This is a genomic window from Paracoccus lutimaris (genome assembly GCF_003337565.1).
GTDB classification, from domain to species: Bacteria; Pseudomonadota; Alphaproteobacteria; order Rhodobacterales; family Rhodobacteraceae; genus Paracoccus; species Paracoccus lutimaris.
Map to the genome: position 1 here is coordinate 1 of NZ_QPJL01000002.1, position 55,776 is coordinate 55,776.

The 55,776-nt window shown below is 65.2% G+C and carries 55 protein-coding genes and 1 tRNA gene (1 of these 56 only partly in view); 18 read left to right on the forward strand and 38 right to left on the reverse strand.

All coding sequences use genetic code 11. The features are described from left to right. From DFP89_RS02505 to DFP89_RS02540, 8 genes are all read right to left on the reverse strand, one after another. Positions 1–95 (reverse strand): GTP-binding protein (locus DFP89_RS02505; RefSeq protein WP_023878051.1); only part of this gene is annotated, 95 nt, incomplete at its 3' end. Positions 96–182: 87 nt separating this feature from the next. After that, entirely contained in the window at positions 183–2,306 is a 2,124-nt protein-coding gene (fusA, locus tag DFP89_RS02510; protein ID WP_114347819.1) for an elongation factor G, read from the reverse strand. Positions 2,307–2,324: 18 nt separating this feature from the next. Continuing rightward, positions 2,325–2,795: a 30S ribosomal protein S7 gene (gene rpsG, locus DFP89_RS02515; RefSeq protein ID WP_114347820.1), complete on the reverse strand. Its 471-nt coding sequence runs from the start codon at positions 2,793–2,795 to the stop codon at positions 2,325–2,327. Positions 2,796–2,807: 12 nt separating this feature from the next. Then, entirely contained in the window at positions 2,808–3,179 is a 372-nt protein-coding gene (gene rpsL / locus DFP89_RS02520; RefSeq protein WP_022705687.1) for a 30S ribosomal protein S12, read from the reverse strand. Between the two features lie 264 nt (positions 3,180–3,443). After that, entirely contained in the window at positions 3,444–4,292 is an 849-nt protein-coding gene (locus tag DFP89_RS02525; RefSeq protein ID WP_114347821.1) for a putative rhamnosyl transferase, read from the reverse strand. Continuing rightward, the gene (locus DFP89_RS02530; protein WP_114347822.1) at positions 4,292–5,236 is read right to left on the reverse strand and encodes a DMT family transporter; all 945 of its coding nucleotides are present in this window, start codon (positions 5,234–5,236) and stop codon (positions 4,292–4,294) included. Before DFP89_RS02530 ends, DFP89_RS02525 begins: the two co-directional genes overlap by 1 nt. 81 nt (positions 5,237–5,317) lie before the next feature. Then, positions 5,318–6,463 (reverse strand): BCCT family transporter, encoded by a 1,146-nt coding sequence (locus DFP89_RS02535; protein ID WP_114347823.1) that lies wholly within the window; start codon positions 6,461–6,463, stop codon positions 5,318–5,320. Between the two features lie 227 nt (positions 6,464–6,690). Beyond that, the gene (locus DFP89_RS02540) at positions 6,691–7,005 is read right to left on the reverse strand and encodes an ArsR/SmtB family transcription factor (RefSeq protein ID WP_245948575.1); all 315 of its coding nucleotides are present in this window, start codon (positions 7,003–7,005) and stop codon (positions 6,691–6,693) included. 49 nt (positions 7,006–7,054) lie between these two features. Between DFP89_RS02540 and DFP89_RS02545 the strand changes: the two genes are divergently transcribed. Next, positions 7,055–7,882, forward strand: coding sequence for an alpha/beta fold hydrolase (locus DFP89_RS02545; protein WP_114347825.1), 828 nt, complete (start codon positions 7,055–7,057; stop codon positions 7,880–7,882). A gap of 95 nt (positions 7,883–7,977) precedes the next feature. Here DFP89_RS02545 and rpoC read toward each other — a convergent pair whose 3' ends face one another. The 15 genes from rpoC to DFP89_RS02620 form a co-directional block, all read right to left on the reverse strand. Then, complete coding sequence (rpoC, locus tag DFP89_RS02550; RefSeq protein WP_114347826.1) at positions 7,978–12,186, reverse strand: DNA-directed RNA polymerase subunit beta'; 4,209 nt, start codon at positions 12,184–12,186, stop codon at positions 7,978–7,980. 93 nt (positions 12,187–12,279) lie between these two features. Next, entirely contained in the window at positions 12,280–16,428 is a 4,149-nt protein-coding gene (gene rpoB / locus DFP89_RS02555) for a DNA-directed RNA polymerase subunit beta (RefSeq protein WP_114347827.1), read from the reverse strand. Positions 16,429–16,680: 252 nt separating this feature from the next. Then, positions 16,681–17,055: a 50S ribosomal protein L7/L12 gene (gene rplL, locus DFP89_RS02560; RefSeq protein ID WP_114347828.1), complete on the reverse strand. Its 375-nt coding sequence runs from the start codon at positions 17,053–17,055 to the stop codon at positions 16,681–16,683. Positions 17,056–17,124: 69 nt separating this feature from the next. After that, positions 17,125–17,640 carry a 50S ribosomal protein L10 gene (gene rplJ / locus DFP89_RS02565; protein ID WP_114347829.1) on the reverse strand — a complete coding sequence of 172 codons (516 nt, stop codon included), beginning with the start codon at positions 17,638–17,640 and terminating at the stop codon, positions 17,125–17,127. 234 nt (positions 17,641–17,874) lie between these two features. Then, positions 17,875–18,576, reverse strand: coding sequence for a 50S ribosomal protein L1 (gene rplA, locus DFP89_RS02570; RefSeq protein WP_114347830.1), 702 nt, complete (start codon positions 18,574–18,576; stop codon positions 17,875–17,877). 3 nt (positions 18,577–18,579) lie between these two features. Next, on the reverse strand, positions 18,580–19,032 hold the full coding sequence (gene rplK / locus DFP89_RS02575) for a 50S ribosomal protein L11 (RefSeq protein ID WP_114347831.1): 453 nt from the start codon (positions 19,030–19,032) through the stop codon (positions 18,580–18,582). A gap of 88 nt (positions 19,033–19,120) precedes the next feature. Next, on the reverse strand, positions 19,121–19,660 hold the full coding sequence (gene nusG, locus DFP89_RS02580; protein ID WP_114347832.1) for a transcription termination/antitermination protein NusG: 540 nt from the start codon (positions 19,658–19,660) through the stop codon (positions 19,121–19,123). A 195-nt stretch (positions 19,661–19,855) separates the two neighbouring features. Continuing rightward, complete coding sequence (secE, locus tag DFP89_RS02585; protein WP_181870224.1) at positions 19,856–20,047, reverse strand: preprotein translocase subunit SecE; 192 nt, start codon at positions 20,045–20,047, stop codon at positions 19,856–19,858. 75 nt (positions 20,048–20,122) lie between these two features. Then, entirely contained in the window at positions 20,123–21,001 is an 879-nt protein-coding gene (locus DFP89_RS02590; protein WP_114347834.1) for a hypothetical protein, read from the reverse strand. A gap of 63 nt (positions 21,002–21,064) precedes the next feature. Then, a tRNA-Trp gene (locus tag DFP89_RS02595) sits at positions 21,065–21,140 on the reverse strand. A 63-nt stretch (positions 21,141–21,203) separates the two neighbouring features. Beyond that, on the reverse strand, positions 21,204–23,045 hold the full coding sequence (locus tag DFP89_RS02600) for an ABC transporter ATP-binding protein (RefSeq protein WP_114347835.1): 1,842 nt from the start codon (positions 23,043–23,045) through the stop codon (positions 21,204–21,206). 97 nt (positions 23,046–23,142) lie between these two features. Continuing rightward, complete coding sequence (locus DFP89_RS02605; RefSeq protein ID WP_114347836.1) at positions 23,143–23,556, reverse strand: GFA family protein; 414 nt, start codon at positions 23,554–23,556, stop codon at positions 23,143–23,145. Beyond that, a complete protein-coding gene (locus tag DFP89_RS02610; protein ID WP_114347837.1) occupies positions 23,553–23,948 on the reverse strand; it encodes a VOC family protein in 396 nt (131 codons plus the stop codon). Before DFP89_RS02610 ends, DFP89_RS02605 begins: the two co-directional genes overlap by 4 nt. A 76-nt stretch (positions 23,949–24,024) precedes the next feature. Further along, complete coding sequence (locus tag DFP89_RS02615; RefSeq protein ID WP_114347838.1) at positions 24,025–24,261, reverse strand: Lrp/AsnC ligand binding domain-containing protein; 237 nt, start codon at positions 24,259–24,261, stop codon at positions 24,025–24,027. Positions 24,262–24,298: 37 nt separating this feature from the next. After that, positions 24,299–25,675, reverse strand: a complete 1,377-nt coding sequence (locus DFP89_RS02620; protein ID WP_114347839.1) for an MATE family efflux transporter — start codon at positions 25,673–25,675, stop codon at positions 24,299–24,301. Between the two features lie 112 nt (positions 25,676–25,787). Between DFP89_RS02620 and DFP89_RS02625 the strand changes: the two genes are divergently transcribed. From DFP89_RS02625 to truA, 3 genes are all read left to right on the forward strand, one after another. Continuing rightward, entirely contained in the window at positions 25,788–27,191 is a 1,404-nt protein-coding gene (locus DFP89_RS02625; protein WP_114347840.1) for a cryptochrome/photolyase family protein, read from the forward strand. Positions 27,192–27,383: 192 nt separating this feature from the next. After that, complete coding sequence (locus DFP89_RS02630; protein WP_114347841.1) at positions 27,384–28,361, forward strand: 5-bromo-4-chloroindolyl phosphate hydrolysis family protein; 978 nt, start codon at positions 27,384–27,386, stop codon at positions 28,359–28,361. A 13-nt stretch (positions 28,362–28,374) separates the two neighbouring features. Next, the gene (gene truA, locus DFP89_RS02635) at positions 28,375–29,154 is read left to right on the forward strand and encodes a tRNA pseudouridine(38-40) synthase TruA (protein WP_114347842.1); all 780 of its coding nucleotides are present in this window, start codon (positions 28,375–28,377) and stop codon (positions 29,152–29,154) included. Positions 29,155–29,175: 21 nt separating this feature from the next. Here the strand turns inward: truA and DFP89_RS02640 are convergent, their stop codons facing one another. After that, entirely contained in the window at positions 29,176–29,985 is an 810-nt protein-coding gene (locus DFP89_RS02640) for a sugar transferase (RefSeq protein WP_114348072.1), read from the reverse strand. 156 nt (positions 29,986–30,141) lie between these two features. Between DFP89_RS02640 and DFP89_RS02645 the strand changes: the two genes are divergently transcribed. The 9 genes from DFP89_RS02645 to DFP89_RS02685 all read left to right on the forward strand — a co-directional run bounded on the left by DFP89_RS02645 (position 30,142) and on the right by DFP89_RS02685 (position 37,854). Further along, a complete protein-coding gene (locus tag DFP89_RS02645) occupies positions 30,142–30,597 on the forward strand; it encodes a universal stress protein (protein ID WP_114347843.1) in 456 nt (151 codons plus the stop codon). A 140-nt stretch (positions 30,598–30,737) separates the two neighbouring features. Beyond that, the gene (locus DFP89_RS02650; protein ID WP_114347844.1) at positions 30,738–31,292 is read left to right on the forward strand and encodes a NifU family protein; all 555 of its coding nucleotides are present in this window, start codon (positions 30,738–30,740) and stop codon (positions 31,290–31,292) included. Further along, the gene (tsaB, locus tag DFP89_RS02655) at positions 31,285–31,884 is read left to right on the forward strand and encodes a tRNA (adenosine(37)-N6)-threonylcarbamoyltransferase complex dimerization subunit type 1 TsaB (protein WP_114347845.1); all 600 of its coding nucleotides are present in this window, start codon (positions 31,285–31,287) and stop codon (positions 31,882–31,884) included. Before DFP89_RS02650 ends, tsaB begins: the two co-directional genes overlap by 8 nt. Then, positions 31,881–32,282, forward strand: a complete 402-nt coding sequence (rimI, locus tag DFP89_RS02660) for a ribosomal protein S18-alanine N-acetyltransferase (RefSeq protein ID WP_114347846.1) — start codon at positions 31,881–31,883, stop codon at positions 32,280–32,282. Before tsaB ends, rimI begins: the two co-directional genes overlap by 4 nt. Before the next feature lie 91 nt (positions 32,283–32,373). Then, on the forward strand, positions 32,374–33,360 hold the full coding sequence (locus DFP89_RS02665) for a BMP family lipoprotein (protein ID WP_114347847.1): 987 nt from the start codon (positions 32,374–32,376) through the stop codon (positions 33,358–33,360). Positions 33,361–33,386: 26 nt separating this feature from the next. Beyond that, the gene (locus DFP89_RS02670; RefSeq protein WP_245948576.1) at positions 33,387–34,937 is read left to right on the forward strand and encodes an ABC transporter ATP-binding protein; all 1,551 of its coding nucleotides are present in this window, start codon (positions 33,387–33,389) and stop codon (positions 34,935–34,937) included. A gap of 67 nt (positions 34,938–35,004) precedes the next feature. Continuing rightward, complete coding sequence (locus tag DFP89_RS02675) at positions 35,005–36,102, forward strand: ABC transporter permease (RefSeq protein ID WP_114348073.1); 1,098 nt, start codon at positions 35,005–35,007, stop codon at positions 36,100–36,102. Further along, positions 36,102–37,067 (forward strand): ABC transporter permease, encoded by a 966-nt coding sequence (locus DFP89_RS02680; protein WP_114347849.1) that lies wholly within the window; start codon positions 36,102–36,104, stop codon positions 37,065–37,067. Before DFP89_RS02675 ends, DFP89_RS02680 begins: the two co-directional genes overlap by 1 nt. Further along, complete coding sequence (locus DFP89_RS02685) at positions 37,051–37,854, forward strand: purine-nucleoside phosphorylase (protein ID WP_114347850.1); 804 nt, start codon at positions 37,051–37,053, stop codon at positions 37,852–37,854. The genes DFP89_RS02680 and DFP89_RS02685 overlap by 17 nt, the downstream gene beginning before the upstream one ends. Here the strand turns inward: DFP89_RS02685 and mnmH are convergent. Then, complete coding sequence (gene mnmH, locus DFP89_RS02690) at positions 37,851–38,891, reverse strand: tRNA 2-selenouridine(34) synthase MnmH (protein ID WP_114347851.1); 1,041 nt, start codon at positions 38,889–38,891, stop codon at positions 37,851–37,853. The genes DFP89_RS02685 and mnmH overlap by 4 nt on opposite strands. Then, a complete protein-coding gene (locus DFP89_RS02695; RefSeq protein WP_114347852.1) occupies positions 38,892–39,476 on the reverse strand; it encodes a L,D-transpeptidase in 585 nt (194 codons plus the stop codon). Between the two features lie 412 nt (positions 39,477–39,888). Here DFP89_RS02695 and DFP89_RS02700 point away from each other — a divergent pair, with 412 nt between their 5' ends. Both DFP89_RS02700 and DFP89_RS02705 read left to right on the forward strand, forming a co-directional pair. Beyond that, positions 39,889–42,324, forward strand: coding sequence for a heavy metal translocating P-type ATPase (locus DFP89_RS02700; protein ID WP_114347853.1), 2,436 nt, complete (start codon positions 39,889–39,891; stop codon positions 42,322–42,324). Continuing rightward, positions 42,321–42,956 carry an arylesterase gene (locus DFP89_RS02705; RefSeq protein WP_114347854.1) on the forward strand — a complete coding sequence of 212 codons (636 nt, stop codon included), beginning with the start codon at positions 42,321–42,323 and terminating at the stop codon, positions 42,954–42,956. The genes DFP89_RS02700 and DFP89_RS02705 overlap by 4 nt, the downstream gene beginning before the upstream one ends. Here DFP89_RS02705 and DFP89_RS02710 read toward each other — a convergent pair. The 4 genes from DFP89_RS02710 to meaB form a co-directional block, all read right to left on the reverse strand. Next, positions 42,953–43,432 (reverse strand): copper chaperone PCu(A)C, encoded by a 480-nt coding sequence (locus DFP89_RS02710; protein ID WP_114347855.1) that lies wholly within the window; start codon positions 43,430–43,432, stop codon positions 42,953–42,955. The genes DFP89_RS02705 and DFP89_RS02710 overlap by 4 nt on opposite strands. A 183-nt stretch (positions 43,433–43,615) precedes the next feature. Next, on the reverse strand, positions 43,616–43,891 hold the full coding sequence (gene rpmB / locus DFP89_RS02715) for a 50S ribosomal protein L28 (protein WP_114347856.1): 276 nt from the start codon (positions 43,889–43,891) through the stop codon (positions 43,616–43,618). A gap of 141 nt (positions 43,892–44,032) precedes the next feature. Then, the gene (locus tag DFP89_RS02720) at positions 44,033–44,629 is read right to left on the reverse strand and encodes a methylated-DNA--[protein]-cysteine S-methyltransferase (RefSeq protein WP_114347857.1); all 597 of its coding nucleotides are present in this window, start codon (positions 44,627–44,629) and stop codon (positions 44,033–44,035) included. Next, positions 44,626–45,600: a methylmalonyl Co-A mutase-associated GTPase MeaB gene (gene meaB, locus DFP89_RS02725; RefSeq protein WP_114347858.1), complete on the reverse strand. Its 975-nt coding sequence runs from the start codon at positions 45,598–45,600 to the stop codon at positions 44,626–44,628. Before meaB ends, DFP89_RS02720 begins: the two co-directional genes overlap by 4 nt. A gap of 162 nt (positions 45,601–45,762) precedes the next feature. Here meaB and DFP89_RS02730 point away from each other — a divergent pair, with 162 nt between their 5' ends. From DFP89_RS02730 to DFP89_RS02740, 3 genes are all read left to right on the forward strand, one after another. After that, positions 45,763–46,128: a thioredoxin domain-containing protein gene (locus DFP89_RS02730; protein WP_114347859.1), complete on the forward strand. Its 366-nt coding sequence runs from the start codon at positions 45,763–45,765 to the stop codon at positions 46,126–46,128. 65 nt (positions 46,129–46,193) lie between these two features. Continuing rightward, on the forward strand, positions 46,194–47,486 hold the full coding sequence (gene serS / locus DFP89_RS02735; protein WP_114347860.1) for a serine--tRNA ligase: 1,293 nt from the start codon (positions 46,194–46,196) through the stop codon (positions 47,484–47,486). 79 nt (positions 47,487–47,565) lie between these two features. After that, entirely contained in the window at positions 47,566–48,327 is a 762-nt protein-coding gene (locus DFP89_RS02740; protein ID WP_114347861.1) for a hypothetical protein, read from the forward strand. Here the strand turns inward: DFP89_RS02740 and der are convergent. The 8 genes from der to DFP89_RS02780 form a co-directional block, all read right to left on the reverse strand. Then, on the reverse strand, positions 48,324–49,796 hold the full coding sequence (gene der, locus DFP89_RS02745; protein WP_114347862.1) for a ribosome biogenesis GTPase Der: 1,473 nt from the start codon (positions 49,794–49,796) through the stop codon (positions 48,324–48,326). The genes DFP89_RS02740 and der overlap by 4 nt on opposite strands. Beyond that, on the reverse strand, positions 49,793–51,115 hold the full coding sequence (locus DFP89_RS02750) for a PQQ-binding-like beta-propeller repeat protein (RefSeq protein WP_114347863.1): 1,323 nt from the start codon (positions 51,113–51,115) through the stop codon (positions 49,793–49,795). Before DFP89_RS02750 ends, der begins: the two co-directional genes overlap by 4 nt. A 72-nt stretch (positions 51,116–51,187) precedes the next feature. Further along, on the reverse strand, positions 51,188–51,883 hold the full coding sequence (locus DFP89_RS02755; RefSeq protein ID WP_114347864.1) for a hypothetical protein: 696 nt from the start codon (positions 51,881–51,883) through the stop codon (positions 51,188–51,190). A 40-nt stretch (positions 51,884–51,923) separates the two neighbouring features. Next, complete coding sequence (gene rarD, locus DFP89_RS02760; RefSeq protein ID WP_114347865.1) at positions 51,924–52,829, reverse strand: EamA family transporter RarD; 906 nt, start codon at positions 52,827–52,829, stop codon at positions 51,924–51,926. A gap of 186 nt (positions 52,830–53,015) precedes the next feature. After that, complete coding sequence (locus tag DFP89_RS02765; protein WP_114347866.1) at positions 53,016–53,615, reverse strand: superoxide dismutase; 600 nt, start codon at positions 53,613–53,615, stop codon at positions 53,016–53,018. Between the two features lie 78 nt (positions 53,616–53,693). Continuing rightward, positions 53,694–54,173, reverse strand: coding sequence for a hypothetical protein (locus DFP89_RS02770; RefSeq protein WP_114347867.1), 480 nt, complete (start codon positions 54,171–54,173; stop codon positions 53,694–53,696). 77 nt (positions 54,174–54,250) lie between these two features. Next, entirely contained in the window at positions 54,251–54,769 is a 519-nt protein-coding gene (locus DFP89_RS02775; RefSeq protein WP_114347868.1) for a sarcosine oxidase subunit gamma, read from the reverse strand. Continuing rightward, positions 54,762–55,776, reverse strand: partial view of a sarcosine oxidase subunit alpha family protein gene (locus tag DFP89_RS02780; protein ID WP_114347869.1) — the final stretch only. 1,916 nt of this gene lie beyond the right edge of the window; the window shows 1,015 of its 2,931 coding nt (coding positions 1,917–2,931); its start codon lies beyond the right edge, outside the window; the stop codon is at positions 54,762–54,764. The genes DFP89_RS02775 and DFP89_RS02780 overlap by 8 nt, the downstream gene beginning before the upstream one ends.

The window sequence follows — 55,776 nt, forward strand, 5'->3', positions numbered from 1 at the left end:
ATCGCAGCCGTCAGCGTCGTCTTGCCGTGGTCAACGTGACCAATCGTCCCGATGTTGACGTGCGGTTTCGTACGTTCAAACTTTGCCTTTGCCATGATTGGCTCCTTTTATCTTCAAGACGGTGCGTGCAGGCACGCACCCTACGGGGGTGGTAGGGTGCGTGGTTTCCCACGCACCGCCGTTTATGCGTATTTCTTCTGGATCTCGTCCGAGATGTTCTGCGGCACGGCCTCGTAATGGTCGAACTGCATCGTGAACACCGCGCGGCCCGAGGACATCGAACGCAGGTTGTTGATGTAGCCGAACATGTTGGCCAGCGGCACCATCGCGTCGATGACGTTGGCGTTGCCGCGGCTGTCCTGACCACGGACCATGCCACGACGGCTGGTCAGGTCGCCGATGATCGAACCGGTATATTCTTCCGGCGTCACAACTTCGACTTTCATGATCGGTTCCAGCAGCTTGGCGCCGGCCTTTTTCAGACCTTCACGCATGCCGGCACGGGCGGCGATCTCGAAGGCCAGAACCGACGAGTCGACGTCGTGGAACGCACCGTCGATCAGCGCGACCTTGAAGTCGATCACCGGGAAGCCGGCCAGCGGGCCCGAATCCATCACCGACTTGATGCCTTTTTCGACGCCGGGGATGTATTCCTTCGGCACCGCACCGCCCACGATTTTCGATTCGAACGAATAACCTTCGCCCGGCTCGGTCGGGGTGATGACCAGCTTGATACGCGCGAACTGGCCGGTGCCACCGGTCTGTTTCTTGTGCGTATAGTCGATTTCGGCCTGGGTCGAGATGGTCTCGCGGTAAGCCACCTGCGGGGCGCCGATATTCGCCTCGACCTTGAACTCGCGCTTCATGCGGTCGACCAGAATGTCGAGGTGAAGTTCGCCCATGCCCTTCATGATGGTCTGGCCCGATTCGATATCGGTCTCGACGCGGAAGGACGGGTCTTCGGCCGACAGGCGCTGAAGGGCGAGGCCCATCTTTTCCTGGTCAGCTTTCGACTTCGGCTCGACGGCGATCTCGATCACCGGCTCGGGGAAGGTCATGGTTTCCAGAACCACCGGCTTGGCGGGATCGCACAGCGTGTCACCCGTGGTGGTGTCCTTCAGACCCGCCAGCGCGATGATGTCGCCGGCGAAAGCTTCCTCGATTTCCTCGCGGTTGATGGCGTGCATGATCATCATGCGGCCAACGCGCTCGCGCTTGCCCTTGGTCGAGTTCAGCATCTGGTCGCCCTTCTTCAGGCCGCCCGAATAGATGCGGGTGAAGGTCAGCGAACCGACGAAGGGGTCGTTCATGATCTTGAACGCCAGCGCCGAGAAGGGGTCCGCGTCATTCGCCGTCCGGGAAATGTTGCGGGTCTCGGTCTCGTCGCCCGGCTCGAAGCCCATATAGGCGGGCACGTCCAGCGGCGAGGGCAGGAAGTCGACAACGGCGTTCAGCAGCGGCTGCACGCCCTTGTTCTTGAACGACGAGCCAGCCATGACCGGGAAGAAGGTCAGCGACAGCGTGCCCTTGCGGATCAGCGCGCGCAGGGTCGCCTCGTCGGGCTCATTGCCCTCCAGATAGGCTTCCATGGCGTCGTCGTCCATTTCGACGGCGAGCTCGATCATCTTGCCGCGCCATTCGTCGGCCAGATCCTGAAGCTCTTCGCGGATCGGCTGACGGATCCAGCTTGCGCCGAGATCTTCGCCCTTCCAGACCCACTCTTCCATCTTGATCAGGTCGATGATGCCTTCCAGCTTGTCCTCGGCGCCGATCGGCAGGGCGATCGGGCAGGGGGTGCCGCCGGTGCGGTCCTTGATCATGCGCACGCAGTTGAAGTAGTCGGCGCCGATCTTGTCCATCTTGTTGACGAAGACGATGCGCGGAACCTTGTAGCGGTCAGCCTGACGCCACACGGTTTCGGTCTGCGGCTCGACGCCGGCATTGGCGTCCAGAAGGCAGATCGCACCATCCAGAACCGCCAGCGAACGCTCGACTTCGATGGTGAAGTCGACGTGGCCGGGGGTGTCGATGATGTTGAAGCGGTTACGCTGCGACTGGTCCTCGACGTATTCGGTGTCCTCATGGCGCTGCCAGAAGGTCGTGGTCGCCGCGGAGGTGATGGTGATGCCGCGCTCGGCCTCTTGCTCCATCCAGTCCATGGTGGCGGCGCCATCATGGACTTCGCCGATCTTGTGCGACTTGCCGGTGTAGAAAAGGATACGCTCGGTCGTCGTCGTCTTGCCGGCATCGATGTGGGCCATGATGCCGAAGTTACGGTAACGCTGAAGCGGATATTCGCGTGCCATAATGGGCCTTCCTTCCGGTTACCAGCGGTAGTGGCTGAACGCTTTGTTGGCGTCGGCCATCTTGTGGGTGTCTTCGCGCTTTTTCACGGCGGTGCCGCGGCCGTTGACGGCATCGGCCAGTTCGCCGGCAAGGCGCTCTTCCATCGTGTGTTCGTTGCGGTTTTTCGCAGCGGTGATCAGCCAGCGGATGGCCAGAGCCTCGCGGCGGGTCGGGCGAACCTCGACCGGAACCTGATAGGTGGCACCGCCGACGCGGCGCGAACGCACCTCGACCGAGGGTTTCACGTTGTCGAGGGCTTCATGGAAGACTTCGATCGGCTCGCGCTTGAGCTTGCCCTGAACGCGGTCGAGCGCGCTGTAGACGATGCGCTCGGCAACCGATTTCTTGCCATCAACCATCAGGTTGTTCATGAATTTGGTCAGCACGCGATCGCCAAATTTGGCGTCGGGCAGAACTTCGCGCTTTTCAGCGGCGTGACGACGAGACATGTGCTGATCTCCTTACTTCGGACGCTTCGCGCCGTATTTCGAACGGCGTTGACGACGGTCTTTGACGCCTTGGGTATCCAGCACACCGCGCAGGATGTGGTAACGGACACCCGGAAGGTCTTTCACACGGCCGCCACGGATCAGCACGACGCTGTGCTCCTGGAGGTTGTGCTTTTCGCCGGGAATGTAGGAGATGACCTCGAAGCCATTCGTCAGGCGCACCTTGGCGACCTTACGCATAGCGGAGTTCGGTTTTTTCGGCGTCGTGGTATAGACGCGCGTGCAGACACCACGCTTTTGCGGGCATCCTTGAAGGTGCTGCGACTTCGAGCGCTGCACTTTGGGCTGCCGCGGTTTGCGGATCAGCTGTTGGATCGTCGGCATTCGGTTCCCCGTCTTGCTTTCGTCAATACTCGCAGCGATGTGCTGCGCCACTTCTCGACGGCATCCCACGCGAATCGTGAAATGCCACGACCCCTCCTGTCCCCGAAGGGAAAGGACGGGTAAATTTCCAGAGGATCAAAGGCTTGGCAGCCCGGATCATGACCATGAAGGTTCTGGGCCCCGGCAGAGCTCTACCGGGTGTGCGGCGTATATGGGGAATTGCGGGGTGAGTCAACAACCGCCCCCTGCCCTTTCGGGCGCGGTTCAGCGTCCCCAGTTCGGCCGCCGCGCGCCGGGCAGGCTGAAATTCCGCGCCGCCCGATCCAGATCGGGCAGGTCGATGCGAAAGCGCGTGGCCAGGGTCTCGGTCCAGTCGGCGGGGGTGTTGGGCAATCCATAGCCCGCGCCGATCGCCCCCGAGTCATTGTCGTGGTTCAGAAAGCGCACGTACATCATCTTGCCCGGAAGCGTCACCCCCGGCATGTAAAGACCCATCTTCCAATGCGGGAAATTCATGATGCTGCGCCTGGCATCGGGTGGCAGATAGACGGTCAGCGCGGCGACGGCGTTGTAGATCATGCGCGGCTCGACCGAAATGCCGGTCTCGGTGGCCTTCAGCACCAGCCCGCGCGAATAATCGCAAGACAGCCGGCGCCTGATCGCCCACAGATCGCGCATCTGGGCGAAATCGCTGCGGGCACATTGGATATAGTCGATCGCCACCGCATCGTCATCGTCCTGACGGAAATGGCCGACGACATCGGCGCCCGGCTCGATATGGGGGGAAATAGCGGCCATGCAGGCCTCGAGGTGAAACTCCATCGGCGGAACCAGCGCCAGCTTGAACTGCGGCATGATCTCGGTCAGCTCGCGCAGGCGCGACAGATAGGGTTCGGGCAGATCGGGGCCGGTCATCAGGACCAGCGTGAAATCGGGATCGGTCTGCGCGACCAGCCCCGGCAGGGTCACGGTCTCGAACCAGAACCAGCGGCGCTCCAGCCGGTCGGGATCATAGAGGAAGGCCCGGCGCTCTTCGACGGTTTCATGCAGCACCTGAAAGCCGCGCCCACCCAGATAGGAGAACCGGCACAGCCCCAGCATTTGCACCCGCATCAGCCCTGCCCTCCAAGCTTGCCTTCACGCAGGATCGTATAGATCCCCGCGCCGACCACCAGCGCCGAACCGGTCCAGGTCCACATGTCCGGCCATTCGCCAAAAACCAGAAGGCCCAGCACGATCGCCCAGACCAGCGAGGTATAGCGAAACGGCGCCACAAACGAAACCTCGCCGACACGCATGGTGGCGACGGCGGTGATATAGCCCACGGTCAGAAATACCGCGGCCAGCATCAACAGCGCAAATTCACGGATGCTGGGCTGGCGCCAGTCCTCGCCCGCGCCCAGAACGACGCCTGACAGCATCACCGTCAGCGCCGCATAAAACGCGATGGTCGAGGAGCCGGTGCCGACCGAGAACTGCCGCGTCGCAATATCGCGCACCACGATCAGCCCCATTGCCGCCAGCGCCACCGCAGACCAGATGTCGAAGGCCCCGGTCCCCGGACGCAGGATCAGGATCACGCCAGCAAAGCCGACGCCGATGGCCGAAAGCCGACGCCAGCCCAGCCTTTCGCGAAAGACCAGCGCCGCAGCCAGCGTCACCGCCAAAGGCAGCGCCTGCATGATCGCCGACAGATCCGCCAGCGCCATCTTGCGCAGCGCCAGCAGGTAAAGCACGGTCGAGACGATATCGGCCACGGTCCGCAGGATCAGCGGACCGAGATCGGCGCGCGCCACGGCCAGCCGCACCCCGCCCTGCTGGACCTGCGCCACCACCATCATCATCACCAGCACCGCCGCCCCCCGGATCGCCACCGATTCATATAGCGGCAGGGTCTGGGTCACCGCCTTGATCAGCGCATCGTTGCAGGTGAATGTCGCCATGCTCAGCACCATCAGCACGGTGCCACGCAGATTGTCGGACATGCTCGGGTCGCGCACCGGCGCGATCGAGAGCGGCCGCACGCGGCGGTTCGGCGACAGAAACGGCGTGCGCATGGGCTCCCTCGGCAGCGGTCGCGCCTAGGGTTAGGCAAGCCAAAGGGAAAAGGCCAGTACCTATCCGGGCGCTTGCGGGGCCTAACCCAGCCGGTTGCCGATCTGCCCCATGCGCTGCGCCATCAGCACATAGGCCGCGGCATAGATGCCGACCACAACCAGCCCGACCCACTGGATCTGGAAGGGGGTGAAAACATAGGCGATCACCAGCAGGAACTGCAGCACGAAATGCAGCGGGTAATAGGTGGCCGAGCCCAGATCCTCGCGCGACCAGCCCAGATTGGCCGAGTAAAGCCGGATCAGGCTGTCGAGCGAGTTCACCACGAAAACGACGCCCACGAAGATCATGAACAGGTTCAGCCAGCCGGGAATGACGATCCTGTTCTGGTGATAGACGAAGAGGACACAGAACCACAGGCCCAGCGGGATCGCCGGCAGGATCACCATCGCCCCCGCCAGCTGCCATGTCCGCAGGCCACCCACATAGCGGGCGACGAACTGGCCGATCATCAGGCTCCAGGCGAACCACCAGAACAGGTAGAATTCGTGATAGGCGGCGATCGGCACGGCAAAGCGCGGCAGGTGCAGGAAATAGTCCATCAGCAGGCCGATATTGGCAAAGAACGCGCCGATGCCGATGCCCGCATAGGCAAAGGCCACCACGGCGAGCGCGGTAAAGGCCAGCATCCCGAAGCCATAGGTCGAGACGATGGCCAGCCATTTCATGATGGCGAAATTGCCGCTTGAGACCACCGAAAAGGCGATCACCGCCACCACCAGCGCCCAGATCCCCCAGCGCGGCAGGTCTGGCGCATAGGTCGGCAGGTTCACCATGAACAGGTAGCAGGTGAAGGAACAGGTGGCGATGACGGTCAGGTTATAGACCCATTTCACCGCCGGGATCTCGAAGATGCGCAGGCGCGGCTCAAGCGCGACGAAATAGAAGGTGGTGACGAAATACATCAGCCAGACCAGCGGCCCCCACATGCCGAACTCGATGGCGAGCGCATTGGTAAAGCCAAAGGCGGCGTCACTTTCATAGACCGGGAATTCGTTCAGGGGCAGCATCACCAGCCCCATGTCCAGCCCGGCGGTGAACAAAAGCGCGACCAGCGTCAGCACGCCCACCGGCTGCGCACCGGTGCAGCGCAGCATGGGCCAGCGGATCAGGACGAACAGCGCACAGGCCAGAACGCTGAGATAGGCCACGGTGATGATAAGCGTCATCGAAAACCTCGTACCGGTTGTCACAGGCAGTCGCAGGCAGATGTCGGATATTGAACGGGGTTGGTGCGCGAAAATCGGCGCGGGGCCAACCTGGCTATGCGGCAGGAAATTCAGCCCAGCCTGCCCGATCCGGGAATAAATGCAAGGCCCGCGACGGGACCAGCGACAAGGGACGGCGGAGCTTTGCGCGAAATCTGCTGCAAAGCATGGTTCCGGATACCGCCCGTCTATGATTTCATGGAAAGCTCGGCCCGCAGCCAGTCCAGATAGTCGCTGATCGCGGCCTCGTCGCGCTTGCAATAGGACCATTTTAGGTGCTTTCGCACGGTGATGAAGCCCGCTTGCCTAAGGATGTCCAGATGCCGGCTGGCCGTCGGTTGCGCAACCGCCAGCGCCTCGGCAATCAGTGTCATGCAAACCCCAAGCTCAGCCGGATCGGCGGACCACTGCTGACCGAAGTGCTTTTGCGGTGCGGCCAGCAATCGCAGGATCAGCAGACGCGGCTGGCTGGCCATGGCCTTGATTTGTGTTGATCTGTCCATGCGGGCCATCATATCGTCACTTAGCTAAATAACAATATGGATTGGGCCAATGCTGGAACTGCCGCACAGGACAATCATCGAGGGCAATGCCGTCCGCTGGGGCAGGATCGGGAATGGCCCGCCGCTTGTCGCCATTCACGGGACGCCCTTTTCATCGCAGGTCTGGCGCAGGATCGTGCCGCATCTGGCCCACCGCCGGACCGTCTATTACTTCGATCTGGTCGGCTATGGCCTGTCCGAAATGCGCGAGGGGCAGGATGTCTCGCTGGCGGCGCAGAACCGGGTTCTTGCCGCATTGTTCGCAGAATGGGGTCTTCGGCGCCCCGATGTTCTGGCACATGATTTTGGTGGCGCGACGGCGCTGCGGGCCTATTACCTCAACGACCTGAGCTATCGCACACTGACGATCTTTGATGCCGTTGCCCTTGCCCCTTGGGGATCGCCGCTGGTGCAGCATGTGCGCCAACACGAGGCAGCATTTTCGGGCATGCCGGATTACATGCATCGAGCCTTGCTGCGAGCCTATCTGCAGACAGCGGCGCATAACCCCTTATCCGAGCAGGCCTTGGAGATTTACAGCGCACCATGGCTTGGCCCGGTCGGCCAGCCCGCATTCTATCGGCAAATCGCGCAGATGGATCAGGCCTTCACGGACGAGATCGAGGGCCGATATGCCCGGATGGACTGTCCGGTGACCGTTCTGTGGGGGCAAAAGGACGAATGGATCCCCTATGAAAAAGGGCAGATCCTGGCGGATTTGATCTCGGATCGCGACTGCATCCCGATCCGGGATGCGGGGCATCTGGTGCAAGAAGATCGCCCCGAGGCGATTGTGGCGGCCGTGCTGAACTCTCTCGACCACGGCGACGAGCAATAGATCAGGCGGGGCGATCCGGCGGGCTTCGCATCATACCCATGAAAAAGGCCCGGCATTCCGCCGGGCCTTTCTGGTTCATGTCGGGGGCGCCGGGATCACTCCTCGGTGCTGGCCTCGACCACGACTTCCTCGGGCGCGATCAGCGCGGCGGCAGCGGCGGCCTCGGCACGGCGCGCCTCGATCACCTCATTGTCGCGCTCGGCGGCAATGCGGCGCACGCGGGCGGTGGCGCCACCGGTCCCGGCCGGGATCAGCCGGCCGACGATGACGTTTTCCTTGAGGCCCACCAGTTTGTCGCGCTTGCCCTGAACGGCGGCCTCGGTCAGCACGCGGGTCGTTTCCTGGAACGAGGCGGCCGAGATGAAGCTGCGGGTCTGCAGCGATGCCTTGGTGATGCCCAGAAGCACCGGCTCGCCCGAGGCCGGACGGCCCCCCTTGGCTTCGATCTTGGCGTTCTCTTCCTCGAACTCGTCGCGGTCGACATGCTCGCCCTTCAGCAGCGTGGTGTCGCCGCTGTCGAGGATCTCGATCTTCTGCAGCATCTGGCGAACGATCACCTCGATGTGCTTGTCGTTGATCTTCACGCCCTGCAGTCGATAGACGTCCTGCACCTCATCGATGAGATAGTCGGCCAGAGCCTCGATCCCCATGATGCGCAGGATGTCATGCGGCGCCGGGTTGCCGTCCATGATGTAGTCACCCTTCTGCACGAAGTCGCCTTCCTGCACCGGGATGTGCTTGCCTTTCGGCACCATGTATTCAACGGCCTCCAGCGTGTCGTCGGCAGGCTCGATGGTGATGCGGCGCTTGTTCTTGTAGTCCTTGCCAAAGCGCACATAGCCATCCAGTTCGGCGATGATCGCGTGATCCTTGGGACGACGGGCCTCGAACAGTTCCGCCACGCGGGGAAGACCCCCGGTGATGTCCTTGGTCTTGGCGCCTTCGCGCGGGATACGGGCCACAACGTCGCCGGCCTTGATCTCCTGCCCGTCCTCGACCGACAGAATGGCGTCGACCGACATCGGATAGGTGACAGGGTTGCCCTGTTCGTTGCGGACCGGCTCACCATCCTGATCGACGATGATGATTTCCGGCTTCAGCTCGTTGCCTTTCGGCGCCGAACGCCAGTCGGTCACGATCTTCTGCGTCATGCCCGTCGCGTCGTCGGTCTCGTCGCGGACCGAAAGGCCCGAGAGCAGGTCGACATAGCGCGCGATACCGGCCTTTTCGGCGATGATCGGCAGGGTATAGGGGTCCCATTCGAACATCTTCTGGCCACGCGCCACCGCATCGCCATCGCGGACGAACAGCTTCGAGCCGTAGAACAGCTTGTGGCTGGCCAGCGTCTCGCCCTGCGCGTTCTTGATGTGCAACTGCATGTTGCGGCTCATCACGATCAGTTCGCCCTGCGCGTTTTCCAGCGTGCTTTCGTTCTGGAACTCGACCACGCCTTCCTGCGCCGCAGCGATGAAGGACTGCTGACCACCCTGGGCGATGCCGCCGATGTGGAAGGTCCGCATGGTCAGCTGGGTGCCCGGCTCACCGATGGACTGGGCGGCGATGATGCCGACCGCCTCACCGATGTTGACCAGCGTGCCACGGGCCAGATCGCGGCCATAGCACAGCGCGCAAACGCCATCGTCCGACTCGCAGGTCAGGGCCGAGCGGATGCGCACGGTCTGAACGCCCGCCGCCTCGATCTCGTCTGCCTTGCGCTCGTCGATGATCTCGTTCTTGCGAACGATCACCACGTCCTCGCCCGGAACCAGCACGTCCTCAGCCGCGGTCCGGCCCAGAACACGCTCGCTCAGCGGGCTGACCACCTCACCGTCGTTGACCGCCGCCGAGGCGGTGATCGCACGTTCGGTGCCGCAGTCATGCTCGCGGATGATGCAGTCCTGCGCCACGTCCACCAGACGGCGGGTCAGGTAACCCGAGTTCGCCGTCTTGAGCGCGGTATCGGACAGACCCTTGCGGGCGCCGTGGGTCGAGTTGAAGTATTCAAGAACGGTCAGACCTTCCTTGAAGTTCGAGATGATCGGCGTCTCGATGATCTCGCCGTTCGGTTTGGCCATCAGGCCACGCATGCCGCCCAGCTGCTTCATCTGGCTGACCGAGCCCCGCGCACCGGAATGCGCCATCATGTAGACCGAGTTCGGCTCAAGCTCCGCGCCCTTCTCGTCCTTTTTGGTGGACGAGATGGTCTTCATCATGGCGTCGGTGACGCGGTCGTTACATTTCGACCAGGCATCGACAACCTTGTTGTACTTTTCGCCCTGGGTGATCAGGCCGTCCAGATACTGCTGTTCGAACTGCTTGACCTGATCCTGAGTTTCCTCGACCAGTTCCCATTTCGTCGGCGGCACGACCATGTCGTCCTTGCCGAAGGAAATCCCGGCGCGGAACGCCTCGCGGAAGCCAAGGCCCATGATCTTGTCCGAGAAGATCACCGCCTCTTTCTGACCGCAATAGCGATAGACCGTGTCGATGACGTTCTGGATGTCCTTTTTGCGCAGCAGGCGGTTGACCAGCTCGAAGGGCGCTTTCGCGTTCTTCGGCAGCAGGGCGCCCAGACGGATCCGGCCCGGAGTCGTCTCGAAACGCTTGATGATCTCGTTGCCGTTGTCGTCGATCTGCGGCAGGCGCGCGGTGATGCGGGCATGCAGATGCACCTCGCCGGCGGCAAGGGCGTGCTCGACCTCATCGGTATTGGCAAAGGCCATGCCTTCGCCCTTCATGCCCTCGCGTTCCATGGTCGTGTAGTAAAGACCCAGAACCATGTCCTGCGACGGAACGATGATCGGTGCGCCGTTGGCGGGTGACAGAACGTTGTTCGTCGACATCATCAGGACGCGCGCTTCCAGCTGGGCCTCAAGGCTCAGCGGCACGTGCACGGCCATCTGGTCGCCGTCGAAGTCGGCGTTGAAGGCCGAGCAAACCAGCGGGTGAAGCTGGATCGCCTTGCCCTCGATCAGGATCGGCTCGAAGGCCTGAATGCCCAGACGGTGCAGCGTCGGCGCGCGGTTCAGAAGAACCGGATGCTCGCGGATCACCTCGTCCAGGATATCCCAGACCTCGGGACGCTCTTTTTCGACCAGTTTCTTCGCCTGCTTGACGGTCGAGGACAGCCCCTTCGCCTCAAGCCGCGAATAGATGAACGGCTTGAACAGTTCGAGCGCCATCTTCTTGGGCAGGCCGCACTGATGCAGCTTCAGCTCGGGGCCGGTCACGATGACCGAACGGCCCGAGAAGTCGACCCGTTTCCCCAGAAGGTTCTGGCGGAAACGGCCCTGCTTGCCCTTCAGCATGTCCGACAGCGACTTCAGCGGGCGCTTGTTGTTCCCGGTGATGACGCGGCCGCGGCGGCCGTTGTCAAACAGCGCATCGACCGACTCTTGCAGCATCCGCTTTTCGTTGCGGACGATGATGTCGGGGGCACGCAGTTCGATCAGGCGCTTCAGACGGTTGTTGCGGTTGATGACCCGGCGATAGAGATCGTTCAGATCCGAAGTCGCAAAACGGCCGCCATCCAGCGGAACCAGCGGACGCAGTTCCGGCGGGATGACCGGGATCACGGTCAGCACCATCCATTCGGGGCGGTTGCCCGATTCCAGGAAGCTTTCGACGATCTTCAGGCGCTTGATGATCTTTTTCGGCTTCAGCTCGCCCGTCGCTTCCTTCAGTTCCTCGCGGAGCTGTTCGGCAGTGGCGGCCAGATCGATATTGGCCAGCATCTCGCGGATCGCCTCGGCGCCGATATTGGCGGTGAAGGCGTCGGCACCATACTGGTCCTGCGCATCCATGAACTCTTCTTCGGTCAGAAGCTGGCCATAGCTCAGGTCGGTCAGACCCGGCTCGATGACCACGTAGTTCTCGAAATACAGGATCCGCTCAAGATCGCGCAGCGTCATGTCCAGCATCAGGCCGATGCGCGAGGGCAGCGACTTCAGGAACCAGATATGCGCGACAGGCGCGGCCAGCTCGATATGGCCCATGCGCTCGCGCCGGACCTTTTGCAGCGTGACTTCCACGCCGCATTTTTCGCAGACGAGGCCGCGATACTTCATGCGCTTGTATTTGCCGCACAGGCATTCGTAATCCTTGATCGGACCAAAGATACGCGCACAGAACAGACCGTCACGCTCGGGCTTGAACGTGCGGTAGTTGATGGTTTCAGGCTTTTTCACCTCGCCATAGGACCAGGCCAGAATTTCTTCGGGCGAGGCCAGCGAGATCTTGATTTCGTCGAACTGCCGAGGCTGGGCCATCGGGTTCAGGGGGTTGTTGGCAAGTTCCTGGTTCATTTTCAATTCCTAATGAGGGGCGCGGTGAGGAGACGGTGCGTGGGGACCACGCACCCTACGGACATGCCGCGGGGTGCGTGACCGGACGCGCCGTTACTCGTCCTCCTCCGCATCCAGGAGTTCCATGTTGAGGCCCAGACCCCGGACCTCCTTGACCAGCACGTTGAACGATTCCGGGACGCCTGCCTCGAAATTGTCCTCGCCCTTGACGATCGACTCGTAGACCTTGGTCCGGCCGGCGACGTCGTCCGACTTCACGGTCAGCATCTCTTGCAGGGTATAGGCGGCGCCGTAAGCCTCCAGAGCCCAGACCTCCATCTCACCCAGACGCTGACCACCGAACTGCGCCTTACCACCCAGCGGCTGCTGCGTGACCAGCGAATACGGACCGGTTGAGCGGGCATGCATCTTGTCGTCGACAAGGTGATGCAGCTTCAGGACGTATTTCATGCCCACGGTGACCGGACGTGCGAACTGCTCGCCCGAGCGGCCGTCGAAGACCACCGACTGACCCGAGGTGTCGAAACCGGCGCGCTTCAGCGCATCGTTCACATCCACCTCTTTTGCGCCGTCAAAGACGGGCGTGGAGATCGGAACGCCGCTGCGCACTGCGTCGGCGTGTTCGATCAGTTGCGCGTCTTCCATGCCTTCGAAGGTCTCGGCGTAGAAGTCGTCGCCGTAACCGTTCTTCATCGCCTCGCGCACCGGGGACATGTCGCCATTGCGGCGATAGTCCTGCAACGCCTCGTCGATCTTGATGCCCAGACCGCGCGATGCCCAGCCCATATGGGTTTCAAGGATCTGACCAACGTTCATCCGCGACGGCACGCCCAGCGGGTTCAGAACCAGGTCAACCGGGGTGCCATCAGCCAGGAAGGGCATATCCTCGATCGGAACGACCTTGGAAACGACACCCTTGTTGCCGTGACGACCGGCCATCTTGTCGCCCGCCTGCAGCTTGCGCTTCACGGCAACAAAGACCTTGACCATCTTCATCACGCCCGGAGGCAGATCGTCGCCCTGACGGACCTTTTCGACCTTGTCGTCGAAACGGTTGTCCAGCGCGCGTTTTTGCGCGTCGAATTGCTGGTTCAGCGCCTCGACTTCCTTGGCGGTGTCCTCGTCAGTGACAGCAAGCTGCCACCACTGGCCGCGCGACAGCTGGCCAAGCAAATCGTCATCGACATGGCCGCCAGCCTTGATGCCTTTCGGCCCTTTGACGACTTCCTTGCCCATGATCAGCGACTTCAGGCGCGCATAGATGTTGCGCTCAAGGATCGCCAGCTCGTCGTCCCGGTCGCGGGCCAGACGCTCGACCTCCTCGCGCTCGATCTGCAGCGCACGTTCGTCCTTGTCGACGCCGTGACGGTTGAACACCCGCACCTCGACGATGGTGCCATAGGCACCCGGCGGCAGACGCAGCGAGGTATCGCGCACGTCGGACGCCTTTTCACCGAAGATGGCGCGCAGCAGCTTTTCTTCCGGCGTCATCGGGCTTTCGCCCTTGGGGGTGATCTTGCCGACCAGAATGTCGCCCGGTCCGACCTCGGCGCCGATATAGACGATGCCAGCCTCGTCGAGGTTGCGCAGCGCCTCTTCACCGACATTGGGGATGTCGCGGGTGATTTCTTCCGGCCCCAGCTTGGTATCGCGCGCCGCCACTTCGTATTCGTCGATATGGATCGAGGTGAACACGTCGTCGCGGTGGATCCGCTCGGAAATCAGGATCGAGTCTTCGTAGTTGTAGCCGTTCCACGGCATGAACGCGACGACCACGTTCCGGCCAATGGCCAGCTCGCCCTGATCGGTCGAGGGACCGTCAGCAACCACCTGCCCCTTGACGACCCGTTCGCCCACCTTGACCAGCGGACGCTGGTTGATGGTCGACGACTGGTTCGAACGCTTGAACTTGCGCAGACGATAGATGTCCACGCCGGCATCGCCCGCACCCAGATCCTCGGTCGCCCGGATAACGATACGCTGCGCGTCGACCTGGTCGATGATGCCGCCCCGACGGGCCATGATCGCGGCACCGGAATCGCGGGCCACGGTCGCCTCCATGCCGGTGCCCACAAACGGGGCCTCGGCACGCAGCAGCGGAACCGCCTGACGTTGCATGTTCGAGCCCATCAGAGCGCGGTTGGCGTCGTCGTTTTCAAGGAAGGGGATCAGCGCCGCAGCAACCGAAACCAACTGCTTGGGCGACACGTCGATCAGATCCACCGCATCAACCGGATTCAGCATGAAGTCGCCCGCTTGGCGGGTCGAGATCAGCTCGTCCACGAACTTGCCGTCCGTGTCCAGCGTCGCGTTCGCCTGGGCGATGGTATGGCGCATCTCTTCGGTCGCCGACATGTAGACGACGTCATCAGTCACCGCACCCTCGACCACCTTGCGGTAGGGGGTTTCGATAAAGCCATACTTGTTCACGCGGGCAAACGTGGCCAGCGAGTTGATCAGACCGATGTTCTGACCTTCCGGCGTCTCGATCGGGCACATCCGGCCGTAATGGGTCGGGTGAACGTCGCGGACCTCAAAGCCGGCACGCTCGCGGGTCAGACCGCCCGGCCCAAGGGCCGAAAGACGCCGCTTGTGGGTGACTTCCGACAGCGGGTTGGTCTGGTCCATGAACTGCGAAAGCTGGGACGAGCCAAAGAACTCGCGCACGGCTGCGGCAGCGGGTTTCGCGTTGATCAGATCCTGCGGCATGACGGTGTCGATTTCGACGCCGGACATACGTTCGCGGATCGCGCGCTCCATACGCAGCAGACCGATGCGGTACTGGTTTTCCATCAGCTCGCCGACCGAGCGCACCCGGCGGTTGCCGAGGTGGTCGATATCGTCGATCTCACCCTTGCCGTCGCGCAGTTCCACGAGGCCGCGGATACAGGCGATGATGTCTTCCTTGCGCAGGGTCCGCTGGGTGTCCGGCGCATCCAGATCAAGGCGCATGTTCATCTTGACGCGGCCCACGGCCGAAAGGTCGTAGCGCTCGCTGTCGAAGAACAGGCTGTCAAACAGCGCCGAGGCAGCCTCGACGGTCGGCGGCTCACCCGGGCGCATGACCCGGTAGATGTCCATCAGCGCGCCATCGCGGCCCATGTTCTTGTCGGCCGCCATGGTGTTGCGGATATAGGGACCGACGTTGACATGGTCGATGTCCAGCACCGGGATATCGGTGATGTCATTGTCCAGCAGGACCTTCAGCAGGCCTCCCGACAGCTCGCCATCACGGTCATATTCGGCGGTGATCTCGTCCCCGGCCTCGGCATAGATGAAGCCGGTGGCGTCGTTGACGATATCCTTGGCGACGAAACGGCCGATGATCTTCTCGAACGGCAGCAGCAGCTTGATCTCGCCCTGCTCGGCCAGTTGCTTGACCAGACGCGGGGTGACCTTGTCGCCGGCCTTGGTGATGATCTCGCCGGTGGCGGCGTTCACCAGATCATAGGTCGGACGGGTGCCGCGCACGCGCTCGGGGAAGAAGCGCGTGACCCAGCCCGCGTCCTTGCCCTTGCCGGCACGTTGCAGCTTGTAATCGACGGTGTCGTAGAAGGCATCCATGATGCCTTCCTGATCCATGCCAAGCGCATAAAGCAGCGTCGTCACCGGCAGCTTGCGGCGACGGTCGATGCGCGCGAACACCAGATCCTTGGCGTCGAATTCGAAATCCAGCCACGAGCCGCGATAGGGAATGATGCGGCAGGCGAACAGCAGCTTGCCCGAGCTGTGCGTCTTGCCGCGGTCATGGTCAAAGAACACGCCGGGGCTGCGGTGCATCTGGCTGACGACGACACGCTCGGTCCCGTTCACGATGAACGTACCGTTCTGGGTCATCAGGGGCATGTCGCCCATGTAGACGTCCTGTTCCTTGATGTCCTTGACCGACTTGGCACCGGTGTTTTCATCGACATCGAACACGATCAGACGCAGGGTGACCTTCAGCGGCGCGGCATAGGTCATGTCGCGCTGCTGGCATTCCTCGACGTCGTATTTCGGCTTTTCCAGCTCGTATTTGACGAATTCCAGCGTCGCGGTCTCGTTGAAGTCCTTGATCGGGAATACAGACTGGAACACGCCCTGGATGCCGTCGCCATCCTGATGCCCCTCACCCTCGCCCGAGCGCAGGAACAGGTCATAGGACGACTTTTGAACCTCGATGAGGTTCGGCATTTCAAGGACTTCGCGGATATTGCCATAGTAACGCCGGATGCGTTTCTGGCCGACATAAGCTTGCGCCATAGAGGGTCTTACCTTTCGTCTTTCGCTTGCATCGGTCGTCGGGGCCCGACCGGCGCAAGGCGGCGAATGTGGGGCGGGGTCCCATTCGTGCCGCGCGTCCCACCGCGTGGCTCCCGAACCCCGAACATGCCCTGAAGGAAGGTCTATGGTGAAAAACCGTCCTTCAAGACAGGTTCGGCAGGGACCGGGGAAGCCCCGGACCCTGCCAATTTCTTGCAATCACTTGCCGAGCACCATGCGGTGCACGCCCGATTACTTCAGCTCGACCTTGGCGCCAGCCGCTTCGAGCTTTTTCTTCATGTCTTCGGCGTCGGCTTTCGAAGCGCCTTCTTTGACTTTGCCACCGGCTTCGACCAGGTCTTTGGCTTCTTTCAGGCCCAGACCGGTGATGCCGCGCACTTCCTTGATCACGTTGATCTTGTTGGCGCCGGCGTCGACCAGGACGACGTCGAATTCGGTCTTTTCTTCGACGGCTTCAGCCGCACCAGCGGCCGGGCCGGCAACCATGACCGCGCCGCCAGCGGCGGGCTCGATGCCGTATTCGTCTTTCAGGATGGTTTTCAGTTCCTGGGCTTCCAGCAGGGTCAGGCCCACGATTTCTTCGGCGAGTTTTTTCAGGTCAGCCATTTTTCCGTTCTTTCCATTAAGTGTTCCAACGTCAGGGTTTCAAGCCTGCGAGGGAATTTCAGGTTTGCCTCAGGCAGCCGCACGCTCTTCCAGAGTCGTGAGAATGCCCGCGATGTTGGAAGCAGGTGCGCCAATCGCGCCAGCGATGTTCGAGGCAGGGGCGCCGATGCAGGACACGATCTGAGCGATAAGCTCTTCACGCGACGGCATCTGGGCCACGGCTTTCACACCGGCTTGGTCAAGCGCCGTGTCGCCCATCGCACCGCCAAGGATCACGAACTTGTCGTTGGCCTTGGCGTATTTGTCCGCGACCTTGGCCGCAGCCACAGGGTCCTCGGAATAAGCGAGCACGGTCATCCCCGTCAGATAGTCGGCGATGCTTGCGCAAGGCTTTCCATCCAGGGCGATCTTGGCGAGCCTGTTCTTGGCAACGCGTACGGACCCGCCAGCTTCGCGCATCTGCGCGCGCAGGTCCTGCATCTGGGCAACCGTCATCCCCTCGTAGTGGGCAACCACCACGACGCCAGAGGCTTCAAAGATCTGGCCGAGTTCCTCGACCAACTGCTCTTTCTGCGCTCTATCCACGGTTTCACTCCAAGTATGGGGGTTTCCCCCCCGGCTCTCACTTTCCTGTCGCCAGAACAGCGGCAGGAATGGGTCCGTGACGGACCAAGATCACCCGGACTAAAGCCCGGAAAACGGTCTTGATCCCATCTCAGGAAGGAAATTAAGCAAGGTCGCCCCCGCACCCTCCGTCTCGGACAGGACGGGGCGTTTCCGCCCCGCCATCCGCCGGGAAACCCGGCGAAATTCTTGCGCTTACTGCGCGGTCGCGGTCGAAGCCAGATCCAGCGACACGCCCGGACCCATGGTCGAGCTGATCGAGACCTTCTTCAGGTAGGTGCCCTTGGCGCCCGAGGGCTTGGCACGGTTCACCGCATCCACGAAAGCGCGGATGTTCTCGGCCAGCTTGGCGGCGTCGAACGAGGCCTTGCCAACGCCGGCATGCACGACACCGGCCTTTTCGGCCTTGAACTGGACTTCACCGCCCTTGGCAGCTTCGACGGCCGCTTTCACGTCCATCGTCACCGTGCCGACCTTGGGGTTCGGCATCAGGTTGCGCGGGCCCAGGATCTTGCCCAGACGGCCGACCAGCGGCATCATGTCCGGGGTGGCGATGCAGCGATCGAATTCGATCTTGCCCGACTGGATGGTTTCCAGCAGGTCCTCGGCACCGACGATTTCCGCACCGGCGGCCTTGGCTTCGTCAGCCTTGGGACCACGGGCGAAAACGGCGACGCGCACATGCTTGCCGGTGCCGTTGGGCAGGGTGACGACGCCGCGGACCATCTGGTCGGCATGGCGCGGGTCAACGCCCAGATTCATCGCGATTTCGACGGTCTCGTCGAATTTCGCTTTGACATTGGCTTTCACCAGGGCGACGGCATCCTCGACCGAGAGGTTCGACTTGCCTTCGAAGGCGGCGCGGGCAGCGGCCTTGTTTTTCGCAATTTTCGCCATGACTTAGCCTTTCACCTCGATACCGATCGAACGGGCCGAGCCAAGGATGATCTGCATCGCGGCTTCGATGTCGTTCGCGGACAGGTCCTTCATTTTCGCTTCGGCGATCTCGCGGACCTGCTTGACGGTCACGGTGCCGGCGACCGTGCGGCCGGGCTTCTCCGAGCCCTTGGCGCGGTTGCGCTTGCCGACCGGCTTCAGCCCAGCGGCCTTTTTCAGCAGGAACGAGGCCGGCGAGGTCTTGGTCTCGAAGGTGAAGGATTTGTCGGCGTAATAGGTGATCACGACCGGAACGGGCGAACCCTGTTCCATTTCCTGCGTCTTGGCGTTGAACGCCTTGCAGAATTCCATAATGTTGATGCCGCGCTGACCCAGAGCGGGACCAACCGGCGGGGACGGGTTCGCTTGGCCCGCCTTGATTTGCAGCTTGAGGCTGCCGACAACTTTCTTGGCCATCTGGCCTTCTCCTTATCATCACGCCCCTGCCCTTGATTGGGCTGCCGGGGCCGACTTAGCGGTACGGCGTCACGCCTCCCGCGACAGATCACGCGGTCTTGGAGACCTGCGTGAATTCCAACTCTACCGGCGTCGGCCGGCCAAAGATCGAGACGGTGACCTTGATCCGCGACGAGATCTCGTCCACTTCCTCGACCATGCCCGAGAAGCCCTCGAAGGGCCCGTCGGTCACATTCACCTTTTCGCCCACGTCGAAGCGGATCAGGTTGCGCGGCGCAACCTCGACCCCACCCTCGCCGGTGCGGTGCAGGATGGCGTTCACCTCGTCGTCGCGCATCGGCATCGGCTTGCCCTGGGCACCCAGAAAGCCGGTGACGCGGTTGATCGAGTTCACCAGATGATAGGTCTTGTCCGACAGCTCCATGCGCACCAGCACATAGCCGGGCATGAAACGGCGCTCGGACGTGACCTTCTTGCCGCGGCGGATCTCGATCACTTCCTCGGTAGGGACCAGAACCTCATCGATCTGATCCTCAAGGCCCTTTTCGACCACAGCCTGACGAATCGCCTCGGCGACCTTTTTTTCAAAGTTCGACAGGACGCTGACCGAATACCAACGCTTTGCCATGTCTCGATCGACCCCTGCTTTATTCCGGGTCGGCCAAGCCAACCCCTTGAATTCCCTTACCGCCCCGGCCCAAACAGCGAACAGTTCGTTCACGCTTCGGCCAAATTGAAATCGGCGCGCACGACCGAATCGATGCACGCCGCTTCACGGGCAGGTCGGGCGGACATACCGCCCCCCGACGCCTATTGCAAGCCCTCAGCCGACGAAGCCCAGCAGCGCCGCCAGTCCCGACTTGATCGCCAGATCGACCAGAAAGAAAAAGATCGAGGCCAATGTCGCCATGATCAGCACCATGATCGTGGTGGTGATCACCTCGCGACGGGTGGGCCAGGTGATCTTGCCGACTTCGGCGCGGACCTGGCTGATGAACTTGGCGGGGTTTTCCATGAGATTCCCTTTGGTCTTGCAGCGCGTCAAATAGCCCGCATGCCCCGGCATTTCAAGCCGCGATCTGGGCCGGGGTCACGGCGCCAGCAGTTCGACCCCCGGCAGGTGGCGCAATTGCCGGATCTGCCGGGCATAGCCGGCGGCCGAGCGCGCGTAATCCTCGTCGGGCAAAAGCCGCAGCGGCGCATGGCCATCGGCGGCCGGGAACCGCATCCGCGCCCGACGCGCCAGCACCCGCAGGCCGACCTTGCTGTCGGCCAAGGCGCGGGCCACGAACCAGTCATAGCCGGGCTGGGTCAGCCCCTCATTCGCGGGCGGGGCATCAGGCACCTGCGCCACGAGGGCCGGCGGCAGCATCCGGGCCAGGATGCGCGGGCGCAGGGCCGGGTAGTCCTCATAGCGCCAGACGACGATGCGGGCGATACCGGGAAGCGCCGAAAGCCGCCGGACCAGCCCCACCCAATCGGCCCGCGCCGGATCACGGCGGCGCAGAAACTGATCCAGCGCGATTTCCTCGCCCCGGATTACCAGATGCGCAAAGGCCGACAGGTTGAAGCGGATCGGATCGCGCACCGCAAGGCACAGCGTCGCCGGCCCGCCCCCGGCCAGCGCGATGGTTTCCGCGACCCGGCGCGGCGCATCGGGGTAAAGCAACCCCGAGCCGCCAAACAGGTTGTAGCGATTGATCCCGCCCAGCAGGTTTTCGTCCGAAAGCAGGACCTCGGGGCAGATGTCGCGCGCCTCGGACAGGACGCGGACAAGATGCGGGCGGTACCAGTCCGGACATTCGGGGCGCAGCAGAACCGGGATCAGCGGCAGATAGGGCGAGCGCAGGACAACGGGGGCCGCATAAAAGACCCCGGCGGCGCGCAACTGCCCCTGCGCCATGCGCAACGAGTTCTGCAGATGGGTCGAGGCGGTCTTGTGCGCCCCCAGGTGAATGGTCAGCGCCATGGGCCGGACAGTTCTGGAAAACGGGTGCGGGACCGCTGATGAGGGTTCCCGATCAAAGGCGACTGGCAGGGGTTGGGGGACTCGAACCCACGACCCTCGGTTTTGGAGACCGATGCTCTACCAACTGAGCTAAACCCCTAAGCCGCGCGCCTGATTACGGCAGGAACGCGGCCGGTTCAAGAGGGAAGTCGCATCGCGGCGATCATTCCGCCTCGATAAAGCCGCCCGACTGCCGCGCCCACAGCCCCGCATAGATGCCGCCACGCGCCAGCAGTTCGTCATGGGTGCCCTGTTCGACGATGCGGCCCTGTTCCATCACCACCAGCCGGTCCATGCGGGCGATGGTGGAAAGCCGATGTGCAATCGCGATCACGGTCTTGCCCTGCATCAGCAGGTCCAGCTGGCTCTGGATCGCGGCCTCGACCTCGCTGTCCAGCGCACTTGTCGCCTCGTCCAAGACAAGGATCGGCGCGTCCTTCAGCAGCACCCGCGCGATGGCGATGCGCTGGCGCTGGCCGCCCGACAGCTTGACGCCGCGCTCGCCGACATGGGCCTCAAGCCCGCGCCGACCCTGCGAATCGGTCAGCCCGGCGATGAACCCCGCCTCGGCCAGTTCCGCCGCGCGCAGGATCTGCGCCTCGGAGGCATCGGGGCGGCCATAGGCAATATTGTCGCGGATCGAGCGGTGCAACAGCGAGGTGTCCTGCGTCACCACCCCGATCGCCGCGCGCAGGGATTCCTGCGTGACCTGCGAAATATCCTGCCCGTCGATCAGGATGCGCCCCGATTCCAGATCGTGAAAGCGCAGCATCAGGTTGACCAGCGTCGATTTCCCCGCGCCCGAGCGGCCAACCAGACCGATCTTTTCGCCCGGCGCGATGGTCAGGCTCAGATCGTCCAGCACGGCGCCGCGACCGGGCCGCGCCACCTCGCCATAGCGGAAAGTCACATGGTCGAAATCGACGCCCCCCAGCTGCGTTACCAGCTTTTCCGCGCCCCGGGCATCGGTGACCATGCGCGGCAGCGCCAGCGAGCCGATGCCGTCGCGCACCGTGCCGATATTCTCGAACAGCCCGGCGAATTCCCACATGATCCAATGCGACATGTTGCCCAGCCGCAAGGCCAGCGGCACCGCGACGGCGACGGCGCCGACCTCGACCTGCCCCCGGCTCCATAGCAGCAGCCCCAGCAGCGTTACCGAGAATGTCAGCAGCGAATTCAGCGTCGACAGCAGGATATTCTGCACCGAGGCAAGCCGCATCTGGCCATGCACCGTGACCAGAAACCCCTCCATGCTTTCGCGCACGTAAGCTTCCTCGCGCGAGGAATGCGAGAAGAGCTTCACCGTCGAGATATTGGTATAGCTGTCCACGACGCGGCCGGTCATCACCGCGCGGGCATCGGCCTGCGCCTCGCTGATGCGGCTGATGCGCGGAATGATCCACCACAGCAGCAGCCCATAAAGGACACCCCAGCTCAAGAACGGCAGCGCCAGCCAGCCATCGGTCGAAGCCGCGAGGATCAGCGCGCCGATGAAATAGACGCTGACATAGACCAGCACGTCCATGAACTTCATCGCCACCTCGCGCACGGCCAATGCGGTCTGCATCAGCTTGGTGGCGATCCGGCCGGCGAATTCGTCCTGAAAATAGCTCATCGACTGGCGCAGCAGATAGCGATGCGCCTGCCAGCGGATGCGCTGGGGCATGTTGCCCATCAGCGTCTGGTGCATGATCAGCGAAAACAGCACCTGCAACAGCGGCAGGCCGATGACAAGGATCGCGCCCATCAGCAGCAGGCGCCCGCCCTCATCGGCCCAGAAGCTGGCGCGGTCCGCCCCCGCCAGCCGGTCCACCAGCTGGCCCAGATAGCCAAAGAGCACCACCTCGGCCACGGCAATCAGCGCCGAGCACGCCGCCATGGCCAGCATGTAGCCCTTGGCCCCCTGCGAGAAATGCAGGATGAACCGCCACAGGCCCTGCGGGGGCATTTGCGGCGGATCGGCGGGATAGGGATCAAGCCTCTGCTCGAACCAGCGAAACATCGAGAAACCTCGGAACATCAGTGAAAGCCGGATCGCAGAAACTGGCCCTGCACCCCGCAACTGTCAAGGCGGCGTGCGGCGCCCCTTGACGCTGGTGCTATAGATAGCGCGTTTCGGGTGCCGGGTGCATCCAGTTGTCATGCGCACCGTCGGCGTAAAAAATCGGTGCCGCGACCAGATCCGCCTCGGGAATATCGTCCAGTGCGCCGACGCAGACCATGACAAAGCGCCCGCCCAGTTCAGCTACGCTGCCCTCGGTCCAGAGCCGGGTGCCGCAGCGGCCGCAGAAACGGTGATGCATGTCCATGCCGTCATCCTGGCTGCGCGGGGTCTCGGCCAGAAACTCGGCGCCCTTGATCAGGCGCAGGCCGTCGGGGTCGGGCAGGCGCATCTCCCAATAGCGCATCTTGCGGCAAAATCTGCAATTGCAGCGCATCGTGCCCTGCGACAGGTCGCCATCCGCCTCAAAGGCGACGACGCCGCAGAAACACGAGCCATGATAGGTGGTCATGTCGGTTCTCCGTGATGGACGGCCTCGATGTTATTGCCATCGGGATCCAGGATAAAGGCACCGTAATAGCTGGCGTGATAATGCGGGCGCAGGCCCGGCGCGCCATTGTCCCGCCCGCCCGCGGCCAGCGCCGCCTTGTGAAAGGCATCGACCGTCGCGTGGTCGGGCGCAGCAAAGGCGACATGGCAGGTGCCGCCGGCGGGGCCGCCGCCCGAACTGATCCAGAAGAACGGGTTCCCGTCCCGCCCATAGCCCAGATGCGCGCCATGTCCGCCGGTCATTTCCTCGGTCACCTCCATCATCAGGCTGATGCCCAAAGACGCCAGCGCCCTGTCATAAAAGGACCGCGCCGCGGCAAGATCCGAGACCGGAAAGCCAATATGATCGATCATCACCCATCTCCTTGTTATACAGAAGACAGATTGACCGCCCCCTGCTGACAGATCGCGTCAGCAGGCGGCCATGCCGCTAGAAGGCCTTGAAGGTCATCGTGGTCAGCGTGCGCGAGATGCCGGGAATGTCGAACAGGTTCTGCGACAGGTAATGGCCGACGTCCTGATCCTCGGGGATATAGACCTTGGCCATCAGGTCATATTCGCCCGAGGTCGAGTAAAGCTCGCTGACGATTTCGCGGTCATAGATGGCGTCGGCGACCTCATAGGTCTTGCCGGGCGTGCAACGGAACTGAACAAATACCGGGCGCATGGCGTGCCTCTCTCCTGACCTGAATTTCGGGCCGAGCCTAGCCCGGCTGCGCCGCGCGGGTCCAGTCCCCGCGCGCGAAGCCGCGCCAGAAGCGGCGCATCAGCAGGATCGCGGCGACCGTCAGCCCGGCGACCAGACCCAGCCACAGCCCGCCCGGCCCCATGCCAAGGCCAAAGGCAAGGCCGTAGGCGATGGGCATGCCGATCAGCCAATAGCTGACGGCGGCGATGATCATCGGCACCCGCGTGTCCTGCACGCCGCGCAAAAGGCCCAGCCCGATCACCTGCATGGCATCGGTCAGCTGGAACAGCGCCGCATAGAACATCAGCCCGGTGGCAATGCCGATCAGCACCGGCGTCTCGGGGTCGCTTGCGTCCAGATACAGCCCGACAAGCTGGCGCGGGAACAGCACGAAGATCGCCACCGCCAGCACCGCGACGGCAAAGGACACCGCCGTCACCGTGATCGCCCCGTCGCGCATCCATGGCGCATCGCCCCGCCCCTTGGCCTGACCGGCGCGGATGGTCGCCGCGTTCGACATGCCCAGATGCACCATGAAGGTGATCGAGGCCAGTTGCAGCGCGATCCCATGCGCCGCCAGCTCGCGCGTGCCGATCCAGCCCATCATCACGTTCGAGGCGACAAACAGCCCGCCCTCGGCCACCATGGTCAGCCCGATGGGCAGGCCCAGCAGAAAGACGGCCTTCAGCTCGGCCCGGTCGGCGCGCCAGAAACGCTGGAACAGCCGGTACTTCCGCGCCGAGGGCAGCCATGCCGCATAGGCGAGCAGCAGCACCAGCTGAAAGCTCTGAACCGAGACCGAGGCAATCGCCGCCCCGCGCACACCCAGTTCCGGCGCGCCCAGATTGCCAAAGATCAGCACCCAGTTCAGGAACACGTTCAGCGGCAGCCCGGCCAGCGTGATCCACAGAACGACCTGCGTGCGCTCCATCGCGGCCAGATAGCTGTTCAGCGTCAGCCCGCACAGCACCGGAAGCAATCCGAAACCGGCGATGCGCAGATAATCCTGCGCCAGGGCGGCCACCACGGGTTCCTGTCCGATGGCCAGCAGGATCGGTTCGGAAAACCACATCAGGGGCGTGACCAGCACGGCAAAGATGATCGACAGCCACAGCGCCATCCGGGTCGAGCGGCGAACCTCGATCTGGTCGTCGCGGGCGATGGCGGCGGCGATCAGCCCCATCACGCCGATGCCGAACCCCATGCCCAGAAAGAACAGGATGTGAAAGAACGAGGTGGCGATCACCAGCGCGGCCAGTTCCTCGACCCCGTACCAGCCGACCATGACCGTATCGGCCACGCCAATGGCCATGCGCGCCAGATGGCTGCCGACCAGCGGCAGGCCAAGCGCAAGCGTCGCGCGCAGATGGGGGGCGTAGCGGGCAAGGGTCATCGTTCCGCCATATCGCTGAGAAATGGCCGGGGCAAGCCGGGGCTGGCCTCGGCGCGGCGCTGCTGCTTTATTGCCACCAGCCCGCCCCCTATAGCGCCCCATGGAACCGCCGATGTCCCCGCCCCCCGCCATCTTCTGGCTGACCCGCGATTTTCGCTTTTCCGACAATGCCGCGCTGGCGGCGGCGGCGCGGGGGCCGGTGCTGGCGGTCTTTTTCATCGACCGATTGCTGATGGCGCAGGGCGCCGCAAGCCGCTGGCGGCTGGAACGCGGCTTGCGGGCCTTTGACGCGGAGCTGCGCCGCCGCTCGGGTCAGGGCGTCCTGATCCTGCGGGGCGAGCCGGATCAGCTTCTGCCCGGCCTTGCCGCCGCCCTAGACGCGGCCAAGGTGCATCAAAGCGACTGGCCGGCGCCGGAAATGCGGGTGCTGCAGGCGCGGGTGGACGCTGCCTTGCAGGTAGGCGGCAGGCGGCTGGTGCTGCATCCCGGGCATCTGCTGATCCATCCGCGTCTGGTCCGCACCAAGACCGGCGGCAGTTACCGCGTCTATACGCCCTTTGCCCGTACCCTGCGCGGCATCGGCCCCGACCAGCCCGGTGCCTCCGCCCCCGAGCGGATCACGCAGGCCGCCCCACCCGCCAAGGGGCTGGCGCTGGAAAACCTGAACCTCGCCCCCGACCTGCATGGAGGCCGTGCGGTGCTGGACCGCCACGCCGTACCTGCGGGCGAGGCGGCGGCGCTCGCGCGGCTGGATGCCTTTCTGGACCGCGTGACGGATTACGAAACCCGCCGCGACCGCACCGATCTTGAGGCGACCTCGGGCCTGTCCGAGCATCTGGCGCTGGGAGAGATCAGCCCCCGCAGCCTTTGGGCGCTGGCCCGGGCGCGCGGCCGCGACACCCCTGCCGCCAGCGCGGGCGTCGAAAAATTCCTGTCGGAACTGATCTGGCGCGAATTCGCCTGGCACCTGCTGATCGAATTTCCGCAGATGGCCAGTGCTCCATGGCGGCCGGAATGGCGGGATTTCCCGTGGCAGGGCGACAGCGATCAGGCCGAAGCATGGCGGCGCGCGGAAACCGGCATCCCCCTGATCGATGCGGGCCTGCGCGAAATGCGGGTGACGGGGCGCATGCACAACCGCGTGCGCATGGTCGTCGCAAGCTGGCTGACCAAGCACCTGCTGACCGACTGGCGGCTGGGGCTGGCGCATTTCCAGGACAGCCTGAGCGACTGGGACCCGGCGGCGAATGCAATGAACTGGCAATGGGTGGCGGGCTGCGGGCCGGATGCCTCGCCGTTTTTCCGCATTTTCAATCCCGAAACCCAGGCCGAGCGCCACGACCCCGCCGGGCGCTATCGCCAGTTGTGGCTGGAAACGCGCGCGGCAGATTACCGCGCCACCCTGCCCCGCAGCCAGAGGGCGTTGCCCCCCGCCCGTGTCACCCTTGAGGCCGGGCGGCAGCGGGCGCTGGATGCCTATGCCAGCTTTCGCCAGACCACCGGGGCGCAGGAATAAGCGGCATTCGCGCCATGGTGCCGGCAAATCCCCGCCCGGCCCTTTCTTTGGCCGTGGCCGCGCCCTATATCCAGACCGTCCGGCTGAAAGGAACCCCATGTCCGAACGAGCGATGCGCCGCCTGTCCTTTTTCCTGCTGATGGGGCTGACGCTTTACGCCTCGTTCGCAGGCGCGGCTTGAGGGGGCACGCCATGGCCAAGCGCTTCGGAGGCCGCTTCTCGCCGCAACAGACCCGGCTGGACGGATCGGACCCGCGTCCGCCCGCACGCCCCCATCCCGGCGAAATGCGCCACCCGCTGGAATCGCGCACCCGCTGGGTCACGATCATGGCGATCCCTTTCCTGATCAGCGCCTTCTGGCAGGACCCGACCGGGCTTGCCACGCATCTGGCCGCATTCGGCACCATCGCCGCCGGCATGTGGATGACCCGCGAGGGCCTTCAGGCCGAGGCAGCCTATGACGCCCGCCGTGTCGCCCGCCGCCCCGCCATTCCGCGCAAGCTTTTCGGCGGCATCCTGACCGGGCTTGGCCTTGCCATCGGCGCCTATGAGCCGGGGGCCGAGATCGGCGCCGGCATCATCGGCGTCGCCGGGGCGCTGCTGCACTGGCTGTCCTTCGGCACCGACCCCATGCGCGACAAGGGCATGGAGGGGGTCGACACCTTCCAGCAGGACCGCGCTCAACGCATCGTCGCCGAGGGCGAGGCGCATCTGGCCGCCATGCAGGACGCCATCCTGCGCACCGGCGACCGCCGGCTTGAGGCGCGCGTCGCCATGTTCGCCGCCACCGCCCGCGACATGTTCGCCCGGGTCGAGGAAGACCCCGGCGACATCGCCGCCGCGCGGCGCTATCTGGGCGTCTATCTGCAGGGCGCCCGCGACGCGACGGTCAAGTTCTCGGACCTTTACGCCCAGACCCACGATGCGCGCGCCCGGCAGGATTACGAAAACCTGCTCAACGATCTGGAAACCGAATTCGCCGCCCGCACCCGCAAGCTGATCGAGGGCGGCCGCACCGATCTGGATATCGAGATCGGCGTGCTGCGCGACCGCCTTGCCCGCGAAGGGCTGCGCCCCGCCGCCAAGGCCGCCGAGCCTGCGGAACTGGAACGCCCGATGACGCTGGACGACCTGCTGATCCCGCGCGAGGGCGAAAAGCAGCGCCGCTGAGACGATCCCGACCATGCCCCGCTTTGCCCTGCTGATCGAATATGACGGCGCGCCCTTTGCCGGCTGGCAGGCCCAGGCCGACCAGCCCAGCGTGCAGGGCGCCATCGAGGCCGCGCTGGCGCGGCTTGACCTCGGCTTCAAGGCCGGCGCCCGCATCGCGGCGGCCGGCCGCACCGATGCCGGCGTTCATGCCACCGGACAGGTCGCCCATGCCGATCTGACGCGCGACTGGGACCCTTTCCGGCTCTCCGAGGCGCTGAACTGGCACCTGAAACCCGCACCCGTCGCCATCCTTGCCGCCGCGCGCGTTGGCGACGATTTCCACGCCCGCTTCTCGGCGCATGAGCGGCGCTATCTGTTCCGGCTGATCGCCCGCCGCGCCCCCGTCACCCATGATCGCGGCAAGGTCTGGCAGGTGCTGAACCCGCTCAATGCGGACGCGATGCGCGCGGGCGCGGCGCATCTGATCGGGCGGCACGATTTCACCACCTTCCGCTCGACCATGTGCCAGTCGCCCAGCCCGGTAAAGACGCTGGACGAGATCACCATCGAGGAGCGCGACATCCCGCAGGGCCGCGAATACCGCTTTTCCCTGCGCGCGCGGTCGTTCCTGCACAATCAGGTGCGCTCGATCGTCGGCACGCTGGAACGCGTGGGCGCCGGATCATGGCCGCCAGAGCGCGTGGCCGAGGCCTTACAGGCGCGCGACCGTGCCGCTTGCGGGCCGGTCTGTTCGCCGCAGGGGCTATATCTGACGGGGGTGGGCTATCCGCACGATCCCTTCGCGGGCTAGGCGGGGAAACTCTCTGCGGGCCTATTCGGCAGGAACATGCGCCCGGCGCTGTTCGTCCTGAATGGTCATCGGCTGCTGGTCGCTGGGGATGCGGCGACGGCAGCGCCCCTGCCAGTTCGGGATCACCACGGTCATCAGCGTGTGCCAGATGATCCACAGGTCCACGCGCAAGCTGCAGCGGCGCTGATAAATCAGGTCAAGACGCAGCTTGGTCGGCAGGCAGCGGCGGTAATAGGCCGCCTCGGTGGCCTCGGCGGTCTGGCAATTACCCATGATCCGGTCCTCATGCGCGTGATAGATCATCGTCGCAAGACCGGTGACGCCGGGCCGGTTCTTCAGCACCTGCCCGTAAAGCGCGGGGAAGCGCTCGACATATTCGCGCAGCGGCGGGCGCGGGCCGACAAAGCTCATGTCGCCGCGCAGGATATTGAATAGCTGCGGCAATTCGTCGATGCGCGTGCGGCGCAGGAATCGCCCGATCGGGGTAATGCGCCAGTGCTTATGCGCGCCGGTGGCACCGGAATCGTCATCCTCGCGCAGCATGGTGCGGAATTTCAGCAGGTCGAACTGCTCGCCCGGGGCGCGCATGCGCGGCGCCACATAGAACAATGGCCGCCCCTGCGTCGCCAACAGGATCACGGCCACAAGCGCGATGACGAAGGACAGCGGTATCAGCAGCACCAGCGCAAAGCAGATGTCGAAAGCGCGCTTTCCAAAGGTCATCCCGACGCGGTCGACCTTGTGTTCGCTGGCCAGCCACTCCAGCCCCTTGCTTGTCAGCGAGGCCAGGTCGCGGCGATCGGCATTGTCCAAATCGTGATGAATTGTCACAATCCCGCCCTGCGCATTAACCATTGGTTCAACTTTCCTGCCGTAACACAGCACCAATAAAATGAAAACATCCGCAAGGGGAAATCTGCACGAGGGTTGCGCGAACGTGTCCTTTCGGCCAGTCTTCGCCCATGCGGCAACCATCGGTGCGATAGAATGCGGAAATTTCTGGTTGTGCTCGATGATTCTCGCGAAAGCCTGAACGCGATCCGCTATGCGGCGATGCGCGCGGCCAAGACCGGCGGCGGCGTGCAGGTGCTGTCCGTCATTCCGGCCAATTCGATCCAGCATGGCTTTGGCGTTGCCGATGTCATGCGCGCCGAAGCCTATGAGCGGATCGAGGCGCATTTCGAGGTTTTCGCCAAATGGATGCGCGACCGGCCCGGTGTCGATCCCGAACTGGTGGTGCGCGAGGGCGAGCCGGGCGCCGAGCTTATCGCCCAGATCCATGACGACCCCGAAATCGGCGTCGTCGTGCTGGCCGCCTCGCTGGAAAGCACCGGCCCCGGCCCGCTGGTCACCCGGCTTTTGCGCGAGGTCGCGACGCTGCCCTGCCCCATCACCATCGTTCCCGGCGACATCTCGCGCGAGCGGCTGGAACAGGTGACCTGACACCACAGGCCGGGACCGGGATCGCCGCCAGACAACCTTGCCGCAGCTTTGTCGCAGGTGATTGCGGGGGCTTTTGCTTGACTTGCCCCCCCTGCAATCCCCATATCCCCAGCAAAGCTTTACGGGCAGAGGAGTCCGCCATGTTCATCCAGACCGAGACCACCCCGAACCCCGCCACGCTGAAATTCCTGCCGGGCGAGACGGTTCTGACCAGCGGCACCGCCGATTTCCCCGCCCCCGAATCCGCCACTGCCAGCCCGCTGGCACGCCGCATCTTTGCCGTGCCGGGCGTGACCGGCGTGTTCCTGGGTTCGGATTTCGTCACCGTGACCAAGGCCGACGACGCGGTCTGGGATCATCTCAAGCCCTCGGTTCTGGGCGCGATCATGGAGCATTACCAGTCCGGCGCCCCGGTGATCGAGGGCGCCTCGACCAGCGGCCATAACGATCAGGACGGCCCGGACGCCGAAATCGTCAACCAGATCAAGGAACTGCTGGACACCCGCGTGCGTCCCGCCGTGGCTCAGGATGGCGGCGACATCACCTTCCACGGCTTTGACCGGGGCGTGGTCTATCTGCACATGCAGGGCGCCTGCGCCGGCTGCCCCTCGTCCACGCTGACGCTGAAAATGGGCATAGAGAACCTGCTGCGCCATTACATCCCCGAAGTGACCGAGGTCCGACCCGTTGCCTGACACGCTGTCACTTGGCTTTGACACATCGGCCGCGCATTGCGCGGCCGCTTTGCTGCAAGGCGACCGCGTCCTGATCCAGCGCCACGAGGACATGGCGCGCGGTCAGGCCGAGCGCCTGTTCCCGCTGCTGGACGACATGCTGGCCAGCGCCGGCGTCGATTGGCGCGATCTCTCGGTGATCGGCTGCGGCACGGGGCCGGGAAATTTCACCGGCATCCGCATCTCGGTCGCCGCCGCGCGCGGGCTCGCGCTGTCGCTGGGCATTCCGGCGGTAGGGGTCAGCGTGACCGAGGCCATGGCCTGCGGCCTGCCCCGCCCCTGCCGCGTGGCGATCCCGGCGCGTCCCGCCGGGCTGATCTGGCAGGATTTCGGCCCCGACCCGGAACAGGACGCCCCGCCCCGGCAGGACCTGCCCGAGGACATGCCGCCCGGCCCGGCGCTGGCCCATCCGCTGATGCCGCTGGCCGAGGGCATCGCCCGCATCGCGCAGGCGCGCCGCGCCATGCCCGACCTGCCGCGCCCGGCACCGATCTATCTGCGCCCCGCCGATGCCGCGCCCGCCCGCGACCGTGGCCCGGTCATGCTGCCATGACCCCCGAAGATCTGGCGGCGCTGCATGCGCGCTGCTTTCCCGCCCATCCCCGGCCATGGTCGGCGGCCGAGTTTTCCGACCTCCTCGGCAACCGGCTGAATTTCCTGCTGATTCGGCCGCAGGGCTTTCTGCTTGGCCGCGTGGTCGCCGACGAGGCCGAGCTTTTGACCCTTGCCGTCGCCCCCGAGGCCCGCCGCATGGGCCTTGGCCGCGCCCTGCTGACCGAATTTGCCCATACGTCAACTGAACGCGGCGCGCGCGAGGCGTTCCTCGAGGTCGCCTCGGACAATGCGCCGGCCATTGCGCTTTATGCCAGCGCAGGCTGGCAGCGGGCCGGCACAAGGCGCGATTATTACGCCCCCGGCATCGACGCCATGGTCATGCGGCGCGACCTGTAATCTGCGACAAGCCTGTTGACGGCTTCCGGCCCATGCGCCCTAATCCGGCAATCCCGGGGCTGAATCGCCCCTGTCAGATTTGAGGTTCGACATGTCCCTGATGAAATCCCTGCTGACCGGCGCCTGCCTGAGCGCGCTGCCTTTGGCCGCGCTGGCCGATCCGGCGCTGATCTTCGATCTCGGCGGCAAGTTCGACAAATCCTTCAACGAGGCCGCCTATGTCGGCGCCGAGCGCTGGAAGGCCGAAACCGGCGGCAGCTACAAGGAACTGGAAATGCAGTCCGAGGCGCAGCGCGAACAGGCGCTCCGCCGGCTGGCCGAGACCGGCGCCAACCCCATCGTCATGACCGGCTTTGCCTTTGGCGAGGTGCTGGGCCAGATCGCCGGCGACTATCCCGACACGAAATTCGTCATCATCGACATGGTCGTCGAAAAGCCGAACGTCCAGTCGATCGTCTTCTCGGAACCGCAGGGCTCGTATCTGGCGGGCGTGATGGCGGCCATGGCCTCGAAATCGGGGACGGTGGGCTTTATCGGCGGCATGGACGTGCCGCTGATCCACAAGTTCGAATGCGGCTATTCGCAGGGCGTCAAGGCGACCAAGCCCGATGCCAAGGTGCTGATCAACTATACCGGCACCACGCCCGCCGCATGGAACGACCCGGTCAAGGGCGGCGAGCTGCTGAAGGCGCAGGTCGCGCAGGGCGCCGATGTCGTCTATGCGGCGGCGGGCGGCACCGGCATCGGTGTGCTGCAGGCGGCGGCGGATGCGAACATCCTGTCGATCGGCGTGGACAGCAACCAGAACCACCTGCATCCGGGCAAGGTGCTGACCTCGATGGTCAAGGGCGTGGACAATTCCGTCTATGACGCCTTCAAGGCCGGTGCCGATGTCGAACCGGGCATCAAAGTGATGGACCTTGCCTCGGGCGGGGTCTCGGTCGCCATGGATGACAACAACAAGCCGCTGGTCACGCCCGAGATGCAGGCCGCCGTGGATGCCGCGAGCAAAGGCATCATCGACGGCACGATCAAGGTGCATGACTACATGACCGACAATACCTGCCCGGTGCAGTAATGACGGCACGCTCCGGCGCTGAAAACATGGCCCCCGCAATCGAATTGCGGGGGATTTCCAAGGCATTCGGGCCGGTTCAGGCCAACAAGGGCATCGATCTGCTGGTGCCGCGCGGCACCATCCACGGCATCATCGGCGAGAACGGCGCCGGGAAATCGACGCTGATGTCGATCCTTTACGGCTTTTACCGCCCCGATTCCGGCGAGATCCTGATCGGCGGCAAGCCCATCGCCATCACCGACAGCCTGACCGCGATCCGCGCCGGCATCGGCATGGTCTTCCAGCATTTCAAGCTGGTGCAGAATTTCACCGTTCTGGAAAACATCATCCTTGGCGCCGAGGACGGGCCGATGCTGCGCACCTCACTGGGCCGCGCGCGGGCCGAGCTGAAGCGGCTGGCCGAGGAATATGAATTGCAGGTCGATCCCGACGCCCTGATCGAGGAACTGTCGGTCGGCCATCAGCAGCGGGTCGAGATCCTCAAGGCGCTGTATCGCCAGGCCGATATCCTGATCCTGGACGAGCCCACGGGCGTCTTGACCCCGGCCGAGGCCGATCACCTGTTCCGCATCCTGCGCGGGCTGCGCGACGAAGGCAAAACCATCATCCTGATCACCCACAAGCTGCGCGAGATCATGGAGATCACCGACAATGTTTCGGTCATGCGCCGCGGCGAGATGGTCGCATCGGTCAAGACCGCCGAGACGAACCCCACTGCGCTGGCCGAGCTGATGGTCGGGCGCAAGGTGCTGTTGCGCGTGGACAAGGCCCCCGCCCGGCCCGGCGCCCCGGTGCTGGAGGTGCGCGACCTGCGCATGGTCGATGCCGACGGTGTCGAGCGGCTGCGCGGCATCGACCTTAGCATCCGCGCCGGCGAGATCGTCGGCATCGCCGGCGTGGCCGGAAACGGCCAGACACAACTGCTGGAGATATTGGGCGGCTATCCCGAACCCGGCGCAAAGCTTGCCGGCGAGATCACGCTGAAGGGCCAGCCCCTGGCCCTGAAAGGCTCGGACGCGCGGGCGCGGCGGCGCGCCGGCATCGGCCATGTCCCCGAGGACCGGCAGGTCGAGGGGCTGATCATGGATTTCACCGCCTGGGAAAACGTGGCCTTCGGCTATCACGACGCGCCCGAATTCCAGAACGGGCTGATGATGGACAATGCCGCGATCCGCGCCGACGCCGTGGGCAAGATCGAGCGTTTCGACGTGCGCCCGCCGAACCCGGATCTGGCCTCGAAGAATTTTTCCGGCGGCAACCAGCAAAAGATCGTCGTTGCGCGCGAGGTCGAGCGCAACCCCGACCTGCTGCTGATCGGCCAGCCGACGCGCGGGGTCGATATCGGCGCCATCGAATTCATCCACAAGCGCATCGTGGCGCTGCGCGATGCCGGCAAGGCGGTGCTGCTGGTCTCGGTCGAACTGGACGAGATCATGTCGCTGTCGGACCGCATCGCGGTGATGTTTGACGGCCGCATCATGGGCGAGCGGCTGCCCGAGCAGACCACGGCCGGCGATCTGGGTTGCCTGATGGCGGGGGTTGCGCCCTCGGATCAGGATGCGGAGGCTGGCGCATGAGGCGCGCTTTGGTGCCTCCGGCGGGGATATTTGAACATGAAAGAAACCCGCAGATGAGGGGATGGTGATGGAGCGTATGCCGAAATGGGCGGATGTGATCCTGACGCCGCTGATCTCGCTTGTGCTGGCCTTTGCCATCTCGGCGCTGGTGATCCTGGCGATCGGGGAAAGCCCGGTCGAAGCCTTGAAGGTCATGGTCGAGGGGGCGCTGCTGTCCAGCTATGGCTGGGGCTATACGCTGTATTACGCGACGAATTTCGTCTTTACCGGGCTTGCGGTGATGGTCGCCTATCATGCCGGGCTGTTCAATATCGGCGGCGAGGGTCAGGCGGCGATCGGCGGGCTGGGCGTCACGCTGGTGCTGCTTTACCTGCCCTGGCCGCATTGGGCGCTGGCCTTGCCTGCGGCGATGGTGGGCGCGGCGCTTTTCGGGGCGCTTTGGGCGCTGATCCCGGCCTGGCTGCAGGCGCGGCGCGGCAGCCATATCGTCATCACCACCATCATGTTCAACTTCATCGCCGCGGCGCTGCTGAACTATCTGCTGGTCAATGTGCTGCGTCCGCAGGGCAGCATGGACCCGGCCTCGGCCAGCTTTCCGCCCGCGACGCATCTGCCGAAACTGTCGGACATGGCGCTGGGGCTGGGCTTTGAATGGGGCAAGAACACCCCCGCCAACATCACCTTTTTCATCGCCATCGGCGCCTGCCTGCTGGTCTGGCTGCTGATCTGGCGCACCCGTCTGGGCTATGAGATCCGCGCCCTTGGCAAGTCCGAGCCGGCCGCCGTCTATGCCGGCATCAGCCCAACCCGCATCATCGTCATCGCCATGCTGATTTCCGGCGCACTGGCCGGGCTGATGGCGATCAACAATGTCATGGGCGAGGCCGAGCGGCTGATCTTCAACGCCGTCGAGGGCGCCGGTTTCATCGGCATCGCCGTGGCGCTGATGGGCCGCAACCACCCGTTCGGGGTATTCCTGGCCGCGCTGCTGTTCGGGTTCCTGTATCAGGGCGGGGGTGAGCTTGCGCTTTGGACCACCATCCCGCGCGAGCTGATCATCGTCATTCAGGCGCTGGTCATCCTGTTCACCGGGGCGCTGGACAATATGGTCAGGATGCCGCTGGAGCGGTTCTTCATGGCGATGCGCAAGCGCGGGGGGGCGTGATGGATTTCGCAACCATTCTGCAGATCGTCGACAGCGCCGTGCGGCTGATGACCCCCTTGCTGCTGGCCTGCCTGGCCGGGCTTTATTCCGAACGCGCCGGCATTTTCGATATCGGGCTTGAGGGCAAGATGCTGATGGCGGCCTTTACCTCGGCCTCGGTCGCCTATGCCACCGGCACTGTCTGGCTGGGGCTGCTGGCCGGGATCGGCGGCGCGCTGGCGCTGTCTCTGGTCCATGGGCTCGCCTCGATCACCTTTCGGGGCAATCAGCTTATCTCGGGGGTCGCGATCAACTTTCTGGCCGCCGGGCTGACCGTGCTGCTGGGGCAGAAGATCTTTGGCCTTGGCGGGCGCACCCCCTCGCTTGAAGGGGATGCCCGCTTTCACGCCATCACCCTGCCCTTTGCCGAGAACCTGCGCGGCGTGCCGGTGATCGGACCGATCTATGCCGAGGTGATTTCGGGGCATACGGTGCTGGTCTATCTGGCCTTTGCGCTGGTGCCCCTGACCTGGTGGGTGCTTTACCGCACGCGCTTCGGGCTGCGGCTGAGGGCGGTGGGGGAAAACCCGGCCTCGGTCGATACCGCCGGCGTCTCGGTTACCCGGATGCGCTATGCGGCGGTGGCGATCTGCGGCGTTCTTTGCGGCATTGCCGGGGCGTATCTGGCGACCGGGATTTCGGCGGGCTTTGTCAAGGACATGACCGCCGGGCGCGGCTATATCGCGCTGGCGGCGCTGATCTTCGCCAAGTGGCGGCCGTGGCCCGCGCTCTTCGCGACCTTCCTTTTCGGGTTGATGGAGGCGGTCAGCAACCGCTTTCCCGACCTTGATCTGGGCTTTGTCACCATCCCCTCGATGTTCATGAACGCGCTGCCCTATATCCTGACCGTCATCATTCTGGCCGGTTTCGTCGGCCGCGCCATTCCGCCCCGCGCCGGAGGAGAGCCCTATGTCAAAGAGCGCTGAGCTTGTCCGCCTGATCCGGGACCGCGCGGGTGCCGAGGCCCCGGAATACGGGCTGATCCTTGGTTCCGGCCTTGGCCATATCTCGGGCACGGTCGAGGGGGTCGCGATCCCCTATTCCGACCTGCCGGGCTTTCCCCATGCCGGGGTCTCTGGCCATGTGCCGCAACTGGTCATCGGCCAGCTTGAGGGACGGCGCGTCGCGGTCTTTGGCGGGCGGGCGCATTATTATGAATCGGGCAAGCCGGATGTCATGCGCCTGCCGCTTGAGGTGCTGGCCGGGCTGGGCGCGGAAAAGCTGATCCTGACCAATGCCGCGGGCTCGGTGCGCGCCGGGATGCAGCCCGGATCGCTGATGATGCTGTCGGACCACATCAACCTGTCGGGCGCGAACCCGCTGATCGGCGAGCGCACCGATGCGCGTTTCCAGCCGATGACCGACGCCCATGACGCCGGGCTGCGCGCAGCCCTTGCGGGTGCCGCCCGCGCCGAGGGGGTCGATCTGCCCGAGGGCGTCTATTGCTGGTTCTCCGGCCCCAGTTTTGAAACCCCGGCCGAGATCCGCATGACCCAAATCATCGGCGGCGATGCGGTGGGCATGTCCACGGTGCCCGAGATCATCCTTGCCCGCTTCCTTGGCCTGCGCTGCGCGGCCATTTCAGTCATCACCAATATGGGTGCCGGGCTGTCGGATGAATCGCTGAGCCATGAGCATACCAAGGCCATGGCGCCCTTGGGTGCGGCCAAGCTGGAGAAGGTGCTGCGCCGCTTTCTGCGCAGCGGATATTAACGGGCCAGCGCGGCCTCGACCTTGCTGGCGGCCGCGTCAAGATCGCTCAGATCGTCCAGAACCACAACCGGGCCGCGGCCATCGTCATGCCGCGCCCGGTGCTTTTCATAGCGCGGGTCGTAATGGTCACGCATCAGACCCGCCGACAAGCCGGCCCAGTCATGGGCATCGGTCAGGCGCAGCCAGTCCTCGATCCGCTCGGCGGGATGCAGGGGGCGCAGGCTGTCGATGATGCCGGCCACGCGCGCAGGGTCGGCGGCGGCCTCGGCATAGGTCCGGGCGGTATAGGCGGCGCGGGCCTCGACCGGGACGGTCAGACGCAGGCGCGGGGCGGCAGTGATCGCCGCCCAGATGCCGCGCGGCAGGTTCAGATCGCCGATGCGCGAGCTTTCGGCCTCAACGAGCAGCGGGCGGGTCGGGTCGATCCCCTCCAGCGCCATGGCCAGCCGGCCTTCGAACAGCTTCTGGCCGGGCTGGCCGCCGGGCATGGCGCCGAACAGGCTGCCGCGATGATTGGCCAGCCCCTCAAGGTCGATGACCTGATGGCCGCGCGCCGCCAGCCGGTGCAGGATCTCGGTCTTGGCGCTGCCGGTATTGCCGTCCAGCACGATGACCGGGGCTGCGACCGGGGCCGTGACACGCGCGACGACCAGCGCCCGCCACGCCTTGTAGCCGCCCTCGATCCGGCCGACGCGCCAGCCGATCTGTTGAAGGATGGTGGCGAAGGCGCCCGAACGCTGCCCGCCCCGCCAGCAATAGACCAATGGCCGCCAGCCGCCGCCGAACCCGGCCAGCGGCCCGGCGATATGGCGCGCGGCATTGGCGGCGACCATGGCGCCGCCCAGCTTGCGGGCATCAAAGGGGGAAACCTGCTTGTAGATCGTGCCGACCTGCGCGCGTTCCGCGTCGGACAGGACCGGCAGATTGACCGCGCCGGGCAGGCGATCCTCGGCGAATTCCGAGGGGGCGCGGGTGTCGATCAGCATGTCGAACCCGGCCAGCGCCGGATCCGACAAGGATGTCAGGCGGATGTCCAATTAATAGACATAGACCGGGGTGCCGACCGGGACCTGTTCATAGAGGTCCATCACCGCCTCGTTGCGCATGCGCAGGCAGCCATTCGAGACCGCGCGGCCGATCGAACCCGGCTCGGTGGTGCCATGGATGCGGATCGAGGTGTCATTGCCGCGCCCGTCATAAAGATAGAGCGCCCGCGCGCCCAGCGGGTTCGTCGGGCCGCCCGGCATGCCGTCGGCCCATTTCCCGTATTGTGCGGGCTTGCGCTTGATCATCGCCGGCGTCGGTTTCCAGCTCGGCCATTCGGTCTTGCGGCCGACGGTGGCGCGGCCCTTCCAGACCAGCTCGTCCTTGCCCACGGCGACGCCGTAGCGGATCGCCCGGCCCGGCGCGACGACGTGATAAAGGAAGAAGTCCTTGGAGACCACGACGATGCTGCCGACCTCGAAATCGGGACGGATGGCGACCTCGGTCGGGGCATAGGGGTCGCGGCGGGCTTCGGTCTTGGCGACGGGAGCCGGGGGCGGGTTCTTGGCCTGTGCCATCAGCAAGGTGGGCGCGGCCACCAGCGGCAGCGTGACCATCAGCATCTGTCTGCGGTTCATCTGTGCGTCCTGAAATCTTGTACCTGTAACTTCATCGCCTAGCGGCTTGGGGGCGCGGGATCAACTCAAAGCGCCGTGACGCGCTTGAAACATCGGGCGGACGTGCCTAGCTTGCATCTGAAAGGGACCATCCGCGATGAGCTGTCCGAACTGCCACCCCCAGACCGTTCCGCCGCGCCGTGCGGCGACGCGCGCCCCGCATCTGTGCCGGGGCCGGGGCGGGCGTGGCTGCCGCTGTCACATCGCCGCGCGCCCGCAACTGGCCGGGGATGCGCATCCCCTGCGCTGGCATGCCCGGCAGGATGGCGTGCCCCTAGCGCATCAGCCGGTCCTGCATTCTCCCCGAAGGCCGCAAGCCCCACCCTGCCCTGTCTGAATCGCGCCAAACCGCCATTCTGACAGGACGAAACCGATGAAACATCAAGAGATTGCGCCGGGCCGGGAAGCTGAGCTGACCGTCACCGGCATGAGCTGCGCCTCATGCGTGGGCCGCGTCGAAAAGGCGCTGGCCACCGTTCCGGGGCTGCGCGACCCGCAGGTGAACCTTGCCACCGGCCGTGCCCATTTTCACGCCTCGGCGCCCGAGGTCCTGCCCGCCGCCGTCGCCGCGCTGGAAAAGGCGGGCTATCCGGCCCAACCGCAGGAAACCCGCCTGATGGTCGAGGGGATGACCTGCGCCTCATGCGTGGGCCGGGTCGAAAAGGCGCTGGCGGCCCTGCCCGGCGTCACCGGCGCGCAGGTGAACCTTGCCACCGGCACCGCCCATATCCACCATTCTGCCGCCGTGACCGCCGAGGCGCTGGCCCAGACCGTGACCGCCAAGGGCTATCCCGCGCAGATCCAGCACGACAGCGCACCGCATATGCATGACCATGGCAGCGATGCGGCGCGGCTGAAACGCAACTTCCTGATCGCGCTGGCGCTGACCCTGCCGGTCTTTGTCGCGGAAATGGGCGGTCATGCCTTGCCCGCACTGCACCACTGGCTGCATGGCACGTTGGGCCGCCAGACACTGTGGGTCCTTGAATTCATCCTGACCACCGCCGTTCTGGCCGGACCGGGCCGGATCTTTTTCCGCGTCGGCATCCCTGCCCTGATCCGCCGCGCCCCCGAAATGAACAGCCTTGTGGCACTGGGGGCCGGGGCCGCCTGGGCCTATTCCACCGTTGCAACCTTTGCCCCCGGCCTGCTGCCGGCGGATTCGGTCCATGTCTATTACGAGGCCGCCGCCGTCATCGTCACCCTGATCCTGCTGGGCCGCTGGCTTGAGGCCCGCGCCAAGGGTCAGGCGGGCGACGCCATCCGCCGGCTGATCGAACTGGCCCCCAAGACCGCCCGGGTCGAGCGCGGCGGCCAGATCCTCGATACCCCGGTCGAGGCGCTGCGCCCCGGCGATATCGTGCATCTGGCCCCGGGCGAGCGGGTCGCCGTGGACGGCATCCTGACCGAGGGCGCTGGCGCCATCGACGAATCCATGCTGACCGGCGAGCCGGTGCCCGCCCCCAAATCTCCGGGCGATCCGGTCACCGGCGGCACCGTGAATGGCAGCGCGGCGCTGGCCTATCGCGTAACCGCCACCGGCGCGGACACGGTCCTGGCGCGCATCATCCGGCTGGTTGAGGACGCACAGGCCACGAAGCTGCCGGTGCAGGCACTGGTCGACCGCATCACCGCCGTTTTCGTGCCGGTGGTGATCGGGCTGGCCTTGCTGACCTTTGCGCTGTGGATCGTTTTCACTGGTGCCGTGGGTCAGGCCATGGTCGCGGCGATTGCCGTCCTGATCATCGCCTGCCCCTGCGCGATGGGGCTGGCGGTGCCGGTCTCGATCATGGTGGGGACAGGGCGCGGCGCGGAACTGGGCGTGCTGTTTCGCCGGGGCGACGCGCTGCAACGGCTGGCCGAGGCGCGCATCGTCGGCTTTGACAAGACCGGCACCCTGACCAAAGGCGCCCCCGCCCTGACCGAAATGGCAACCGACGGGATCGACCGCAGCGCGGCCCTGCAACTGGCCGCCAGCGCCGAGGCCCGTTCAGAACATCCCCTTGCCGCCGCGATCACCGCCGCCGCCCGCGATCAGGGGCTGGAGCTGCTGCCCGTTCGCACCGTGCAGGCCGCAATCGGACGCGGGCTAAGCGCCGAGGTCGCCGGCCACACCCTGCTGATCGGCAATGCGACCGCACTGACCGAGGCGGGCATCGCGCCCGCGCCCGGTCTGATCGCCCAAGCGGAAAGCTGGGCGCGGAACGGCGCGACCCCGGTGCATCTGGCCGTGGACGGCCGCCACGTCGCTGCCATGGCCTTGGCCGATCCGATCCGCCCCGAGGCCGCGCAGGCCGTGACCGAGCTGCACGAACTGGGGCTGCAAACCGCGATGATCTCGGGCGATGTGCAGCCCACGGCCGAGGCGGTCGGGCGACAGCTGGGCATCGACCGGGTGCTGGCGGGCGTCCTGCCCGAGGGTAAGCTTGCCGCCATTCGCGACATGGGCGCGGGCACGGTCTTTGTGGGCGACGGCATCAATGACGCGCCGGCGCTGGCGGCGGCGGAAACCGGCATTGCCATCGGCACCGGCACTGATGTCGCCATCGAATCGGCCGAGGTGGTACTGGTCGGGGGCGATCCGCAGGGCGTGCCGCGCGCCATCCGATTGTCGCATGCAGTCATGCGCAATATCCGGCAGAACCTGTTCTGGGCCTTTGCCTATAATACCGCGCTGATTCCCGTGGCCATGGGGGCGCTGGTGCCGTTCGGCGGGCCGCAGCTTTCGCCCATGCTGGGGGCGGGGGCGATGGCGCTGTCCTCGGTCTTTGTGGTCAGTAATGCGTTACGATTGAGGCGTGCCGGATGAACCTGAAAGCCCTTGCCCTGACCTTCCTGATGGCCGCGACGCCCGCATGGGCCGAGCCGCTGCGCATCCTGGCCTTTGGCGACAGCCTGACCGAGGGTTATGGCCTGCCGCCCAGGGACGGGCTGGTGCCGCAATTGCAGAACTGGCTGACGGCGCGGGGCCATGACGTTCTGGTGCTGAATGGCGGGCTTTCGGGCGATACCACCGCCGGCGGGCGGGTACGGATCGGCTACTCCATCGCCCGCAACCGTCCCGATGCGGTCATCGTCGAGCTGGGCGGAAATGACCTGCTGATGGGCTTTTCGCCCGCCATGGTCGAGGACAACCTGCAATCAATCCTGACCCAGGCCGGACAGGGCGACAAGCCGCTGCTGCTGGTGGGCATCGCCTCGCCCCGGATCAGCCCCGAGCTGCAACGGGACTGGGCCGCGATCTGGCCGCGCCTTGCCGAGCGCCATGACACGCTGCTGATGGAGAACCTGTATCAGCCGCTGATCGCGCGCCCGGACGAACTGCCCGAACTGCTGCAACAGGACGGGCTGCATGCCTCGGCCAAGGGGGTGGCGCTGATCGTCGAAAGCCTTGGCCCCAAGGTCGAGGCCCTGATCGCCGAGGCCAGCACCGCGCCCTAATGCGTCATCGTGCCATGGCCGGCATGATCGCCGTCATCCGCGCCCGCCGCACCGGGCTTGCGCTGGTTATCGACCGGCAGCGCGATATGGATCAGCCCGCAATCGCCGAAATCCAGCACGAGGGGAACCGTTTCGCCATCCTTCAGCGGCGCCTTCAGCCCCATCAGCATGACATGGTCGCCGCCCCGCGCCAGTTCGTGGCTGCTGCCGGGGCCGATCTCGATGGGGCCGGTCGCGACCATCTTCATGACGCCGCGCTCGTCCCGGCTGGTATGCAGCTCGGCCTTGTCGGCGGCGTCCGAGGTGGCGCCCATCAGCGTGCAGGCGGTGGTGCCCGCATTCTCGATCACCATGAAGGCGGCGCCGGATTTCGGATTGGCGCCACGGGCATAGCCGTCATGGACGCTGACCGTGCCCTCAGCGGCGGCGGCAAGGGGCATCAGGGCAATGGCAAGGGCGGGGATGAAAGACTTCATGGGACCTCCGGCACGATTCGCCATCAAGGCTAGCGCGGGCGGGCGGCACATGCACCCCGGTTTCGGGGCGCGCATTGTCACATGCACGTGGCGCGGAAACGCAAAAAGCCCCGCCGGATTGGCAGGGCGTCTTGCATCTGCTGGCAGGCCTCGAATCGACTGGCCCGCCAAAGCAGAAGCAGATCAGGCTTTCGCCAGCTCGCGCTTGATCTTCAGGGCGCGGTCCGACAGCTCGACGTCTTTCGCCTTGGCGAGGAAGGCGTCAAGGCCACCACGATGGTCGACCGAGCGCAGCGCCGCAGCCGAGATGCGCAGCTGGTAGCTGCGGCCCAGTTTCTCCGAGATCAGCGAAACCTCGTTCAGGTTCGGCAGAAAACGGCGACGGGTCTTGTTGTTGGCGTGAGAGACGTTGTTGCCGCTCATCGGGCCTTTGCCGGTCAGTTCGCAAACGCGCGACATGATCTTGTTCCTTCGATTCGATCCAGCGGGCCGGGCCCGCAATATGAAAGGGCGCCGCGTGGCAGCGCCCGGAAATCTGTTGCGCGGGATAAGACGTGGATGCGGGAAGGTCAAGCCTTTTTGGCCCGCATGACCGCCCCGTCACGCCGGACGCCCGGCAAAGGCTGTGCGTTCGTGGCGGATCAGCGCCTCTTTGCGCCAAAGGCCGCCGCCATAGCCGGTCAAGGACCCGTCCGCGCCCAGAACCCGGTGGCAGGGAATCACCAGCGCGATCTGGTTCGCGCCATTGGCCCCGGCCACGGCGCGGGTGGCGTCAAACCGGTCCAGACGGCGGGCGAGGTCCGAATAGCTGATCTGCGCCCCGGCGGGAAGGCGCATGAGTTCGTGCCAGACCTGTTTCTGGAAAGCCGTGCCATGCAGCGCCAAGGGCAGGTCGAAATCGGCGGTTTTTCCCGCGAAATAGGCGGATAGCTGCGCCTCGACCCGGTCGGTCAGGGCGTTGTGGCCCAGCCCGATGCGGCCCTTGGCGGATTTCGACAGGCGGCGCAGTTCCCTGGGCAAGGCGCGGCGCTCGATGAACTCGAGCAGGTGCAGGCGATGCGGGTCGGTGACGCAGACCATCTCGCCCAGGGGTGTTGCAATCCATGCGGCGGCCAATTCTGCCTGCCCGGTCAGCGGGTGCGGTGGATGGCCCAGCCATGCGCCCAATTGTGTCTGCCGGTCGGGCGTCTGGGTCATTCCGGCTGTCCCGCGCCCAGCCAGTCCAGCATCTGCCGGGCGGCCGAATCGGGATCGACCGCGCCCCGGGCAACCGAATCGCCCGTTTCGCGCAGGCGGGCGCGGACCCCGGGCGCATCCAGCCGGGCAAGCAGCCCGGCGCGCAGTTCGGACAGGAACCATTGCCGCGCCTGTTCGGCCCGGCGGGCGTCGAAATGCCCGGTTTCGCGCCGCCAACCGGTCAGTTCCTGCATGGCGTCCCAGGATCGGGCCAGCCCCTCGCCTGTCACTGCCGAAACCGGTAGCGCGCGGGGAAAGCCCTCGGGGTCATGGGGGCGCTTGCGCAAAAGCCGCAGCGCGCCGGCATAATCGGCGACCGTGCGCAGGGCGGTATCGCGCAGGGTCCCGTCCGCCTTGTTCACCAGAATGATGTCGGCAATTTCCATAATGCCGCGCTTGACGCCTTGCAATTCGTCGCCGCCCGCCGGGGCAAGAAGCAGGATGAACAGGTCCGACATATCGGCAACCAGCGTCTCGGACTGGCCGACGCCCACGGTTTCGATCAGCACCACGTCAAAGCCCGCCGCCTCGCAAAGCCGGACGGTTTCGCGGGTGCGCCGCGCGACCCCGCCCAGTTCCGCGCGCGAGGGCGAGGGGCGGATGAAGGCCATGGGGTCGCGGGCCAGGGTCTCCATCCGGGTCTTGTCGCCCAGGATCGAGCCGCCCGAGCGCGCCGAGCTGGGATCGACGGCGAGGACCACGACTTTCAGCCCCTGCGCGGTCAGCATCTTGCCAAAGGTCTCGATAAATGTGGACTTGCCGACGCCGGGCGTGCCGGACAGGCCGATGCGCAGGGCCTGACGGCGGGGCAGTTCCGCCAGCAGCGCCATGGCGCGGGCGCGATGATCGGGGCGGGTGCTTTCGATCAGCGTGATGGCGCGGGACAACGCGCGGCGATTGCCCTGCGTCAGCGGCCCCGTCAGATCGTCCATATCAGCTCGTCCATGTGGTCCCTTTGGGTGGCGAGGTGGTCGGCGGGGGCTGACTGCCCCCGCACCCCCGTGGATATTTGGACATGGAAGACATGTAAACGCCGGGCAGTTGCGGCGCATGGCCGCGCGGCTTAGGTCTGGGGCAGAGTTTTTGGGGGTGTGATGCGGCGAAGGCTGGTTCTGGGCGGGATGGTGGCGCTGGCGGGGATGCGCCCCGCGCTGGCGGCGCCCCGGCTGCGGCTGATGATGGTGCGCCGGCCCGGTTGCGTCTTTTGCGCGCAATGGGATCGCGAGATCGGGCCGGTCTATGCCTCGCGTCCCGAGGGACGGATGGCGCCCTTGTTCATGGTCGATGTCGAGGGGCCTTATCCGGATGGGCTGGCGCTGGACCGGCGACCCTGGCTGACGCCCAGCTTCATCCTGTTGCGGGACGGGCAGGAGGTTGCACGATTCGAGGGCTATCCGGGGGCGGCGAAGTTCTTTGAGGTGTTGCGCATCATGCTGGACGAGGCGCGACGTTCCGCCTGAGGCTTTCGCCCGCCGCAGGCTTGCGGTATCTGGGCCGCACCAGTCATTTCAGGAACGGGTCAGCCATGCACGACATCCGCGCCATCCGCGAAAACCCTGCCGCTTTCGATGCGGGCCTTGCGCTTCGCAACCTGCCTCCGGCCTCGGGGGAAATCCTGTCGCTGGATGCCGACCGCCGTTCCCGTATCGCCAGCGCCGAGGCCGCGCAGGCCGAGCAGAACAAGGCCAGCAAGGAAGCCGGCGCCGCCAAGGGCCGTGGCGACGAGGCTGAATTCGAGCGGCTGCGCGCGCTGGTCAGTGCCAAGAAGGAAGAGACCCAGCAGATGCAGGCCGAGGCCGCTGCGCTGGACGCCCAGCTGCGCGATCTGCTGCTGGGCATTCCGAACCTGCCCTTGCCAAGCGTGCCGCCGGGCAAGGACGAGGATGACAATGTCGAGATCCGCCGCTGGGGCGAGCCGCGCGCGCTGGACTTCACCCCGCGGGAGCATTTTGAGATCGCAGGCGTTAAGCCCGGCATGGATTTCGAGACCGCCGCGAAACTTTCGGGGGCGCGTTTCGTCGTCCTGAAAGGCGCCGTGGCCCGCATCCAGCGGGCGCTGGCGCAATTCATGCTGGACCTGCATATCGCCGAACATGGGCTGACCGAGACCTGGACCCCGGTTCTGGTGCTCTCCGAGATGATGGAGGGCACCGGGCAATTGCCGAAATTCGGCGAGGACAGCTATCAGACCCGCGAAGGCTGGTGGCTGATCCCGACCTCGGAAGTGACGCTGACCAATACCGTGAACGGCGATCTGGTCGAGCAGGCCACCCTGCCCCGCCGCATGGTCGCCCATAGCCAGTGCTTCCGGTCCGAGGCTGGCAGCGCCGGGCGCGACACTGCCGGGATGCTGCGCCAGCACCAGTTCGAAAAGGTCGAGATGGTCTCGATCACCGATGCCGCGAGCGGCGAGGCCGAGCATGACCGCATGACCCGCTGCGCCGAAACCGTGCTGGAGCGGCTGGGCCTGCCTTACCGCACCATCGTTCTGTGTGGCGGCGACATGGGCTTTGGCGCTCGCATCACCCATGATCTGGAAGTCTGGCTGCCCGGTCAGGGCAAGTATCGCGAGATTTCCTCGGTCAGCTATTGCGGCGATTTTCAGGCCCGGCGGATGAATGCCCGCTATCGGCCCGAAGCCGGCGGCAAGCCCGATTTCGTCCATACGCTGAACGGCTCGGGTCTGGCGGTAGGGCGTACGCTGATCGCTGTCCTGGAAAACGGCCAGCAGGCGGACGGCTCGGTCACGCTGCCCGAGGCGCTGCACCCCTATCTGGGCGGCAAGACCCGGCTGGGCGCGGATGGGCAACTGGCCTAACCCCAGCCAGCGGAAAGAAATATTGCCCCGATGACGCGAAAATGGGAAACCCGGCACCCGTGCCGGGCGTTTCCCGCCTATGACGCGCACCGGCACATCTTTGCTGATCCTTGCCACGCTGGGGTTCATCGCCAGTTCGTTGGGCTTTGCGCTGCATATGGATGCGGGGTCGGTCGGATCGTCGGCCGAGGGCATGGCGCGGATGCTGGCCTCGCCCCGGTATTTCGCGGCCGAGCCGGAGCGGATCGATCTGTCGGCGCTGTTTCTGCATCCACAGGGCATCGGCATGAAGACGCTGCTGGTGATGACCTGGGCGGCACTGGCCTATCACGCGCTGCGCAACGCGCTTTCCCCCGCCCCGGCCGGAGCGGGAAGTCAGGCACCGCTGATCGGGGCTTTGGCGCTTGGCGCGGTCTGGCCATGGCTGGTGCCCACCGCGCCGATCCTTAGCTTTCTGTTGGCGGGGCTGACGCTGGTGGGGCTGATCAGCGCGGCGATGCAGGAACAACAGCATCAGGGGCATCAGATCGAGCGCAGCTCGGCCCTTGGCTTTGCCGCGGGCTGGGGGCTGCTGGTCTGGCTGTCGATGCTGGCGGCACTGTTGCAGACACCGCTGGGTCTGTCGCAGGACGCCGCCGCCGTCATCGCCATCCTGATCGGCTCGATTGCCGCCGTCAGACTGCAATTGCGGCTGGGCCGCAGGATCGGCTTCAGCGTGGCACTGATCTGGGGGCTGATCGGGATCGCCGCCGGCACGGTCACCACGGACGCGACCATCGCCACGGTGACGGTGCTGGCCATCGCCATCATCGCCGTGGCCCTGGTGCGGGTGACGACCTAGGCGCTTTTCGGCTTTTGCCGGACCTTGTGCTTGGACAGCGCCCCGGACTGATTGATCTTGTTGGCCTTATCCTTGTAGGGGTTCTTGGTCCCCTGATCGCGGAAGGTCAGCCGGATCGGCGTGCCGGGCATGTCGAAATCGACCCGCAGGCCATTGACCAGATAACGCGCATAGCTGTCGGGCAGCTTGTCGGTATGCGTGGCCATCACCACGAAGGCCGGGGGCCGGGTCTTGACCTGCGTCATATAGCGCAGCCGGATGCGGCGGCCACCGGGCGCGGGCGGCGGATGCGCCTCGGTCATGGCGCCCAGCCACTGGTTCAGCCGCGCGGTCGAGACGCGGCGGTTCCAGACCTCATGCGCCTTGAGGATGGCATTGTGCAGCCGGTCCAGCCCCTTGCCGGTCTTGGCCGAAACCGTAACCAGAGGCGCGCCCTTGAGCTGCGGCAGCAGGCGCTCGAACGCCTCGCGCAGCTCATTGAGCTTATGCGCCTTGTCCTCCTCGAGGTCCCATTTGTTCGCGGCGACGACCACGGCGCGGCCCTCGGTCTCGGCGAAATCGGCGATGCGCAGGTCCTGCTGTTCGAACGGGATATCCACGTCCAGCAGCACGACCACCACCTCGGCGAAACGCACGGCGCGCAAGCCGTCGGCGACCGACAGCTTTTCCACCTTGTCGGTCACCCGCGCCCGTTTGCGCATCCCCGCCGTATCGAAGATGCGGACCGGCGTGCCCATGAAATCGGTCGTCACGCTGATCGAATCGCGGGTGATGCCGGCCTCGGGGCCGGTCAGCAGCCGGTCCTCGCCCAGGATCTTGTTGATCAGCGTGGACTTTCCGGCATTCGGACGGCCGATCACCGCGATCTGCAGGGGTTTCGCGGCCGAGGGGCGCCAATCCTCGGCATCCTCGTCGTCGTCATCGCTGACAGTGACATCGGTTTCCGGGGCCTGCTGGATGTTCTGGGCCTCGAATTCCTCGGCCAAAGGCAGCAGGACGCGGTAAAGATCGTCCATCCCCTCGCCATGCTCGGCCGAGATGCGCAGGGGCTCGCCCAGACCCAAGGCATAGGCCTCAAGCGCGCCCGCCTCGCCGGCGCGGCCCTCGGCCTTGTTGGCGGCCAGAATGACATGCTTGGCGCGCTTGCGCAGGATATCGGCGAAATATTCGTCCGCCGAGGTCACACCGACGCGCGCGTCGATGACGAACAGGCAAACGTCCGCCTCGTCCACGGCGCGTTCGGTCAGGCGGCGCATCCGGCCTTGCAGGCTGTCGTCTTCGGCGATTTCCAGACCGGCGCTGTCGACGACGATGAAGCGCAGATCGCCCAGACGGCCCTGCCCTTCGCGCAGGTCACGGGTGACGCCGGGCTGGTCATCGACCAGCGCCAGCCGCTTGCCGACCAGACGGTTGAACAGCGTGGACTTGCCGACATTCGGGCGTCCGACAATGGCGAGGGTAAAGCTCATCTGAAGGCAATCAGCTGGCCGTCATGGCTGACGACGTAAAGGGTCTGTCCGGCGATGGCGGGCGCGGCAGCAGCACCGCCCGGGATATCGGCCTGACCGATCAGCGCCCCCGAGGACGGATCGAACACCCGCAGATAGCCGTCGGACGAGGCAACATAAAGTTTGGTCCCGGCCAGAACCGGCCCGTAATGGTTCCAGACCTTGCTTTGCTTGCGCACCTTTTGTTCGGTGAAATAGGGCAGCTTCTGCGCCCAGACCCGGGCGCCATTGCTGGCGTCAAGACGGATCAACTGCGCCTGATCGTTGACCAGGAACAACGAGTTTCCGGCTGCCAGAACCGGGCTTGAGGCGCCTTCGCGCGACGACCATTTCATCGTTCCGGTCGCCAGATCAAAGGCCGCGGTCCGGCCCGAGCTGGTGCCGGCATAGACGGTGTCGCCGGCAATGACCGGATCGCCGGTCATGTCGCGAAACAGCGCGATGGCGCGGCCGATCCGCGCGCCGGCGACATCGGCGCTCCAGCTCTGCGCGCCGGTCGTGGTGTCGGCGGCCAGCAACTGGCCGGTCGCCATCGGGAACACCACGGTCGAGCCGGACACGGCGGGCGCGGTGACGCCGGACACCCCGGCCATGGCGTCATTGCCGAAGACGCGCCACAGCACCTTGCCGTCATTGGCGCGCACCGCCCAGCCGGCGGCATCGCGGCCGACGACATAGACGACGCCATTGGCGACCGTCGGCGCACCGCCCAGCGGGGCATCGACCTTTTGCCGCCATGCGACGCCGCCGGTGCGCGCATCCAGCGCCACCAGCTCGCCATAGCCGGTGGTGGCAAAGACGCGGTTGCCCTCAAACGCCAGACCGCCGCCCGAGGCGCTTTCGCCGCGTTCGGTCGACGGGCGCAGGTCCGCGCTCCAGACCCGGCCGCCGCCGGTCGTGGTGCCGGTGACGGTGGCGCCGCTATCCATGGCGAAGACCATGCCCGCCGCCACGATCGGGTCGGCGGTGATGCGGTGGCGGCGATCCGAGGCCGCGCCGATATCGACGGCAAAGATCCGCGAGGTGCCGGCGCCGATCGCCATGTTCCCCGAGGCATGGGCCGCGCTGCCGGCACGCTGCGGCCAATCGGCATTGCCGCGCACCGGCGGCAGCGACAGCGCCGCATTCGAGGTGACGATACCGCCTTCGGCAGCCGGACCATCGGCGGACAGCACCGCGCGCGGGTCCAGCCTTTCGCCTTGCAGGATCTCCTCGCGCTGAATGCAGCCTGAAAGGGCCGTGAGGCCCGCCAAAGCGGCGATCAGGGGCAACCTCGTCATCGCTCTCTCCATCTTAGCGCGGCGGGGCCGGCTGGTCAGCATACTGGTCAATCACCGGCGGGGCCGGCATGATTAGTTCACCGGCGGGGCCGGCATGGGTTGCGGGCCGGGGCCCTTGTTCGGCTCGGCCTCGGCGCCAAGCGTGATCATCATCTCGGAGAGGCGGCGGCGCAAGGCCTCGGACAGCCCGTCCTTTTGCTGGATCTGGCCGATCAGGGTGATCGCGTCCTCGTTCCGGCCGGCGCCGATCAGCGCCACGGCCTTTTGTTCCAGCGCCAGCAGCTCAAAGGGCGCGCCGGGCTTGGACAGATCGGCCAGGATGGTGTCGCGCTCGGCCGCGTCCATGGCGGCGCCAGAAACCATCACCGCCTTGAGCAGCGCAAGATCATGCAGGACCGGATCGGTGGCGACGGCAGCCGCCGTGGCCTTGAGCCGGTCGGCAGCCGCCACAGCCGCGCCGGCCTCGGCCTCGGCCCCGGCGGCGAGCATCTCGGAGAGCGCCTTGCGCCCGACCGAGCCGTCGGGATCGACGGCGCTCAGCGCCGTGACCGGATCGTCGCCCTGCTGGGCGGCCAGAATCGCATCGCCCCAGGCCTGCGCCCGCGCCTCGTCCCGGGTCTTGGCATATTCGCGCCATGCCGCCCCGCCGACGATGGCGAGGATCAGCAGGATGGCGATCCAGCCATAGCGACGGAATGCGTTGAACAGCCGGTCGCGGCGCAGATCCTCGGTGACCTCGTCGATAAAGCTGTCGTTCTGATTGGCCATGTCGCCCCCGGATGTCTTTGGCGCTGTTCTATACGGGGTTTCACCCGTTTGCCAATGGCGCCGCGCGCCGGGCCTGCCGGATGCTGGCCGCCGTATAGATCGCGATGGCCGTCCAGATCATCGCGAAGGCGATCATGTGCCAGCGCGTCACCGCCTCGCCAAAGACCGCGACGGCGCAGAGAAACTGCAGCGTCGGGTTCAGATAGAACATCAGCCCCATGGTCGTCATCTCGACCCGGCGGGCGGCATAGCTGAACAGAACCAGCGGAACTGCGGTGATGACGCCCGAGAAAACCAGCAGGAAGGTCAGCCCCGCGCCGCCCCCGAAGCTGAGCGGGGCCGTGCCGGGCAGGACCCCGGCGCCCTGCAGAATCAGCCAGATCAGCGCCAGGGGGGTCAGCAGCGCGACCTCGGCCGCGACCGAAAGGACCGGGCCCAGCGGCAGGGATTTCTTGACCACGCCGTAAAGCCCCATGGTGGTCGCCAGGGCAAGGCTGATCCAGGGCGCGACGCCCAGGCCCCAGGTCAGCAGCATGACCGCCGCCATCGCCAGCAGCACCGCCAGCCCCTGCACGCGGCTGAGCCTTTCGCGAAAGACAATAACGCCCAGAAGCACGGCAATCAGCGGATAGATGTAATAACCCAACGAGCTTTGCACGACATGGCCGGCCTGCACCGCCCAGATGAACACCCCCCAATTGGCCGAAACAAGCAATGCCGCCAGCGCGATGCGCCCCGCCCAAGGCCCGGTGATCGCCTGCCAAAGCGCGCCCAGCCGGCGCTGATAGCCAAGGATGATGAGAAACAGCGCCAAGGACCAGATGGTGCGATGGGCCAGCACCTCAAGAACCGGGACGCCCCCCAGCGCGTGATAAAAGATCGGCGACAGGCCCCAGGTCACGCAGACCGTGATCATCGCCCAGAAGCCCTTGGTCCAATCGCTCATGCCGGTCCCCGTTTTTCTGCAAGGGATGGGGCGGATTGCGGGCAAGGGCAAGGGGGCTCTGCCCCCACGCAGCTGCGGCCCCTTGATGGGGCCGCAGCTGCGTTCCCCCGGGATATTTCGGCATGAAAGAAAACGAAAAAGGCCCGCGCGGGTGGCGGGCCCTTCGGGTCGGTGTCTTGCCGGGGATCAGAGGCGCGAGGCCACGTTTTCCCAGTTCACCAGATTGTTCAGGAAGTTTTCCAGATATTTCGGCCGCGCATTGCGGAAGTCGATGTAATAGCTGTGTTCCCACACATCGCAGCCCAAGAGTGCGGTCTGGCCAAAGCAAAGCGGGTTCACGCCGTTTTCGGTCTTGGTGATCTTGAGGCTGCCGTCCTTGTCCTTGACGAGCCATGCCCAGCCTGAGCCGAACTGGCCGACGCCCGCGGCCGAGAAATCGGCCTTGAACTTGTCGACCGAGCCGAAGGATTCGGCCAGTGCCTTTTCCAGCGCACCGGGGATGGCGCCGGATTTCGGGCCCATCATTTCCCAGAACTGCGAGTGGTTCCAGTGCTGGCTGGCGTTGTTGAAGATGCCGTTCTGTGCCACGGCGCCCGACTGGTAGGTGCCGGTGACGATGTCCTCAAGGCTCTTGCCGTCCCATTCGGTGCCGGCGACGAGTTCGTTGAGCTTGTCGACATAGGCCTTGTGGTGCTTGTCGTGGTGATATTCCAGCGTCTCTTTCGACATGCCGGCGCCCGCAAGCGCATCATGGGCATAGGGAAGATCAGGAAGCGTGAAGGCCATTTGCGGTTTCCTTTTCCAGCGGTTTCGGATTGGTTTTCTGGCACAGGACCAGCCGGGGGGAAAGCCCCTGTCGGCGGCTCAACGCCTTGGAGGGCGTGCGGGTTCCGGGGCAGTTGGCCCGGGCGAGGCGCAGACGCCGCTGCCGGTCATGGTGTTGTCATAGCCCTGTGCGACCGCGCTGAGCCGCGCGCGGCCATCGGCCTTGTCCACGGTCAGGCGGTAATCCAGCCGATCGGTCCGCTGGCCATTGGCATTGCGCACCCCGGCCAAGGCCCAGCCATAGCTGCGGCTTTTGCCGTTATCGGCGGTGATCTGCGCCTGGATCGGGTGGCGGACAAGAGTTTTCAGCACCGGGTCGAAGACCTCGATCCGGCCGATATTCGGCCCCGAGGTCTGGCGCGTCAGCATCAGGAAATCAGGCACCCAGCCGGTGCCGCTTTCGTCGATCATCTGGCACATCATCACCACCGGGCGCGAATCCGTGGGGGCGGGCTGCGCAAAGAGCGGCACGGCAAGGAATGCCGTCAGCATGGCGGCGGGAACTGGGGCAAGGTGCATGGGATCAACTCTTGGTTCTACGCCAAGACATAGGCGCGTCCCGCCCCGCCGCAAGGCCTTGCCCTTGCCAGGGGGGTTCAGCGCGGCTCTAGCCCGGTGCCGGGCATGGCCGCGCCCGTCAGGATGCCCTGCAGATAATCCGCGATCGAACGGAAGCCGATCAGCACATAGCCGTCACCCTCGCGCCAGATGCCGCAGGCGGCCTGCGCGGCACGGGTGCGGCGCAAGGCGTCCACAGGCATCGCCGCAAGATCGGTGGGGCAAAGCTTCATCAGCACGTGCAGCGCGCCCACCCCCTGAATGCGAAAGGCCACGCGCATGTCACTGACATCCAAAGCCAGCGCATGTTCGGTTGAAAGCGCATCGTTCAGCGCCGCCAGCGTATCGGCCAATTCCGCACGGGGCAGGACCAGCAGCAGCTCATCAGGTGACATCCAGCCAAGGCGGCGCGTGCCATCGCTCACCGTCATTCCCTGTGCGGGAATGGCCAGCCCCGCCGCCCCGGCGATGGCATCGCCCGCGCGCGCCAGATCGGCGCGGATCTGGATCATGCCAAGGTCATGGACCTGCGAGATATTCGCCAATGCCTCAGCCATTCGCGCGGCTCCCTTCCTTGTCGTAAAAGACCGGATCGACGATCCGCGCCTTGTAGCTTTCCTGCCCCTCGACGGGGAATTCCAGCACCTCGCCCATGCGTTCGGGTCCGTGCAGCACCAGCGCCATGGCGATCGGCGCGTTCAGCGTCGGCGACATATAGGTCGAGGTGACGCGCCCCTGCGTGCGGCGCTGGCGGTTGGCGTTGACCCCATCGGCCACGGCCAGCGCGCCATCGGGCAGCACCCGCCCGTCAAGGCTTTCAAGGCCCACCAGCTTCCAGCGGTCGGGGTCGGTCATATGGCTGCGCTCTTGCGCACGCTTGCCCAGATAGTCGGGCTTTTTCTTTGAAATCGCCCAGCCAAGGCCCAGATCTTGCGGGATCACCGTGCCGTCGGTTTCATCGCCGATCATGATGAAGCCCTTTTCGGCACGCATGACATGCATCGCCTCGGTGCCATAGGGCGTGATGCCCAGATCGGCGCCGGCGGCGTGCAGCTTTTCCCAAAGCTCAAGGCCGCGATTCGCCGGCACCGCCACCTCGAAGCTGAGCTCGCCCGAGAAGCTGATGCGATAGACGCGGGCGGGAATGCCGGCGATTTCACCCGTCACCCAGCCCATGAAGGGCAGCGCCTCGGGCGAGACATCCATGCCGCCCAGCCGCTCCAGCAGCTCGCGCGCCTTGGGGCCGACCACGGCGACCTGCGCCCATTGTTCGGTGACATTGGCGGTATAGACCTTCCAGTCCCACCATTCGGTCTGCAGCCAGTCCTCGAAATGGCCATGCATGCGGTCGGCGCCGCCGGTGGTGGTATGCACAAGCCAGGTGTCCTCGGACAGGCGCGCGGCGACACCATCGTCGATCAGGAAGCCGTTTTCGTTGCAGATCAGGCCATAGCGGCACTTGCCGACCGGCAGGCTGGACATCATGCCGGTATACATCATGTCGAGGAAGCGGCCCGCATCCGGCCCCTTGACGATGATCTTGCCAAGGGTCGAGGCATCCAGC

What these genes read in the sequence shown, in the direction of transcription:
- fusA (WP_114347819.1), bottom strand. Translation starts at nt 2,306, where the DNA reads ATGGCACGCGAATATCCGCTTCAGCGTTACCGTAACTTCGGCATCATG.
- rpsG (WP_114347820.1), bottom strand. Translation starts at nt 2,795, where the DNA reads ATGTCTCGTCGTCACGCCGCTGAAAAGCGCGAAGTTCTGCCCGACGCC.
- rpsL (WP_022705687.1), bottom strand. Translation starts at nt 3,179, where the DNA reads ATGCCGACGATCCAACAGCTGATCCGCAAACCGCGGCAGCCCAAAGTG.
- DFP89_RS02525 (WP_114347821.1), bottom strand. Translation starts at nt 4,292, where the DNA reads ATGCGGGTGCAAATGCTGGGGCTGTGCCGGTTCTCCTATCTGGGTGGG.
- DFP89_RS02530 (WP_114347822.1), bottom strand. Translation starts at nt 5,236, where the DNA reads ATGCGCACGCCGTTTCTGTCGCCGAACCGCCGCGTGCGGCCGCTCTCG.
- DFP89_RS02535 (WP_114347823.1), bottom strand. Translation starts at nt 6,463, where the DNA reads ATGACGCTTATCATCACCGTGGCCTATCTCAGCGTTCTGGCCTGTGCG.
- DFP89_RS02540 (WP_245948575.1), bottom strand. Translation starts at nt 7,005, where the DNA reads ATGGACAGATCAACACAAATCAAGGCCATGGCCAGCCAGCCGCGTCTG.
- DFP89_RS02545 (WP_114347825.1), top strand. Translation starts at nt 7,055, where the DNA reads ATGCTGGAACTGCCGCACAGGACAATCATCGAGGGCAATGCCGTCCGC.
- rpoC (WP_114347826.1), bottom strand. Translation starts at nt 12,186, where the DNA reads ATGAACCAGGAACTTGCCAACAACCCCCTGAACCCGATGGCCCAGCCT.
- rpoB (WP_114347827.1), bottom strand. Translation starts at nt 16,428, where the DNA reads ATGGCGCAAGCTTATGTCGGCCAGAAACGCATCCGGCGTTACTATGGC.
- rplL (WP_114347828.1), bottom strand. Translation starts at nt 17,055, where the DNA reads ATGGCTGACCTGAAAAAACTCGCCGAAGAAATCGTGGGCCTGACCCTG.
- rplA (WP_114347830.1), bottom strand. Translation starts at nt 18,576, where the DNA reads ATGGCGAAAATTGCGAAAAACAAGGCCGCTGCCCGCGCCGCCTTCGAA.
- rplK (WP_114347831.1), bottom strand. Translation starts at nt 19,032, where the DNA reads ATGGCCAAGAAAGTTGTCGGCAGCCTCAAGCTGCAAATCAAGGCGGGC.
- nusG (WP_114347832.1), bottom strand. Translation starts at nt 19,660, where the DNA reads ATGGCAAAGCGTTGGTATTCGGTCAGCGTCCTGTCGAACTTTGAAAAA.
- secE (WP_181870224.1), bottom strand. Translation starts at nt 20,047, where the DNA reads ATGGAAAACCCCGCCAAGTTCATCAGCCAGGTCCGCGCCGAAGTCGGC.
- DFP89_RS02590 (WP_114347834.1), bottom strand. Translation starts at nt 21,001, where the DNA reads ATGGCGCTGACCATTCACCTGGGGGCGCACAAGACCGCCTCGACCCAT.
- DFP89_RS02600 (WP_114347835.1), bottom strand. Translation starts at nt 23,045, where the DNA reads ATGTTTCGCTGGTTCGAGCAGAGGCTTGATCCCTATCCCGCCGATCCG.
- DFP89_RS02605 (WP_114347836.1), bottom strand. Translation starts at nt 23,556, where the DNA reads ATGACCACCTATCATGGCTCGTGTTTCTGCGGCGTCGTCGCCTTTGAG.
- DFP89_RS02610 (WP_114347837.1), bottom strand. Translation starts at nt 23,948, where the DNA reads ATGATCGATCATATTGGCTTTCCGGTCTCGGATCTTGCCGCGGCGCGG.
- DFP89_RS02615 (WP_114347838.1), bottom strand. Translation starts at nt 24,261, where the DNA reads ATGCGCCCGGTATTTGTTCAGTTCCGTTGCACGCCCGGCAAGACCTAT.
- DFP89_RS02620 (WP_114347839.1), bottom strand. Translation starts at nt 25,675, where the DNA reads ATGACCCTTGCCCGCTACGCCCCCCATCTGCGCGCGACGCTTGCGCTT.
- DFP89_RS02625 (WP_114347840.1), top strand. Translation starts at nt 25,788, where the DNA reads ATGTCCCCGCCCCCCGCCATCTTCTGGCTGACCCGCGATTTTCGCTTT.
- DFP89_RS02630 (WP_114347841.1), top strand. Translation starts at nt 27,384, where the DNA reads ATGGCCAAGCGCTTCGGAGGCCGCTTCTCGCCGCAACAGACCCGGCTG.
- truA (WP_114347842.1), top strand. Translation starts at nt 28,375, where the DNA reads ATGCCCCGCTTTGCCCTGCTGATCGAATATGACGGCGCGCCCTTTGCC.
- DFP89_RS02645 (WP_114347843.1), top strand. Translation starts at nt 30,142, where the DNA reads ATGCGGAAATTTCTGGTTGTGCTCGATGATTCTCGCGAAAGCCTGAAC.
- DFP89_RS02650 (WP_114347844.1), top strand. Translation starts at nt 30,738, where the DNA reads ATGTTCATCCAGACCGAGACCACCCCGAACCCCGCCACGCTGAAATTC.
- rimI (WP_114347846.1), top strand. Translation starts at nt 31,881, where the DNA reads ATGACCCCCGAAGATCTGGCGGCGCTGCATGCGCGCTGCTTTCCCGCC.
- DFP89_RS02665 (WP_114347847.1), top strand. Translation starts at nt 32,374, where the DNA reads ATGTCCCTGATGAAATCCCTGCTGACCGGCGCCTGCCTGAGCGCGCTG.
- DFP89_RS02670 (WP_245948576.1), top strand. Translation starts at nt 33,387, where the DNA reads ATGGCCCCCGCAATCGAATTGCGGGGGATTTCCAAGGCATTCGGGCCG.
- DFP89_RS02675 (WP_114348073.1), top strand. Translation starts at nt 35,005, where the DNA reads ATGGAGCGTATGCCGAAATGGGCGGATGTGATCCTGACGCCGCTGATC.
- DFP89_RS02680 (WP_114347849.1), top strand. Translation starts at nt 36,102, where the DNA reads ATGGATTTCGCAACCATTCTGCAGATCGTCGACAGCGCCGTGCGGCTG.
- DFP89_RS02685 (WP_114347850.1), top strand. Translation starts at nt 37,051, where the DNA reads ATGTCAAAGAGCGCTGAGCTTGTCCGCCTGATCCGGGACCGCGCGGGT.
- DFP89_RS02695 (WP_114347852.1), bottom strand. Translation starts at nt 39,476, where the DNA reads ATGAACCGCAGACAGATGCTGATGGTCACGCTGCCGCTGGTGGCCGCG.
- DFP89_RS02700 (WP_114347853.1), top strand. Translation starts at nt 39,889, where the DNA reads ATGAAACATCAAGAGATTGCGCCGGGCCGGGAAGCTGAGCTGACCGTC.
- DFP89_RS02705 (WP_114347854.1), top strand. Translation starts at nt 42,321, where the DNA reads ATGAACCTGAAAGCCCTTGCCCTGACCTTCCTGATGGCCGCGACGCCC.
- DFP89_RS02710 (WP_114347855.1), bottom strand. Translation starts at nt 43,432, where the DNA reads ATGAAGTCTTTCATCCCCGCCCTTGCCATTGCCCTGATGCCCCTTGCC.
- rpmB (WP_114347856.1), bottom strand. Translation starts at nt 43,891, where the DNA reads ATGTCGCGCGTTTGCGAACTGACCGGCAAAGGCCCGATGAGCGGCAAC.
- DFP89_RS02720 (WP_114347857.1), bottom strand. Translation starts at nt 44,629, where the DNA reads ATGACCCAGACGCCCGACCGGCAGACACAATTGGGCGCATGGCTGGGC.
- meaB (WP_114347858.1), bottom strand. Translation starts at nt 45,600, where the DNA reads ATGGACGATCTGACGGGGCCGCTGACGCAGGGCAATCGCCGCGCGTTG.
- DFP89_RS02730 (WP_114347859.1), top strand. Translation starts at nt 45,763, where the DNA reads ATGCGGCGAAGGCTGGTTCTGGGCGGGATGGTGGCGCTGGCGGGGATG.
- serS (WP_114347860.1), top strand. Translation starts at nt 46,194, where the DNA reads ATGCACGACATCCGCGCCATCCGCGAAAACCCTGCCGCTTTCGATGCG.
- DFP89_RS02740 (WP_114347861.1), top strand. Translation starts at nt 47,566, where the DNA reads ATGACGCGCACCGGCACATCTTTGCTGATCCTTGCCACGCTGGGGTTC.
- der (WP_114347862.1), bottom strand. Translation starts at nt 49,796, where the DNA reads ATGAGCTTTACCCTCGCCATTGTCGGACGCCCGAATGTCGGCAAGTCC.
- DFP89_RS02750 (WP_114347863.1), bottom strand. Translation starts at nt 51,115, where the DNA reads ATGACGAGGTTGCCCCTGATCGCCGCTTTGGCGGGCCTCACGGCCCTT.
- DFP89_RS02755 (WP_114347864.1), bottom strand. Translation starts at nt 51,883, where the DNA reads ATGGCCAATCAGAACGACAGCTTTATCGACGAGGTCACCGAGGATCTG.
- rarD (WP_114347865.1), bottom strand. Translation starts at nt 52,829, where the DNA reads ATGAGCGATTGGACCAAGGGCTTCTGGGCGATGATCACGGTCTGCGTG.
- DFP89_RS02765 (WP_114347866.1), bottom strand. Translation starts at nt 53,615, where the DNA reads ATGGCCTTCACGCTTCCTGATCTTCCCTATGCCCATGATGCGCTTGCG.
- DFP89_RS02770 (WP_114347867.1), bottom strand. Translation starts at nt 54,173, where the DNA reads ATGCACCTTGCCCCAGTTCCCGCCGCCATGCTGACGGCATTCCTTGCC.
- DFP89_RS02775 (WP_114347868.1), bottom strand. Translation starts at nt 54,769, where the DNA reads ATGGCTGAGGCATTGGCGAATATCTCGCAGGTCCATGACCTTGGCATG.